Raw genomic sequence first — 57,671 nt, forward strand, 5'->3', positions numbered from 1 at the left:
TCACTTACTGAGTCACATCCACGGGACAGAACGACCAATACCACTCTGCCAGCCAGTCCCAGACCAGCCACCACAATCCTCACAGTCACCTACGGTTTTCGAATGTAAAACGTCGACCCCATGAAAGCAGCGTTGGCAGCAAAGGTGCGCCAGCAGCGTGGAGTGATTGAGACCGAAGAGGCCACGAAGAATGCGTTCGTCATGCCCTTCATTTCCACCATTCTCGGTTACGACGTCTTCAATCCGATGGAGGTTGTCCCAGAATTCATTGCGGACGTGGGCCTTAAGAAGGGTGAAAAGGTCGACTACGCCATCGTCAAGGACGGTGAAGTCCAGATTCTGATCGAATGCAAGAAGTCGACTGAGCCGGTAAAGATCGAACATGCTTCCCAGCTTTTTCGCTACTTCGCTGTGACAAACGCCAAGATCGCGATCCTCACTAACGGCGAGATGTACCAGTTCTTCACGGATCTTGACGCCCCAAACAAAATGGACGCGAAACCGTTCTTGGTCCTGGACCTGAACGACATCGACGACTCGCTCATCCCGGAGCTGCGGAAATTGTCCAAAGACGTCTTCGATCTGGACTCCATCATCAGTGCCGCCGGAGAACTAAAGTACATCGGTGAACTCAAGAGGACTCTGGCCGCACAGTTTCATGAGCCGGAAGACGAATGGATCAAGTTTCTGACTGCCCGAGTGTACTCCGGGGCGTACACGCAAAAGGTACGCGAACAATTCACCACATTGGTGACCAAGGCGTCGAAGCAGTTCCTGAATGACCAGGTCAATGAGCGCCTCAAGAAAGCTCTGGGGGCTCCCAGTTTTGCACAAAATGATGAAGCTGCTCTCGCGGCATCGGTCACCAGCGCTCCCGTCGCCGATGCCGACCTGGCGGCAGCCGACGGCATCGTGACAACGCTGGAGGAACTCGAGGGCTATCAGATCGTCCGCGCCATCGTTTGCAGCGAGGTCAAGCCCTCTCGCGTTGCTCAGCGAGATTCCAAGTCCTACTTTGCGGTATTGCTGGACGACAACAACCGGAAGCCGATCGCGCGGCTGCACTTTAACCGCACAGAGAAGTACATCGGGATCTTCGGCGCCGACAAGGAGGAAACCAGAGTGCCCATCGACTCCCTGGAAGAGATCTACGAGCACACCGTGGCGTTGCGCGCTACTGTTTCAAGTTACTTGTGAGCGCCACAACCGCATCTTCACTGTAACCGAGGGCCGAACCCGGGGTGCCTCTCGCTCCGATAGCAAGGCCTGCTGGGATGAATCGATGAGTTAAACGTAATCCCATCCGCCGTCCGCGCGGGTGGGATTACCCTCGCGGACGCGGGCGGTAGGTGCGCATCCCTGGCTGTGGTCGGCCCTGCTGTCGCTGACAGTCCGAAATGCGAAGCTCGAATACCGAAGATCACCGCGCTCAGCCAGGACGCGGACGTCCCCTGCCGGCTCAAAACACAGTCGGCGGCTGATACGCAAGACGGTCAAGGCTGCCGTCGGCCACGACATCCTTGGATACACACGCGCATTTGTGGCCCACAGCAGAGGACCGCACCAGGGTTGCTGATGCGGTCCTCCAGAACACAAGGATCTTCGGTTAGAGCCGGGTGTCGAAGGAATCGCAGAAAACGTTCTCGTTGAACGTTCCCTGGAACTCCGACTTGCCCATGATCTTCTCGATCGTCGCCCGAATGGCCTCCGGCGACCCTGCGTGGGCATGGATCGCGGTCTTCACCATCGGCACGTCAATCAGGTGGTTGGGCTGGTTGAGCGAGACGAACACGGTGGGGACCTCCGTGACGTACCACGGGATCTCCGCGGCCATCGGTGTGGACCACTTGATCCGGATCGCAGCCTCCTGGGCGAAACCCTTCACGTTGGCAAATACAAAAGCGGCGTCGTACTTGTCCGCGTAGTCGCCGGTAGCCTCCTCGGAGATGACAGACATGAAATTCACGCCGGTCTCCCCCGCTGCCTCACGCTGGTCCGCCGTCTTGAACAGGTGCACCTCGAAGCCGGCGTTTTCGAGTTCGGCCTTGACGGTGTCCAGGTACGCCAGCGGGTCGGCGCGGGTGAAGTCCGCACCGCCGGAGATGCCGTACAGGCGGATCCGTTTGTGCGTTTCCGGCGTGATCGGCAGGTTGCCGGCGGTGTCCTTGACCAGGGTGACAGTCTTGTCCGCGATCGCCGCTGCCACGGCACGGTGTGCGTCGCTGCCGATCACCCCGAGGGATTCTGCCGGCGGGACAAGCTCTGCGCTGGGTTTCCGGTGCAGGCCGAGGCTGGCCTTGAGCGCCAGGATCCGGCGCAGCGCGTCGTGCAGGCGCTGCTCGGTGATGATGCCGGACTTGTAGCCGTCCAGCATGTACTGGAAGTCTTCCTCGGGGTTGCGGAAGAACAGGAACATGTCGCAGCCGGCGGCGATGGTGGCCGGCACCAGGTCCTTGCGCCTCATGGCCTGCGTCAGGCCGATCATCTGAGACGCGTCGGTAAGGATCAGCCCGTTGAAGCCGAGTTCACCGCGGAGCAGGTCCTGGAGCAGTTCCGGCGCCAGCGTCGCGGGCAGGATGTCCCTGTCCGGCAGGCCGGGCCGGAAGTGCCGGGAAAGTTCCGGCGCTCCGATGTGCCCGATCATGATGGACTGCACGCCGTGCCCGATCATCTCGCGGTACACGTGCCCGTACGTCCGGTTCCATTCCTCATAGCCCAGCGTGTTGTAGGACGTGACCACGTGCTGGTCGCGTTCGTCCATGCCGTCCCCCGGGAAGTGCTTCATGGCGCAGGCGGTGGGTGACTCGCTGATCCCGTCGAAGTACTCTTTGGCCCGCTCCACCACGATCTCCGGGGTGTTGCCGAAGGCCCGGGTGGAGATGACTGTGTTCCGCCAGTTGTAGTGGATGTCCACGATCGGTGCGAATGCCCAGTTGCAGCCCAGCGCCGCCGTTTCGACGCCGGCAACCTGCCCCATCTGCCGGGCGATGGCCTTGTCCGGGTGCGAGCCGGCCTGCAGGTGCGTCGACACAAACGTTCCGTCGTCGCAGCTTCCGGCTCCGCCCATTTCCGGGTTGGATGCCACCAGAAGCGGGATGCTGGTCTTCGACTGCGCATAGCGGATGTGTTCCTGCACCGCGGCGGAGGGCCCCGGCCGGTAGCGCATGCCGCCCACGTGGAACGTGTCCAGCACGCCGTCCAGGTACTCCGGGGAGTAATCGTTGTTGTGGTTGATGAACAGTTGCCCGATTTTTTCCCCGAGGCTCATCCCGGCGATCGTGGAATCCACCCACGCGATCGCGTCGTCATCGAGGTTGAACGGCGCGGCCTGAAGGTCGACGTCGAACTGGCGGGGTTGGCTGCCGGCGGCACCGGGGCTGTCGCCAGCGGTAACCGTGGAGCCGTCGACGGCGGCAACGCCGGCCAGCGCCTCATTCAGCACCTGGTTGACCGGGGCGGCGATGTCCACCACGATCCCGGCTTCGTCGCCGACGAGCGGTTCCAGTGTAGCGAGCTGGGAATCCAGCAGCGCGGCCGGCATGAAGTGGCCGGAACGGCCTTCGAGCCGTGACCCAAGGACCTCTTTGCTGCCGTGCAGGTGCAGGAATACGGTGTCCGGCGCCAGGGCGCGGATGGCGTCCCGGTAGCTGCGCTTGAGCGCGGAACAGGCAAGGACCAGTCCGCCGTCGCCGGCGTTGGCCAGCGTGCTGCCGACGGTGGCGAGCCAGGGCCAGCGGTCGTCGTCCGTCAGCGGTGTGCCGGCTGCCATTTTGGCGACGTTTTCCACGGGGTGGAGGGCGTCGCCGTCGAGAAACGGTAGGCCGAGTTCGCGGGCGACGAGGTCGCCGATGGTGGTCTTGCCGCAGCCGGAGACGCCCATGACGACGATGCGGCGGCGGGCGCGTGCGGGGATGGGCGCCGTAGCGACGGGTGTGGAGGTAATGTCCGTCACCAGTCGTGGACCGTTCCGTCGACGAGGCGGTTGTAGGGCAGGTAGGCCTGCTGGTACGGGAACGCCGCGGCGGCTTCCTCGTTGAATTCGACGCCGATGCCGGGTTTGTTGCCCGGGTGCAGGTAGCCGTCGACGAAGGTCATGGACTGCTCGAAGACCTCGTTGGTCGCGTCCGAGTGCTGCATGTATTCCTGGATGCCGTAGTTGTGGATCGCCAGGCCCACGTGCAGCTGCGCGGCGAACCCGACCGGGGAGATGTCGGTGGGGCCGTGGAAGCCGGACTTGATCTGGTACTGCGCGGCGAAGTCCATCACCTTCTTCAGCGGGCTGATCCCGCCGAAGTGCGTGGACGCGGCCCGGACATAGTCGATCAGCTGTTCCTTGATGATGGTCTGGTAGTCATACACGGTGTTGAAGATTTCACCGATCGCCAGCGGCGTGGTGGTGTGCTGCCGGACCAGGCGCAGCGCCTCCTGGTTCTCCGCCGGGGTGCAGTCCTCCAGCCAGAACAGGTCATAGGGTTCCAGCGCCTTGCCCAGCTTCGCGGCCTGGATCGGCGTCATCCGGTGGTGCCCGTCATGCAGCAGCGGCAGCTCCGGGCCGAACTCGTTCCGGACCGCCTCAAACACGCTGGGCAGGTGCCGCAGGTACGCCCGGGTGTCCCAGTCCTCCTCGACCGGGAACGCGCCGCGCCCGGCGGGCTCGTAGTCATAGCGTTCACCCGAGGCCTGCGCCTGCGCAGCAACCCCGTACACGGCCTTGATCCCGGGGACCGCGGTCTGGATCCGCACCGACTTGTAGCCGAGCTCCAGGTGCTCCCGGACCGAATCAAACAACGACTCCAGGTCCGCGCCCGAGGCGTGGCCGTACGCGCGCAGCCCGTTCCGCGACGCCCCGCCCAGCAACTGGTACACCGGCATGTTCGCGACCTTGCCCTTGATGTCCCACAGCGCCATGTCCACCGCGGCGATCGCCGCCATCGTGACCGGACCCCGGCGCCAGTACGAGGACCGGTACAGGAACTGCCAGGTGTCCTCGATCCGGTGCGGGTCCTTCCCGATCAGCAACTGCGCCACGTGTTCCTTCAAATACGCGGCCACGGCAAGCTCACGCCCGTTCAGCGTCGCGTCACCGATCCCGGTCACGCCGTCGTCCGTCGTGATCCGCAGGGTCACGAAGTTCCGGGAGGGGCTGGTCACGAAGACTTCAGCAGCAATGATTTTCACAGCAGGTCCTTATCTTGGCTGGGTGGGGGTTCAGTTGGTGGTGGACGCCGCCGGCTTGGCGGCGGCCGGCGCGGCGTCGTCGGACGTGCCGTCCGAATTTCCGCCGGCAGCGCCGTCCGGGCTGTCGCCCGATGCGTCAGCTCCGCTTTCGCGGCGGGACCGGATATCCGCGAGGATTTCCGCGTGCCGGGCGTCGGTGAGCTTGTACTTGGAAATGACCGCGACCGCCACAATGGTCAACACGGCCGGGATGGCACCGGCGGCGAGTTGGATTCCGAACACGGCTTCTGCGGTCTGTGCGGCACCGGCTTTGTAGCCGCCCAGAGCCAGGGCGTACGCGGCGAGTGCTCCACCGACGGCTTGGCCTGTTTTGCGGGTGAAGGAGAAGAGTGCGTAGGTGATGCCTTCGGTACGGACGCCGGTCTTCCATTCGCCGTACTCCACGGTGTCGGCTTCCAGGGCCCAGACCACGATGTTGACGGCAAGAACGCCCACGAGGCTCAGCACGAGGCCCGCGAAACCGAGCCAGACCTGGCTGGCCGGGGTAAGGAAGATCGTGATTCCGCCGATCACGGTCACCAGCGACGAATAGATGTAGACACGCTTCTTGCCGATGCTCCGGACCAGCCTGGGCATGACCGCGGCCAGCACGAAGGCGAGGACCAGCTGAATGATGGACAGGACCGGGTACAGGTCCAGCCTTCCCAGGACGTCGCGCAGGTAGAACAGCTGGACAGAGGTCAGGGCGAGGTAGCCCGAGAGGAAGAAGAAGGAGCTCAGGCAGAGCATCAGGAGCGGCTTGTTGCCCTTGAGCGTGTCCATGCTCTGTTTGAACGTGACGTTCGGGACGGCGCGGTGCACCCGTTCCTTCGCGGTCAGCACGGTGAAGAAGTAGAGGGCCGCGCCGATCACGACGAACGCCAGGGTGATCGTGGTAAAGGTCGCCTGGAGGTCGGCCCCCGGCTTGATGAGCGGTGCCACGAAGATGCCGAGGGCGGAACCCACCAGCAGCGCGCCGATCATGCGGGCGGAGCCGAGCTTCGCCCGGTCCCCCGGATCCTGCGTCATGGCGCCGGCCAGGGAACCGTAGGGGATGTTGACCAGGCTGTAGGCCAGGCCAAGGGCGGCATACGTGACGTAGGCGTAGAGGAGGGTGCCCGACTCACCCAGCTGCGGAATGGAGAAGGTTGCCACGCTGAGCAGGAGCAGCGGGATGGACCCGAACATGATGAACGGGCGGAACTTGCCAAACCGCTTGCTGAAACTCCGGTCGACCACGCGGCCGGCGAACACGTCGGCGAAGGCGTCGAAGATCCTGACCGTGAGCAGCAGGGTGCCGGCTGCGGCAGCGGAGATCCCGGCCACGTCCGTGTAGTACACCAGCAGGAACATGGTGGCGGTGGTGAAGGCGAGGTTGTTGGCGGCATCGCCGGCGCCATAGCCGATGATGCTTAATTTGCCGAGCTTTTTCATATGTGGGCTCCTTTACCCGGTGCCGTCCCAGGGGCCGGCGAAAATGGTGAAAACGCTAAGGGTTGCTGATGTTCTTCGTGCCGGCCAGCGCGGTCCAGCGCCGGCGCAGGGCGAACGCGGCAGGCTTGGGCCGGCGGTCGCGGGTAAAGACGCCCTTCTTATTGCCGTCCACGCGCATGATGCCATTGGACGTCTGGAAGTCGGCGAAGTTCCAGACCTGCTCGCCCACCATGGCGTCCACGCGGTCAAAGACGCGGTGGTACATGGCCAGGAAGGCGGCCTGGTATTCCTCGCTCCAGGGCTGTTCATAAATGGAGTGGAAGCCGGGCATGGTGTCCGGTCCGTACTCGGTCATGATCATCGGCTTGCCGTACTTGGCTTCCCATTCGCGGAGTTCCTTCTCCAGCACGGCCTCGGCTGATTCCAGGTCCCCGTTGTTCAGATACCAGCCGTAGTAGCGGTTGAGCATGATGACGTCGAAGAGGTCGCCCAGCAGTTCCTTGTCCGGAGTGTCGAACATGACGTTGACGTAGCCCACGGGACGGGTGGGGTCCAGCTCGCGGGTGAGTTCCACCAACGGCTCGAAGTACTCCCGGGCGCCTTCCTCGGATCCGTTGGGTTCGTTGGCGATGGACCAGATCACCACCGACGGGTGGTTCTTGTCCCGGGCCACGAGCTCGGTGATGGCCTGGCGGTGGCTGGCGGCGGTGTTGGCGTCCACGCCGCCGTCGACGTAGGTCTTCTTGGAGATGCCGCCGAAGACGGCGCCGAAGCCCAGGTGCAGCCCGACGGCGGCGGTTTCGTCGATCACCACGATCCCGTGGCGGTCCGCGAACTCCATGACCTCTTCGGCGTAGGGGTAGTGCGAGGTCCGGAACGAGTTGGCGCCCACCCAGTCCAGGAGCTGGAAATCGTTGACCATCTGGGCGTCGCTGTGGCCCTTGCCGACGGTGACGTGGTCCTCGTGCATGCCGAAGCCGGTGAAGTAGAACGGCTCCCCGTTGATGCGGAATTCCTTGCCACTGACCTCGACGGTTCGAATGCCGATGGGGAGCGTGTAGCTGTCCAGCAGCCGGCCGCCGTCGTGGATTTCGGCGGTCAGGCTGTAGAGGTAGGCTGCGCCGGGCTTCCAGAGCACGACGTCGTTGATCACCAGCGCGCCCTGGGCGCCGTCCGCGCGGGCCACCTCGATGCCGTCGGCATCCTTGAGCGAAACGGACACGGTTTCGCTGCCGGCGCCGCCCGCCGTCGCGATAGTGTAGTCCACACTGCCGGTGGGGCCGTCGAAGCCGGTGACGACGGTGATGTCATCCACGGTGACCGCGGGCGTGCTGTAGAGCCACAGGCTGCGGTGCAGGCCCGCGTAGTTGTAGAAGTCGTGCAGGTAGCTCTGCTGCCGGCGGCCGTCCTCGGTGACGGTGATGCTGCCGGGCGGGATGGTGGCCTGGGTGAGTTCGTTGTTGACCGAGACCGTCAGCCGGAACGTCTTGCCCGGCGTCACGTGGTCGGTGATGTCCGCGCTGAAGGGCATGTAGCCGCCCGCGTGCTGGGCGACCAGGACCTCGTCCACCCACACCATGCCCTCGTGCGTTGCCGAGTCGAGGCGGACGTGGATCCGTTCCCCGGCCCAGCCGCGCGGGACGCGGACTTGGCGCTGGTACCAGACGTAGCCGACGTGGTCGCGGACGGCCTTGTCCGGAAAGACGTCGTTGTAGCTGGCGGGAACGCCCATTTCCAGCCCCGTGTCCAGGGGCGCCCTGAACCACTCTTCCTCGTGACCGGCACGGTCGAAGTCCACTTTGAAGCTGTAGAGGCCGTCAAGGTTGACGAGTTCGCGTGTTTCGCTGGCCTGGGGCTTGAGCATTGGGGGGTCCTATCGCGTCGTTGCGGTCTGTGCCGGGAGGAGGATTTGGGGGCGGTGGCGCCGGGTTTGCTCTTGCTGTAATCCTAGTCACTTGGCAATCCGTTGGCAAGCGGTTGCCATAAGTTTTTGTTGAAAGTTCATTGAAACACTGCTGCCCGGTCCCCGTGATCCGGGAGCCGGGCAGCAGTGTTGCGCGGGGGACGTTACGGCGCGACAGCCAGCTCCCCGAAGGTTCCGCACAGGCCTTCAAGCAGGCCCACGACGGCGGCGTCGCCGGCGAGGGCGGGATCCACCAGGCCCAGCAGGGCGCGGATCCGCTCGGTGCCGCTGAGCCGGTTGGCTGCGGCCGCCTCTTCGGCCAGCGGATCGTGGAAGGCGGCAGCGGCAGCGCTGTAGTCCATCCAAGCGGCAATCATGAGCGCGGCGGCCGCGCCAGACCTGCCCGCGGCACGCTCGGCCCGCAACACCGGAACGGCGCGCATCCGCAGCTTGGTGCTGCCATCCATCGCGATCTGCGCGAGGTGATGGGCAATCCGGGCGTTGCTAAAGCGTGCCAGCAGCGCTGCGCGGTAGGCCGGGATCTGCAGGTCGGCGCCGGAAAGGTTCGCTTCCGCCTCGTCCCAGAAACTTTCAACGGCCCGCAAACACAGCGGGTCCGCCAGGGCCTGGGCGACAGTGGTGTGGCCGCGAAGCTGGCCGGCGTAGGCCAGCAGCGAGTGGGCGCCGTTCAGGAGCCACAGCTTGCGGTTCTCGTAGGGCTCAATGTCTGCCACGAACACGGCGCCGGCATCTTCCCAGCGCGGCCGCCCGGCGGGGAAGTCCCCGCTCAGTACCCAGTTGGAGAAGGGCTCCGCCACCACAGGGGAAGTGTCGCGGTAACCGCAGGCGGCCTGGACGGCGGCAACGTCCGCGTCAGTTGTGCGCGGAGTGATGCGGTCCACCGAGGTGCTGACGAAACTGACGTTGGCATCAATCCAGCCTGCCAGGTCAGCGTCCCACGCCCCGGCCAGGCCCACCACGGCGTTGTGCGCCACGGTGCCGTTGTTGGAAAGGTTGTCGCAGCAGACGACGGCGAGCGGTCCGGCCACGGCTGCCCGGCGGGCGGCGAGGGCCAGCACAAGCCGGCCCAGCGGCGTCGTCGGGCTTCCGCTGCCGGAGGCCAGCAGCGCAAGGTCGGCGGCGACGTCAGGCGCGGTGCTGTCCAGGTGCCCGTCGGTGCCGAGCCGGTAGGCGGCTTCGGTGATGGTCAGGGAGATGACGGCGGTGGCCGGAGCGGCAACCAGCGCCGCGAGCCGCTGCATGTCAGCGCCGTCCACGGCTTCGACGATGCTGCTGACCACCGCGAACGAGTCCCCGCTGTCGGCACGTTCCACCACGGTGTAGAGGCCGTCCTGTTCGGCCAGGGCCAGGGCGGCGTCGGGGCGGCGGCCGGTGAAGGAGGCAATGCCCCAGTCCGCGGCGTCGCCGGCCTGGTGCGTGTACCAGGCCTGGTGGGAGCGGTGGAACGCACCCAGCCCCAGGTGCACAATCCGCACCGGCGCCTTGGCGGACGGGCGAAGGCTGCGGTTCAGCCGGGGAAGTTCCACGGCGGGTGCCGCCTGGGATTGCAGTTCGATGCTCACAGCTTGAAGACCCTTCGTGGGGAGGCGTCGACGAGGTCGACGATGATTTCGTGGGCGCGGTCCTCGCTGACGCGGTGCTCCGCGACGAGGCGGGCCAGGAAGGACGCCTCGATCCGGCGGGAGGCATCGTGCCGGGCCGGGATGGAGCAGAACGCGCGCGTATCGTCGATGAAGCCGGATGAGCGGGAGAAGCCAGCGGTTTCGGTGACGGCGGAGCGGAAGCGCAGCATGGCATCCGGCGCGTCCAGGAACCACCACGGGGCACCAAGGTAGACCGAGGGGTAGAAGCCGGCCAGCGGCGCGAGTTCCCGGGAGAACACGGTCTCATCCAGTGTGAACAGCACCAGGTGGAAGTCCTTGGCGGTGCCGAAGTCCTGCAGCAGGGGGCGGATCGCCTCCGTGTAGTTGACCGCGAACGGGATGTCGTGGCCTGTGTCGGCGCCGTAGGCGTCGAACGTGGGTTCGTGGTGGTTGCGGTAGGACCCGGGGTGGATGGTCATGACCAGGCCGTCCTCCACGGACATCCGCGCCATCTGGTACATCATGTGGGCTTCGAAGTCGTCGCGGTCCTGCGCCGTGGCCTGGCCCGTGCGGGCACGGTCGAACAGTTTCGCTGCCGCGCCGGCGTCGAGCTTGAGCGTTGCGGGGGTGCGGACGCCGTGGTCAGCAGAGACCGCGCCGTGTTCCACGAAGTAACGGCGCCGGTTTTCCAGGGCGGTGAGGTAGCCGGCATAGCCGGTGGCGCCGTCGCCCGCAGCCGCGATGAGCCGGTCCACGTTTGCGGACCAGTCGGGATGCGCAATGTTCAGGTAGGCGTCCGGACGGAAGGTGGGCAGGACACGTCCGTGGAACGTGGGGTCCTGGGCGATCGCCTTGTGGCTGGCCAGATTGTCGAGGGGGTCGTCCGTGGTGGCCAGCACCTCGATATTGAAGTCCTTGAAGAGCTGGCGGGGTCGGAATCCGGGCTCGAGCAACCTGGCCGAAATCGCATCGTAGCTGGCATCGGCCGTCTCGGGGCTGATCTCCTGCTGGAGGCCGAAGACGCTCTCGAACTGGGTGCGGAGCCAGTAACCGGAGGCCGTGCCCTCCAACAACGGCCACGCCTTGCAGAACTCGTGCCAGACAGCGCGGGAGTCCGGTTCAGCGGTTTTGGAGGGGCGCAGCCGGTCCAGCGGAACACCGCTGGCGTGGATCAGCCGGGTGACGTAGTGGTCCGGGCTGACCAGCAGCGCTGCCGGGTCCGGGAACGGGGTGTTGTGTTCGATGACGGCGGCGTCAACGTGCCCGTGCGGGGAAAGGATGGGGAGATCCTGGACGCGCTGCAGGAGGTCGCGCGCAATACTGCGCGTTCCGGGATCCGCGGGCAGGAGCCGGTCGGGGTTGGCGGCAATCGACTGTGACATAAATCAATGGTCCGGCCTGCCATAGCCGCTTGTCAACCGGTTGCCAATAATTGCCATTAAGTTGCTGGGGTTATACCGGTGGAACTAGCCAGCGGGCAGGAGCCGTCCGCTCGAGCCCCGGAGCACCAGCTCCGTCTCGACGCGCACGGTGCTGGCAGGCTCCCCCGAGTCGTGCAGGAGGCCAAGCAGCAGCGTTGCGGCAACCGAGCCGCACTCCCCCAGCGGCGAGCGCACGGTGGTGAGCGGAGGTGTGGTGAAATCCGCCCCGAAGATATCGTCGAAGCCCACAATGCTGATCTGGTCCGGCACCACCATGCCCGCGGCCTGGAGTTCCTGCATGAGTCCGATGGCCAGGAGGTCGTTGTAGGTCAGCACGGCGGTGGCACCGCTGGCACGGACGTCGCGGGCCACCTGCCGGCCGCCGTCGACCGTGGGCTTGGTGGATTCGAGCCGCACGGCATCAACCCGGGACCACTCGCACGCAGCCTGCACACCTTCCCAGCGGCGGGCGGACATCCAGGACTGCGGCGGGCCGGCAACGAAGGCGACCTTCGTGTGGCCGTTGGCAGCCAGGCTGCGGACCGCCTCGCTGATGCCCTTGTTCACGTCCGGAACCACGGACGGCACGCCGTCGACCTCGCGGTTGATGACCACCACGGGCTTGTCGCGGGCAAGCGCCCGGATCTCGTCGTCATCCATGCGCGGGCTGGCAAGGATGAGGCCATCAACGGTGGCCATCATCCGGCGGGCTGCCTTCAGCTCGGTGACGGCGGACTCCGCCGACTCGGCGAGCACCAGGGTGTAGTCCCGCGCCGTGGCGGTGGTTTCCGCTCCGCGGATGATGTCGAAGAACGTGGGGTTGGTAATGTCCGCGACGATCAGCCCGAACGTGCTGGTCCGGCCGGTGGGCAGGGCACGCGCGAAGGGGTTCACGTGGTAGTTCAGCTCGGCGGCGGCATCCTCGATGAGTTTCTGCGTCTTGGCGCTGACGCGGCCCGGCTTGCTGAGCGCCCGGGACACCGTGGACGGATTGACGCCGGCGACCTTGGCAATGTCGTAGATGGTGGCGCTGGATTTTCCGTTCCGGGCGTGCTTTTTGACCGGACCTCTTGGTGCGGCGGCGTCCGGCGTCTTGGGTTCACTCACCGCCCCATCCTAACGAGGAACCACTCAACCGGGGCGCAGTTGCGGCCGTTTGTGCGCTTAAAACGGCCGCAACTGCTGCTCAGCGGGCGGGGAAGCCGGGACAGCCTACGAGCGCTCGGGAAACTTGCCTTCGTCCGCGATGCGCTTGTTCAGCTCGGCGAGGAACTCGTCCTCGTCGAAGTCCAGGCCCACCTCCGTGCCGGTCCAGCTGGAGAGGTGGATGGCGTTGGCCAGGCGGACACCCTTGATGCCGTCCGATCCCGGGGCCAGCAGCGGGGTGCCGTCCAGGATATTGGCCGCGAAGTTCTCCAGGACGCCGGAGTGCTGGGCCCCCCAGGCCGACTCAAACTCGATGACCTCGGTGCTGTAGTACTCCTCGGGGTTCAGTTCCCCCATAAAGAGCCTCCGGACATCGTCCATGCCCATGCCCTCGCTGAGTTCGCGCTCCGGCTTGATCATCCGGGTCACAGTGGCGGTCTTGCTGTCCTCCACCACGATCTTCCCCTGGTCGCCCAGGATCTCGAAGCGGTCGGTGCCGGTCAGGTCGTGGGTGGCGGTGACGAAGACGCCGGTCGCGCCGTCGCCGTAGTCCACCACTGCGGTGACCTCATCCTCGACGGCGATGTCCCGGCGGAAGCCATAGGCCACCTTCGCGTACACCGACTTGGGCACGCCGCAGATCCACTGCCACAGGTCCAGCTGGTGTGGTGCCTGGTTAACCAGGACACCGCCGCCTTCGCCGCCCCACGTGGCGCGCCATTCGCTGGAGTTGTAGTAGCCCTGCGGACGCCACCATGTGGTGATGATCCAGTTGGTGCGGCGGATCTTGCCGATCTCCCCGCTGTCCACGATCTCCTTGAGCTTCTGGTACAGCGGGTTGTTGCGCTGGTTGAACATGATCGCGAAGGACAGTTCGGGTTTGCTCGCGGCAAACTCGTTCAGTTCCTTGACCTGCTTGGTGTAGACGCCGGCCGGCTTCTCGACGAGGGCATGGATGTTGCGCTTGAGGGTTTCGATGCCCATCTCGGGGTGCAGGAAGTGCGGAACGCAGGTCACGACAGCGTCCACGTCGCCGCTCTCAAGCATGGTGATGTAGTCGTCGTAGAAGGGTGTGCCAGGGTACTGGGATGCCGCCAGGTCCTTCTTCGCAGGATCTGTATCGCAGAGCGCACCGATCTCCATGTTGGGGACCAGTCCGTCCGTGATGAATTTGGCGTAGGCGCCGCCCTGCTGGCCCAGGCCGATAATGCCAAGGCGTACTTTCTTGCTCATGTGCTGATGCTTCCTGTCGTGTTGCAGTGGTTAGGGGTGGCTGAAGCCGGAATCAGAAGAGGTCCGCGTAGCCCATGGCCACAAGGTTGTCATAGGACGTCTGCAGGGCTTCCCACACGGTGCGCCCGTAGAGTTCGTCCTGTTCCACCAGCATGTACTCTGCTCCGGCGGCCTGCGAGGCGTCGATGATAGAAGGGAAATCGAGGTTTCCTTCGCCCACTTCGGCGAACTGGACGACGTTTTTGAATTCCTGCATGAAGCCCGGGAAATCGCCGGCCTGCAGCATACCGAAGGCCGCCTCGGGCATCTCACCGATCCGGTAGTCCTTGAGGTGCACCATGGCCGTACGGTCGGCGTATTTGTTGATGGTCCGGACGGGGTCAAGGCCGCCGCGCTGGACCCAGTGCACGTCGATCTCCATCCCCATTGAGGGGGAATTGTCCGCGATGATGTCCAGCATGTATTTTCCGTCGAATTTCGCGAATTCAATGTGGTGGTTGTGGTAATAGAGGCCGATCCCGTTTTCCCGGAGCCGCTCGGCGTAGCCGTTGGCTTCCTTGGCGAACTCAATGACCGCGCCAAGGGACTGCATCGCCGGGAACGGCAGCATTCCGATCCGAAGGAGCTTGGAATCGAGGCGTTTGGCATCGTCCACGATCTTGTCGAAGTCATCCCGCAGCGAGTCGCCCGGCCGGCCCACCGGCTTTTCCATGGCCACCGAGAGGGCAGCCATCTCCATGCCAAGCTCGGCGCGTGACCGGTCGAGTTCGGCCACGTTCTCGGCCGTCATGGGGATCTGCGAAATTTCGACGGCGTTGTACCCGAGCGCGCTGACCTTACGGAGCGTTTCAAACGGCCCGATCTCCGCGAAGCTGTCCTTCAACATCATGGCTTGAACCCCGATTTTGGGCATTCTGGTTCCTCCGTTGCTATACCTGTGGTGTAAATCTGGTGCCCGCCCTCAGGCGGGGACACCCGCCTGCTCGTTCTGCTGGCGCTGGAGATCCAGCAGCCGGTGCCGGTCCGCCCTGCGCTGTTCCTGGCGGTCCGGATCCGGGACCGGCGAGGCCAGCAGCAGCCGCTGCGTGTAGGGGTGTTCCGGGTCCCGGGTGACGACGTCGGCCGGGCCCTGCTCCACAATCTCGCCGTGGTACATCACGGCCACGCGGTGGCTGATGTGCCGGACAACGTCGAGGTCATGGGAGACGAAGAGGTAGGACACTCCGGTGTCCCGCTGGATCTGGAGGAACAGGTCCAGCACACGGGCCTGCGTCGACAAGTCCAGGGCGCTCACGGGCTCGTCGCAGACGATCAGTTTCGGTGACAGGGCCAGGGCGCGGGCTATGGCCACGCGCTGACGCTGGCCGCCGCTGAATTCCCTTGGCAGGCGGTGGATGGCATCGGAGGGAAGGCCCACCTGGTCCAGGAGTTCCCGGACCCGGGTCATGGCCGCGGTGGGCGACGTGCCCTGCACGGCGAGGGGCTCGGCGAGGATGTCGCCGATTTCCAGGGCCGGGTTCAACGAGGTGTACGGATCCTGGAAGACCACCTGCAGGTCCCGGCTCAGGGTGCGCCTGTCCTTGCGGCCGGCGTGGCTGATGTCCTTGCCTTCGAAGGTGATCCTTCCTGCCGTGACGGGCGCGAGCCCCAGCACGGCGCGGCCCAGGGTCGTCTTGCCGGACCCGGACTCCCCCACCAGGCCGAGGGTCTCGCCCTGGCCGATGGAGATGTTGATGTCCGTGAGCGCACGGAACGGCTTGGCCCGGAAGCCCTTGCCGGGATATTCCACCACGAGGTCATCCACGCGCAGCAGTTCGGCACGGTCCCGGGCCGCGGGAGCGGCGCCGGAGTCTAAGGTTGCAGTCATGATGCCGCCCCCTGGGAGGTTGATGAAACGAGCATGGTCATGGGTTCCTTGCCTTCCAGCATGGACCCCAGCAGGGTCCGGGTGTACGTCTCCTGCGGATTCCTGAGGATGCCGCGCACCGGCCCTTCTTCCACAAGACGGCCGTTCTGCATCACCACGACGCGGTCGCAGAGGTCCGCCACCACGCCGAAGTTGTGGGTCACCAGAATCACCCCGATGTTCAGCCGCTTCTGGAGGTCCCGGATCAGGTCCAGCACCTCAGCCTGCACGGTGACGTCCAGGGCCGTGGTGGGTTCGTCGGCGATCACCAGGTCCGGTTCGCAGCTGATCGCACCGGCAATCAGCACGCGCTGGGCCATGCCGCCGGAAACTTCGTGCGGGTAGGCGTCGAAGGTCCGCTTCGGGTTGACGATTCCGACGTCCGTCAGGAGCTTTAGCGCCCGCGCTGTCGCCTCGCCCTTGGAGATCCCGAGCACCCGCACCATGGGGGTCACCAGTTGGTAGCCGATGGTGAAGGCCGGATCGAGGTTGCTCATGGGCTCCTGCGGAATGTAGGAAATCCTCCTGCCCCGCAGCTTGGACAGCCGGTCCTGGCTGACGTGTTCCTCGCCCGGAGCCACGGTGTAGTTGCCGTCGAACTGGATGGAACCGGCCACGATCCGGGCGTTGTCCGGAAGCAGTCCCAGGATGGAGAACGCCGTCTGGGACTTGCCCGACCCGGATTCACCCACGATGCCCAGGATCTCGCCGCGGTCCACGTGGAAGGAAACGTCGTCCACCACCTTCTTGACGGAGCCGTCTGCCTGCGGGTAGCCGACGCCGAGGTTGGTTACCTTCACGAGGTGGTGTTCGGTGCCGGCGTCGACGGCGGCAGGGGTCTTGCGTGCCGCGCGCGTGGCGGCGGACCCGGGGGCTGGTGCCGCCGTCGTGCGTTTGCGGTGTTTGATTTTTTCGCCGTCCTCCAGGGCATCGCGGAGGGCGTTCCCCAGCAGGACCAGGGCACCAATGGTCAGAGCCATGGCGAACGCGGGCCAGAAGAGCAGCGTCGGTGTGAGGTAGACGTTCTTGAATCCTTCGCTGAGCATCACGCCCCAGGTCGCTTTGGCCGGATCGCCCAGTCCCAGGAACTCGAGTCCGGACTGGATGGCGATCGCCACTCCGGCGATGGCAGCGGTCTGGATGATGATCGGGGCGCGAACCACGGAAAAGATGTGGCGCGTGATGATCCTCAGGTCGGAGAGCCCGGACACGCGGGCGGCATCCACGTACAGCTCGTTGCGGACAGACTGCACCGCCGAGCGGGTCAGGCGGAAGTAGGACGGGCTGATCAGGACGCCGAACGCGATCATGGCAATCCATACCGACGGACCGAACGCCGCACGGATGGTCAGCAGCACGATCAGGCCGGGGAGGCTCATCAGGATGCTGACAATCCAGTTGGAGAGGGCTTCGAACCTGCCCGCGTAGTAGCCCGCGACCAGGCCGGCGGGGAGGCCGATCACGATGGCGACGACGGCGCACAGCAGCGAGGAGAGGAGAGTGAGCTGCGCCCCAAACAGCAGCCGGCTCCAAACGTCGCGCCCTGAGCTGTCTGTGCCCAGAATGTTGACCGGGTCCGGGGCCGCGAGGGTCTTGGAAATGTTCGCGAAATTCTCGTCGAACGGGGCCAGGACATCGGCAAACATGGCCAGGACGGCCATCCCCATCAGAATAACGATGGCGATGCTGCCCATCGGATTCTTCAGCAGGCGTTTGAGGACTGTTGACCGGACTACCGTTCCGGTCTGGCCGGACGTTCCGGGGACGGGCGTCAGGGCTGAGGTTTCGACGGACTCGGTCACGAGGTACGCACCTTCGGGTTGAGCCAACCGTTGAGCAGGTCAACGATGAGGTTGACCAAAATAACAACGGCGACGGTGTACATAACAACGCCCATGACCACTGGTTGATCGCTCTGGCTGGTGGCGGCCACGGCGAGCGGTCCCATGCCGGGAAGGGCAAAGATCTGCTCGATGATGACCACGCCGCCGAGCATTCCGATCAGCTGCAGGCTGAGCACAGTCAGGCCCGCCGGAGCGGCGCTGCGCAGGACATGCTTGAACAGGACCTCGCGCTCGCCGATGCCGCGGCTGCGCAGGGTGCGGACATAATCGCGTTCGAGCTGCTTGATGACGGCGCTGCGGATCTGCTGCGCGCCGCCGGTGACTCCGTTGATCAGCAGGGCGATCACGGGAAGTGTCAGGGACAGCACCCAGGCCGAGGCGGGTTCACCCGGGGAGATGGTGCTGGTGGCGGGGAAAAGGCCCAGCTGGATGGCAAGTACGGTCACCAGGATGATGCCGATGACGAACCCCGGAACGGAGTCGCCGATGATGGCGCCGAGCTGCACCACCCTGTCCACCCAGCCGCGCTTCACTGCAGCGGCAACGCCGATGAGGGTCGCGATGATGGCGATGAGCAGCATGGCCGAGAACACCATGGTCATGGTGACGGGGATGCGTGTGGAGAGGGCGTCTGCCACGGGTTCGGACGTGAACCAGGATGTACCCAGGTCCCCGCTCAGTGCGCCCGTGAGCCAGCTGAAGTAGCGCGTGATGATGGGCTGGTCGAGCCCCAATTCGGCTTCCTTGACGGCGAGCTGCTCCGGTGTTGCCTGGTCTCCCAGGATGTTCCGTGCAATGCTGCCGCTCGATACGTAAAGCAGGGAAAAGGTAAGGATCGAGACGGCGAACAGGACCACTAGTCCGCTGCCGAGGCGTTTGAGGATGAATGTGATCATTGCTGGCTCCATTGAACGGGCATGGTTAGAGTGCCTGGTCCGGCGGCCCGCCTGAGGCGGACCGCCGGACCTGCGCCGGTTTGAGGCTGCTTGCCCGCTGCTAGGAGGCGGGCGAGTAGTTGTAGATCGACGGGACAGCCTGCTGGACCTGAGGCGTCACGTTGATTTTCGAGTTGTGGTAGTACATCTGGTTCACGCGGAACAGCGGAGCGAACCAGGCCTGCTCAACCACGTACTTGTTCACTTCCTGGGCCAGCTTGGCTGCATCCTTGCCGCCGCCCTGGACGGCATCAATCTTGGCCTGCAGCTCGGGGCTGGTGCTCTTGAACGGGTTGTACAGGGCCTTCGTGGAGACGATCTGGTTGATGGCCACCCACGGTTCCCCCTGGAAGAGCGAGAAGTACATGGTGGTGAACTTCTGTGCCGCGATGTCGGTGGTGTAGGTGTTGGTGATCGCCGAGCCTACTTCGAGGGTGACCCCGACGTCGGCCAGCTGCTGCTTGATCACTGCCAGCTGCGTTTCAAACCCGGGGACACTCGGGACCTGGAGTACCAGTCCGGTCTCATAACCAGCTTCCTTCAACAGTGCCTTGGCCTTCGCCGGATCGTACGGGTACTTGTTCTCGAGCTCTTCAACCCAGGCGCCGCTGGTCTTGCCGAATGGCTGGGAGGTGGGAGTGCCCTGACCGAGCAGGACCTGGTCCAGGATGGTCTTGCGGTCAAAGGCGTAGTTGATGGCCTGGCGGACGCGGACGTCCTTCAGGCCCGGGTTCTTGGTGCCGTCGCGGTCGAACAGGGTCAGGCCCTGCCAGTCCACTTCGTTCGCAGCCAGGATCATCTTTGCGCCTTCTGCCTGCTTGCCGGTCTTGGGATCCAGCAGCGTGGCATCGACCTGTCCCGAAACGAGGGCATTCGTCCTGGCGGTGAGGTCCACCAGGGTCTTGAAGGTAATCTTCTGGAACTTCTGGATGTCCTTGTTCCAGTAGTCCTGGCGGGCTGTGAACACCGACTGTGAGTCCTTGACCGTGGCGGCCTTGTCCATAACGTACGCGCCGCTGCCGACGGGCTCGGTCTTGATGCCCTCGGTGCCCAGCACCTTGGGGCTGCCCATCAGGCCTGCGGCCTGGCTGAGGTAGAACTCCAACGAGGGATCGGGCGCCGACAGGTTCAGCTCCACGGTGTCAGCATCCACGACTTTGATGTCCGAGACGGCGGTCAGCTGTGCCATCTGCGGGCCGTTGGCCTTCTTGAAGTGGTCCAGGTTGGCCTTGGCCGCTTCGGCGTCGAATTTGGCGCCGTCGCTGAACGTCACGTCGGTGCGCAGGTCAACGGTGAGCACCGTGTTCGCCGCGTTGTACTTCCAGGCGGTAGCCAGCATGGGGCTGAGCTTGCCGTCCGGTTCCCGCAGGAGCAGGGAGTCGTAGGCAGCCTGGTAGGGCTGGAGGAAGTGGCCGACGTGGGCCTGCGCCGGGTCCCAGGAACGGATTTCCTGAACGGCGCCCAGCGTCAGCGTGGTTGTCTTGGGCGCGGATGCGTTGTTGCCGTTGGCGGCGCCTGAAGCACCGCCGCCGCAGGCTGTCAGCGCCAGGGATGCGCTGAGGATAAGGGCAGCTGCTGCTGCCTGGGGACCTAACTTCATTGTTGGCTCCTTGAAGACGTGAAACGGAAGACTCCATGCAGGGACCGGTGTGGCGCAGGCCACACCGGCCTTGTGAGAATCACAGTACGCATTGTTGCCTCAGTTGGCAACCGATTGTCAAAAGTGTTGCAACTTTGACGATCAATGCCGGGGAGAGGACGACCCTAAAAGAGGGCCGTAGACCGTCGACCGGTTGCTTCGGGTTCGCTTCAGGAGACCTTATGGGCCGATTCAGGGTAGCTTTGCCGGTAGACATCCTTGATGGTTCGCAGCGATTTCTCCGCCTCGGCGGGGCTGATCCAGAACGGCTCCGCATCGTCCAGCCGGGCATAGAAGTCGTTGATCAGCAGCTCGTGGGAGACCCCCCAGTAGGACCGGCCACCGGACGCGCTTGTGCGTTCCGGGATGACCTCGACGCGTCCGTCCGAATGGGTAACAGTGAGATCGCCCCGCAGGCTCAAAACGGCCTTCTCGGTGACCACATCCAGGGTGACCGGTGCATTGAAGGCATTGGCCAGCGTGGCAAAGAACACGCTTCGGGCGCCGTTGGCATGTTCTGCCACGAATTCGGCCGTGTCTTCCACCTCGATGGTGTCGCCCAGGAAACGCGTTGCGGCGTGGCCGCTGACTTTCACGATGTCACCCACGAGCCATTGGAGCAGGTCCACGGTGTGGATGGCCTGGTTCATCATCAGCCCACCGCCGCCGCCAGCCCAGGTCCCACGCCACGGCCGGCTGTCGTAGTACTCCGCGGAACGCTGCCACATCACTGTTGCCGATGCCCCCAGGACGGCACCCAGCGCGCCGGACGACAGCAGCGAGGACATCGCCTGGGACGTTGCGTTGTACCTGTTCTGGAAGCAGACGGCGATCTTCGCCTCCCCTGCAGCTGCAGCGGCAACCAGCCTCTGCCCCGCCGCCAGGGTGTGAGCCAGCGGCTTCTCCACGATGACATGGACTCCCCGCTCGAGGAAGTCCGCCGCCACGGAGGCGTGCTGGTCGTGCGGGGTGCAGATGTGAACCACGTCCGGGCGGACCGCCTCGACCAGGCTCAGGTGATCCGCAAAGCCAGGGACGCCGTGGGCGGCCACCGCCGCGGCCAGCCGCCGCGGGTCCGAGTCGCAGACCGCAACCAGTGTGGCGCCGTCGAGTTTTGCAATCGCCTCGAAGTGCACGGCGGAAACATCGCCGCAGCCGATGACCGCCGCCGTCGTACTCAAGAGAGCTCAACCCCGTTTTTCGCGGCGAGTGCGGCGAAGGCGCGGGCCGCGGTGCCGAAGGCAACGGGGCCGGAGAAGCCGCCCAGCTCGTGGGCACTCGCCAGGTGCGGCTCCAGGGAGGCGAAACCGGCAAAGCCGTCCGCCTTGAGGGCGGCAATGGTGGCATCCAGTTCGCCGTCGCCCTCGCCGGCGGGGACCACTTCGCCGGTCGCGGCGACGGCATCCTTGACCTGGAAGTACTCCAGGTACGGGCGCAGCATGGCATAGCCCTCGGTGTAGGGCTTGACTCCCACCTGCACGAAGTTGGCGTTGTCCCAGGCGATGCGCAGGGCCGGCGAGTCCACGGTCTGCATGATGTCCAGAACACGCTCGGGGGTGTCGCCGAAAATGCCCTTTTCGTTTTCATGCAGAAGCACGACGCCGGATTCCGCGGCGAGGGCGGCCAGCGCACCGAGGCGGACCATAACGTCGTCACGGATGTCCTCCGCGCTTCGGCCCTCCCCCCGGTAGAACGAGAAGATTCGGATGTACCGGGTGTCCAGCGCCTTGGCGGCGGAGATGATTCGGCGGAGGCGTTCCAGCTCGTGTTCCACCGGCAGGCTGACGTCCACTTTGCCGATGGGGCTGGCCACGGCCGAAACCTTGAGGCCCTTCGCATCGATGATTTCCTTGAGCCGGGCAAGCTGCTCCGGCTCGAGTTCGGAGACGTTGGTGCCCCAGGCGCTGCGCACCTCGATGTGGCTGGCGCCGAGGGCAAGAAGCACCGCGGCCTGCACTGCCGGATCGGGGTCTATCTCATCGCCGAAGCCGGAGAGTGGCCAGACTGTGGTTGATGCTTTGCTCACGCGGATCTCCTGGATGTCGCGGCCACCGCGCGGGCAACTCGCTTTTTGGCTCCAGCGCAGTGACGCGGTTCACAATTATTGTCCACACCAGCTTAGCCACCGCCCTAGTCGATGACAACCGATTGCCAAATTTATACACTTTGTGGCATTCTTGGCTCAGCGCATCTGTGGCGGCAGTCACGGACCTGCCATCCGACCCGGCCGACCCGGCCCTGCCACACGTTCAGAGAGGAGCGCCGTGGCTACGACGCAACCAGCAGCAGTGGACCGCCCGGCCACAATCCATGACATCGCCGCGCTGTGCGGCGTGGCGGCCTCAACTGTGTCGCGGGCCCTGTCCACACCGGACCGGGTCAATATCCGGACCCGGCAGCGGATTGAAGCAGCTGCTGCCCAGCTGCACTACATCCCGAACAGCCAGGCCAAGGCGCTGAGTTCCGGCCGCACGGGCGCGGTGGGAGTCCTGGTACCGGACATCACGAACCCGTTCTACTTCGACCTCATCCGGGGTACCCAGCTCCAGCTCAAGGCGGCCGGCTACACACAGTTGCTGGTGGACACGGAGGAATCCGACGAGGTGGAGGCCAGTGCCGTGGAGCAGCTGCGAAAGAGTGCGGACGGCATCATCGTTGCCGCATCCCGGCTCAGCGACGACGCACTGCTTGCCGCGGCGAAGAAGATGCCCATGGTCACGATCAACAGTGACGTTTCCGGCGTGCCCGCCGTCCTCATCGACACCCCGTCCGCCACCAGCCAGGCCCTCGACCATCTCATCTCGCTGGGCCACACCCGGATTGCCTACATGGCCGGGCCCGTCACGTCCCAGTCCAGCACACGCCGCTGGTCCACCCTGGCCGGAGCGGCCGAAGAGCGCGGCGTGGATGTGCGCAGTCTGGGGCCGTTCGCGCCCAAGAAACAGTCCGGGGCAGCAGCCGCGGACGCCGCCGTGCACAGCGGAGTGACAGCGTGCATTGCGTTCAACGACCTCATCGCCATCGGCATGCTTCAGCGGCTCCGCGAACGCGGCATCCGCGTTCCGGAGGACATGAGCATTGTGGGCTGCGACGATATCTTCGGCGCCGACTTCTGCAATCCCCCGCTGACCACCATGGCCTCGCCGATTGAGCAGGCAGGCCGGGTGGCCGTGTCCATGCTGCTGGCCCAGCTCAACCCGCTGGCGGGCGGCGGCATCCGCAGCCGGTCCCTGATGCCCACCCACCTCACGGTCCGCGGATCCACCGGACCGGCGCCGATCGTGCAACGCTAGGTGCATGGATCTGGACGTATCGCCCGCGCTCACGATTCCCGCGTCGGAACTCGGCTGGCGGTTCTCGCGTTCGTCCGGGCCGGGCGGTCAACATGTCAACACTTCGGACAGCCGGGTCGAACTCTCATGGAACGTCGCCGAGTCGGCGGTGCTTTCGGATGGCCAGCGCCTGATGCTGGTCACGCGCCTCGGGCGACGTCTTGTCGCCGGAGTGGTCACCGTTACCGCCTCCGAGCGGCGCTCCCAGCTGCGCAACCGTGAGATCGCCCTGGCCAAGCTCTCGGCCCTGGTGGCCGAGGGCCTTGCTCCCGAAGCTGCCCGCCGCCGGGCGACCAAACCCACCCGGGGGTCGAACCGTCGGCGCCTGGCCGCAAAGGAACAGCGGGCGGCGACGAAACGGCAACGGCAGCGGCCGTCCGCGGAGTAGCCCACCATTCGACAATTTTCAACCGCGGCGCGGATCGAACGCGAGCTGTTGCTCACAAAACATCAGCGACGAGGCGCCGAAGGCCCTCCGACGGGGCAAGGCCCATGTCCTCGTGCAGCTTTGTTCGGTACTTTTCGAAGGCCCGAAGGGCGGAGGCATTGTTGCCCTGCTGCCTTTGAGCCTGGATGAGAAGTCCAACGGCACTTTCATAGAGCGGTTCAAGTTCGAGTGCTGCCTCCGAGGCCTCCAAGGCAACCTCTAGGTCGCGGCGCGCCAGCGACTCGCGGCCAATGATGTCGAACGCGCGGAGCCGGTCCTGCCGCAATCTGCTCTGTTCAAAGAGCACCCAATCCTCATACCAGCCCGGGAGAAGCTCGGCATCGCGCAACAGGTTAAGGGACGACACGGCGTTCCCGTTGAGCCCGGTTTGCCTTAGCTCCCGAATGCAGGACCGGACCCGATGCAAGTCGACGTCCACCAAATCGTTGAGGGAAAGCTCAGCGCCCGAGTTGACCAGCAGGCCCGGGACCTGCCGTGTGACCAGGTGAATGCTCGCACGCAGACTTTCCATGGCCAGACTCTCACGGCTCTCCGGCCACAGTAGCCCGACCAGGTAGCTTCGGGGGCGGGGACCGTGGATGGCAAGGGCAGTGATGAGCCGCTGTTGACGCCCCGCAACACGCATAAGGCACGAGTCCCTGAGGAGTTTCCACGATTGGAAAAGGCTCAGCTGAAAATGGCATAGGTTGCCGTTTCCCATTGGTACCCCTAAATCCAGCGTGACCGCGAGCTGGAGTAGTTCTAGCAATGAGGATCCGCATTTTGGTCGGCGATGTCAATGCCCCGCCGTGTCGGGCAATTTTGTGAAGGGAAATACCGTCGGAGGGGCACTTGACAACTAATGCAAAATAATGACAGCCATTAGAATTTGTTCACTCAATCAGGGTCAAAAGGCCCTACCGGCGACATTTCTCAATAGATGCGCAGCCTGTCAAGATTCGGCGCGCTAATACCGCTAATTTTCGTATCCTTAATGCTGACAAATAGGTCCTTGGGGTCACTGCCCCCTCGCCCGCTCGGGGAGGTGCATGCATCTGGCACGCCAGCGGCCCGGACGGCCGCGGGCCACGCCCGAAGTCCCCTTCATTGAACGCTGTCAATGCCTCCTCCGGCCTCAGCGTTCAAATATTCACGATCGGGAGCTTCCCTCCCCCGCCAACTGCGTTTTCCGGGGGCCTTTCCATTGGCTTGACCAGGTGGCTAAGCGCACTAAAATCCAGCCTTAGGCTTTGCAGAAATCTCCGCCCGATGATTTCCATGATCCGCGTTTCCACGACTTTGGAGAGCCCCGCTAAGACGGTGTCCGCAGCCCTTGAAGCGCTGCCACTACGGGTTGCAGGCCGGTAACAGGGTCGAGGCTTTCCGAACCTTGAGCTTTTCTTGGAAATCGGAGGTACGGCTAGTGATTCTCCTCGATATGGAGGAAAAGACTGCGCCTATCGACTACGGTTTTGATTATGCAACAACCATCACACCTCAGACTGAAGGAGAATGAGTTGGTCGCAAAGTGCCTAAGAATATCTGGGGTTCCTGATGGATGGTGAGATGTCCGACGGCAACTTTGAGTCAAGGCTGCCCGCCACATTGGTAATCAGTGTCTGGCGGGAACTGGAAAGTCCCCATTCATTTCGGGCGCGGATTTTTTCGGATCATGGTGTGAGCGCTGAGCCATCGATCCAATATGCAATTGATGCGGAGGGTGTGGTCGCTGCGGTGCGAGAATGGCTTGGTGAGCTGCCGGCGGTCTAGCCCATCTCCGCCAATCCGCGATGACCATGGCGAAGGCGGCGGACCGGCGGCACGATGTACGAGTCCCGACAAAGATTCGTACACTGCAACAGGCTCAGCTGGGAAATGGCCGGCACTTCCCAGCTGGTGCGATCCGGAACAGCTCTAGCCAGCAGCATCCGCAGTTTGATATGGGACGTCAATGCCCGGCGGAATTTGGCCGTTCTGTGACGCTAAATGGTATGAGCTTATGGACCGCGCTGGCTATGAAAATCGATTACAGCAATGTCGCTTTCCCCCCAACATACCGGTCCCAGGCCTTTGTGACAATATTCTCCGTAGCGAGAAACTGGGCCGCGGCTTTTTGTTGGTCTCGTCCTTGGGTGGGCCGCTGTCCCCCCAATGAGGCACGTCTTGCCTGTATGGTAATAACGCAGCGGAGCTAGCGTTGAAATTGTGTCTTGTGACGGAAATGAAGTCGAAATACAGAGTTCAATGAAGGTGAATTCTGTCTATGACCCGACTCTGCGAGCAGGGCGCATCCCACAGACGCAATTCATCAATACTCAACGCGTAAAAACATAAGGAATGCCTCGGGTCCAATTTCGCCGGCCACACAGCTGGTCTGGCTGGGACATCCGATCATTGCTAGCGTGGCGGAATGAACCCGTCGAAGACCCCGGCCGAGATCCTCAACATCGCCGGCACCGAGGTTCGCATCTCGAGTCCGGACAAGGTGGTGTTCCCTGAGCCGGGGCTGACGAAGCTCGACCTCGTTCGCTACTACCTCGCCGTCGCGGATGGCGCGCTGCGGGGCGCAGGTGGGCGCCCCATGGTGCTCAAGCGCTTCCCGAAGGGGATCGGCGCTGAGCCGTTCTTTCAGAAGCGCGTGCCTGAAAACCACCCCGACTTCATCGACACGACGACGCTGCACTACGCGTCGGGGACATCAGCCGAAGAGGCTGTCATCCGGGATGCTGCAGGCTTGGCATGGGTCGTGAATCTTGGATGCCTGGACCTCAACCCGCACCCCGTGCGCGCCGAGGACCTCGAGCACCCCGATGAGCTCCGGGTCGACCTCGACCCGATGCCGGGGGTCGACTGGTCGCAGATCGTCGACGTCGCCTATGTCGTGCGGGAGATGCTCGACGACGTGGGACTGGTGGGGTGGCCGAAGACGAGCGGGTCGCGGGGACTCCACATCCTGGTGCGCATCGCCCCCCATTGGTCGTACCGCGACGTGCGGCTCGCCGCCGAGTCGCTCGCCCGCGAGGTCGAGAACCGCGCTCCGGGCCTGGCCACAGCGCGGTGGTGGAAGGAGGAGCGCGGCGAGAGCGTGTTCGTGGACTTCAACCAGAACGCAAAGGACCGCACCGTGGCGTCGGCGTACTCGATCCGGCCCCTGCCCGACGCCCGGGTCTCGACTCCGCTCACCTGGGACGAGGTTGCCTCCACCCGGCCGGAACAATTCACGGTGCCCACGGTGCTCGAGCGCTTCGCAGCAGTCGGCGACCCGCACGCCGGCATCGACGATGCAGTCGGATCACTCGACGGGCTCCTCGCACTGGCTGCCGAGCTTGGCCCCGCCGAAAAGCCGCCGCGGGGCGGCGACGGCTCCGGCCGCCGGCAGTCGGTGATGCCGCTTATCGAAGTGGCGCGTACCAAGACCAAGCATGAGGCGCTCGCGGCGCTCGACGAATGGAAGGGCCGGCATGCGGACCTCGTCCCGGCCCTGCATCCCGCCGACATACTCGTCGACGGAATGCGCGGATCGAGTTCACTCTGGTACCGGGTGCGGGTGAACCTGCAGCACGTCCCCGAAAATGCGCGCCCGCCACAGGAGGAGCTCATCGCTGATTACGACCCCTGGGCGGGCAAGGAGTGGCCGGGACGGCCTGGGTCCTGACAACACCAGGCCACATCGCGCAGGTCGTTGCCGACGCCGCGAAGTCCTTGACCGCCCCCTCCGTGTCAGCAGCGGTGTCGTTCCTTTGAGAGGACCGCTAGGAGTACTTCAGGCTCAGCATCAGGGCCTTGAGTTGCGCGTACTGCGCGGTGGCCATCCACGATTTCGCCGCTTGGCGGCTCGGGAAACCTGGCACTGGGTTGGGGTAGACCGACTGGTTGAAGATGACCCGGTTCTGCGCGGCGCCGTTTCCCATTTTGAGTAACGTGCATTGCGACGAGACGTCCCCTTCCTCCAGGTTGCGGGGGTTCATGACCGCCATGAAGTACGAGTCATCGCCGCCACTCCTTTCCACAATAAATCCGAACATCGGCGTGGCGCCGTCAACTTCGCGCAGTCCGGAAGCGGGTGCCTTGTCGATCACCGTACGGTTCACGGGTCCCGCCGAGCAGCCGATGCCATTTGCGCCGCTTGAGACGCTGAAGAGGTCGGCGCCGGTGCGGTCCGAGACGATCGCTTCAACGGGCTGCCAGGGCGGCCCCTCCTGGCCCGGCCCCCGCTGCGTCCTGACTGACCAGGAACCCGGGTAGGAGAAGGAGATGTGCCCATCGGGAAATGTGAAGGTTCTTAGAGCTGGCTGGACCGGGGCGGCAGGCGCAGCGGGCGGGGCGGCAGGCGCAGCAGGCGGGGCGGCCGGCGCAGCAGGCGCCGCTGGCGGGGCGGGGACTTCAGTGGAAGGCACCTCGGTGCTGGGAGTGGCTGTCGGGGTGGCAAGGGTCGTGGGAGAAGTTGTCGCAGAGGAGCTCAGGCTGGGGGCCGCACTCTTTGCCGGCTGGGAACCACAGGCTGAAAGCATAAGGCTGAGAGTAAGACCGGTCATAGTCACGGCACTACAGAGTCTCAAGCGTTTGGACGTCATGTTTCTAGTTCCCCCTGAAAGGCGCGTAATAGCGCAGCGTCTGCCCCTCAACAGCCCTCATATCGGGACCAGCGGCATTAGTCAAAGACTAGACGGAAATGTCGGAGCTCTTTCAGAGACAGGACTATAACTGTTCTATAAACGAAATCCGGCACGCCTGAACGGCACATTAGGAGGTGCTGATACGTCCACGAGGCACGAGTTCATCGGCGTTGTCCAGGAGATCGGACCGACGTCCGCACCTCCCAAAGGCATGGCGGCGATGGGCGTATCCAAGCAACTCCTCACCGACTAATCGATGTGGCGATTCCCGAACCGGCGCCAGCCGCCGGCTCGTTTAGAAGTCTCTGTCGATTGCGCCGGTTTCGGTTGCCGGCGCGAGGGAGCACGCGACGCCGGCTGTGCTGGACCGGTGCGGCGAACGAGGACGACCACGTCACCAATCTGGAGATGACCGGGGACTTCCTGGACCTGATCGAACAGCGGCGGAGCCGGCCCGGCCGGGATCTGATCAGCATCCTGCTCCCCGCCGCCCGCCCGCTCGTGCTCGCACCAATCGCGAAGCTGTTCGGTCAGGTGAGCAGCCGCTAGCTGTCACCGGTCCCGCCACCCGGAAGGCAGCGGCGAGTCCAGAAAGGTGGTCACAACTTCCTGCACCAGGCCTGTCCTCGCGAGCCCGAAAAAATGTGTCGTGCCGGGAAAAACCGCGAGCTGCGACGCCGGTACGCCCTCAAAGTCTCCGTTCACGTCTCCCCCGCGCAGCTGCAGGAACCTCACCGCGTGCTCGAGCTTGACCATGTCGCAATCGCCGACGGTGATCAGGGTGGGTGCCGCGATGCCCCGGATCTCGTCATCAGTCCATCCCGTGGAGCCCTCGTCGTAGCGCCCGAGCTTGTCCAGGAGTCCTTGCAGATGCTGGTGGTCGGGGTGCGGCGACACAGTCAGATAGCGCTCTTCCATGGGGGTGCCGGCGATCATCTCCACAGTCATTGCGGCGACCGCTTCGGAGTTTTCGCCGCGATCGCCGTCGGGCCGGAATGACACGGACGAGACGATGAGTTTGCGGATCAGGTCCGGGCGCTTGACTGCCAGATGCAGTGCGACCGCGCCGCCGACGCTGAATCCGAAGATATCCACCTCTCGGACGTCCAGATGTCCAAGGAGACCAACGATGTCAGAGGCGAGGTCACGGGTGTTCAGTGGACGATCGATGTCGTTGGTTCGACCGTGACCCTGGAAGTCCGTCGCGATAATCCGGCGGCCCGCTGACAGACCCGGGAGCAAGGCGCCAAATTGCTGCTCGATATCGAACAGCCCACCATGTAATAACAGCAGCGGCGTGCCGCCGGCACCATGCAGCTCGTAGTACAACTGCATTCCGTTGACGGGGGCGTACCCGGTTTCGGGGGCTGCCGTCGCTTGCTGATCCATCCGCTCGTTCTCCGCTCGTTTCGGGACGCCCTTCGATTTGGGGCCATCCTAGTCCGGCTGCAGTGCAGGCGGCAGGGGTGTAAGAGCGTTGTAAAACTAATAGCACTAGTTTAAACACTACTTGTATAGGTTTTTGTCGGGGAGGTCGAGTGGTTCTCCGGCCTCGCCGTAGGGCGGTCCCACCCGGGCGGAACCGCCACGGCGAGCCAGCTCCACGCTTTCTACCTGGAGTCGGGGGGAGCCGCTCTGGTCCAGGCGCTGCTCGTCCACGGCGCCGCCGGCGTTGTGCACGCCATTGACCGCTTCGACAGCCTGAAGCTGCTGCTCGCAGTCTTTGTGGCTACCGTTACGGAATCGCCTGGACCGTGCGGCCCCACCGGACACCAAGCGCACCGGAGATCGGGCAGTCACGGCCGGCCCCCTGATCGTCGCCCCACCTGTCCTGCACAGACAGCTCAGCTGCGTGGACGCGGCCTTTGGTCTGCGGCGGCGTCCCTGCTTTAGAGGAGTAACTGGACGCCTGCCTTGGCGTACGGCACAACGATGAGAAGGACCCCCGCCAGTGCTGCCGCGAGCGTCCCGAGGCTGCGGGCGAACTGCGCCTGGCCAGTGCCACCCGAGCAGGGGCAGCACCTGGATGGCATGCAGGGCGACGCCATGAGGAGATTTGAGGATGCCGGCGGCACCGAGGACGACACCTTCCGGACCAAAAACCGCTGCCTCGTTGCCAGCCAGGACGGCAGGTTCGCCGACGCCGATGATCGCCGCGCCGAGGACCTGTCCCGGTCCCGAAGGGGACTCCCCTGCAGCGGACCCCTGGGCGGCGCCCATACATTTGTTGTATATGTTGCCGCCATGGATTACTTGTTCTGTATGCGTTTCACATCTTACGATCACAGTGACCTGCTGCACATCGCAGCCGGGGTTCATCCCTCAGACCACTGTCATCACGGAGGAAGCAATGTCGCTCCCGAGCCAAAAACCACCGGCACCGCGTAACGCCCTGCGCCGGGTTGCCGCCGCCAGCCTCGCCGGCAACGCGATCGAGTACTACGATTTTTCGATCTACGGCCTCGCAGCGGCGCTGGTGTTCCCGCAACTGTTCTTTCCCCAGAGCGACCCCTTTGTAGCCACCCTGGCCACCTTCGGTACCCTCGCCGTCGGCTACATCTCACGCCCGCTGGGCGCCATCGTGTTCGGGCACTTCGGCGACAAGGTGGGCCGCAAGCCGATGCTGGTCATCACCTTGCTCCTGATGGGCTTAGCCACCCTGGCCATCGGCATACTTCCCACGTTCGACCAGGTGGGCGTGTGGGCGGCCGTGATGCTTACCTGCCTGCGCTTCCTCCAGGGCATCGCCTTCGGCGGCGAGTGGGGTGGCGCAATTTTGATGGCGTTCGAATACGCCCCGAAGAACCGCCGCGGACTTTTCGCAGCAATTCCCCAGGTGGGGCCGGCCACCGGGGCGCTGCTGGGCAATGCCGCCTTCCTGCTGGTCACGCTGCTTCCCAGGGAGGACCTGCTCGCCTGGGGCTGGCGTATTCCCTTCCTGTTCAGCTTCGTGCTGGTCATCGTGGGCATGTTCATCCGGCTCAAGATCGCTGAATCACCGGAATTCCAGGCCACCAAGGCCGAGGGCCGGCAGGTGAAGGTGCCTATCGCAGCAGTCCTGAAGAACAACCTGAAGGCAGTGCTCCTGGTGGCCGGCGGGTTCCTCGGGTTCGGCGCTTTCTCCGTCATCGTCATGACCTACCTGGTGGGATACAGCCAAAGCGTCATGGGGATCCCGGCTTCGACGATGCTCTCCTTCACCATGCTTGCATTTGCCATCCAGATCCCCATGATCCTGCTTTCCGGTCACCTGTCCGACCGGCATGGCCGGCGCACGCTCATCATCGTTGGCACCCTGGCCGCCGTGGCATCCATCTTCCTGATGTTCGGCGCGGTCGCCACCGCCCAGCCGTGGCTGGTGGGCCTGGCGTACGCCCTGGGCTTCGGCTGGCTGTACACGATCTGCTATGGCCTCCAGCCCGCGCTCTTCGCAGACGCCTTCCCGGCCGAGGTCCGCTTCACCGGCATGTCGCTGGGCTACCAGCTGGCCAATGTCGTCGGCTCCGGATTCACCCCAATGATCGCCGTCTGGCTGGTGCACTCCACCGGAAACCTCCACGCCGTTCCCGTGTTCGTCGCGGTCACCCTGGCGGTATCCCTCGTCTGCCTGCTCCGTCTCGCGGCCCTGGCCCAGGCACGGAAGACCGCCGAGGAATCGGCTTCGCCGGAGAGCCCTTCCCTGGTTGCCGCCCGCTAGCCGGGCCCTCCCCACCGCTTTCGAAGAAAAGGAAATCATGAAGTTCGAACACATCACCCTCGGCCAGCGGGTGCTCTTCGGAGCAGGCCGCGCCGCCGAGCACGTCGCCCGGGAGGCCGCACGCCTCGGTGCGCGTAACATCATGTGCATCACGTCCGAGTTTGAGCGGCCCTTCGCCGAGACTGCACTGTCCCTTGCCGACGTCGCCCTCTGGCACACGGATGTTGTCCAGCACGTCCCGGCGGAGACCGCGGAGAGGGCAAGAACAGCGGCGTCCGACGCCGGGATAGACCTGATCGTCTGTGTTGGCGGCGGATCGACCACCGGCCTGGCGAAGGCCGTGGCGCTGACCACCGGCATCCCGATCGTCGCTGTGCCCACCACCTACGCGGGTTCCGAAGCGACCAATGTGTGGGGCCTGACGGAGAACGCCACGAAGACAACAGGCGTTGATGACCGTGTGCTGCCCGTCGCCGTTGTGTACGACGCCGAGCTGACGCTCAGCCTGCCGGTTTCCCTGTCCGTTGCCTCAGGCCTGAACGCCCTGGCGCACTGCGTGGATTCACTGTGGGCGCCCCGCGCCGATCCCATCAACCAGGCCCTCGCCGCGGAAGGAATCCGGGCCCTCGCCGACGGGTTGCCCCGCATCGTCGCGGACCCCTCGGACCTGGCCGGCCGCGAGACGGCACTGTACGGGGCGTACCTTGCCGCCGTCTCCTTCGCCTCCGCGGGTTCAGGACTGCACCACAAGATCTGCCACGTCCTGGGCGGAACCTTCAACCTGCCCCACGCGGAGACGCATGCGACCGTCCTCCCCTATGTTCTGGCCTTCAACGGACCCGCGGCTCCGGGCGCGGCAGCTCGGATCGCCGGAGCCCTCCGCGCCGGGCTGGCCAGCGCCGGACCAGCCAATGCCCCCGCCCAGGAGCCCGGCACCGAACCTGCTGAAGAAGCACTGGCGCTGTTGAACAGCCTCCGGCGGACCCTAGGCGCACCCACTGCACTGCGCGACCATGGCTTCACGGAGGCCGATATCCCCGAGGCCGTGGAGCGGATCCTCAAGGCAGTCCCGCCGTCGAACCCTGCCGAAGCCACCGCGGAAAACATCGGTGGGCTTCTTCGGTCAGCCCTGGCCGGAACCGAACCCACCACCGGGTCCGCCGTACTGGTTGGTGCCGGAACCGGATTCAACGGAGGAACAAAGTGACTATCAGCGAGGTCACAGGCGGCCCCGGGGTCAGCTCCCAATCCGCCCGGGAGGAAAGCCTCGTCAACGAGGTAATCCGCTCCTTCACCGGCGGCAGCGCACGGGAACGCGAAGTGATGGGTTCCCTGGTCCGCCACCTGCATTCCTTCGTCCGGGACGTCCGGCTGACGGAAGCGGAGTGGACCACGGGAATCGACTTCCTCACCCGCGTCGGCCGGATCACCACAGAGTCCCGGCAGGAGTTCGTGCTTCTCTCGGATGTCCTGGGCGTGTCGATGCAGACCATCGCGGTGAACAACGAGGCATACGGTGCGGCAACCGAAGCCACGGTCTTTGGGCCGTTTTTTGTCGCCGACGCGCCGCAGATCCGGATCGGCGGCGACATTGCCGGCGGCGCTGCCGGCCAGCCGTGCTGGGTGGAAGGGACGGTGACCGACACCGAGGGGAACCCCCTTCCCGGCGCCCGGATTGAGGTGTGGGAGGCAGACGAAGACGGCTTCTACGACGTCCAGTACAACGACGGCCGCACCGCCGCGCGTGCCCACCTCTTCTCGGATGCAAACGGGCAGTACGCGTTCTGGGGACTGACCCCCACGCCCTACCCCATCCCGCACGACGGCCCCGTCGGCGGGATGCTGGAGCACTTCGGCCGCTCCCCCGTCCGGGCCTCGCACCTGCACTTTATGGTCTCCGCCCCGGACAAGCACACCCTGGTAACCCACATTTTCGTCCGGGGGTGCGCCCACCTGGACAACGATTCGGTCTTCGGCGTGAAGGAGTCCCTGATCAAGGACTTCGCCACCCAGCAGCCAGGGACCCCCACTCCGGACGGCCGCGACCTTGGCGACCAATCGTGGACGAGGGCGCGCTTCGACGTCGTCCTGCCGCCCGAAGGCCGCAGCACCACCGAAACTTTCAAGAAAGGAAGCCACCATGGAAATGCAGCACACGCATAAGGAGACTTTTGAGGACGGCCTGGCCATCCGCAAGGAGGTGCTCGGCGCCGCCCACGTGGAACGTTCGCTCGCCAACGTCAGCGAGTTCAGCCGGCCCATGCAGGAGCTGGTCACCGAGTATTGCTGGGGAGCCGTCTGGAGCCGCGACGGCCTGGAACGCAAGACCCGGTCCATGATCAACCTGGCCATGCTCACGGCACTGAACCGCGGCCACGAGCTCTCGGTACATGTGAAGGGTGCCATCAACAACGGCGTCACGCCGGAGGAGATCCAGGAAGTGCTGATGCAGACGGCCATCTACGTCGGCGTCCCGGCGGCACTCGAATCATTCCGCATCGCCGAAGCAACCCTGAAGGAAATGAATGTCACCGCATAAGCCCCGCGTCGGTTTCATCGGCCTGGGCAACATGGGCACGCCCATGTCCCGGCGCCTGGTGGAGGCCGGCTACTCCGTGGCAGGCACAGACCTCTCGGCCCCCAACAGGCAGCGCCTGGAAGCGGCCGGCGGCACCGCCGTCGAGACAGCGGCTGAGGTGGCGGCAGGCTCCGATGTCCTCATCCTGATGCTCCCCAACTCCGACGTTGTCGAAGCGGTCCTGCTCGACGGCGGGGTGGCCGCTGCGCTGCCCGCTGCGGCAGTGATCGTGGACATGAGTTCCTCAGAGCCGCTGCGCACGCGGGCCCTGGCCGGCAGACTCGCGGCTGACGGGCTGGCCCGCCTGGTGGATGCGCCCGTGTCCGGCGGCGTGGGCGGGGCGGAAAGGGGAACGCTGACCATCATGGCCGGCGGCGAGGCGGACACCATCGCGGAACTCGCCGACGTGCTGGCCGTGCTCGGCAGGGTCCGCCACACCGGTGCCGTGGGATCAGGCCATGCGCTGAAGGCGCTGAACAACCTGCTGTCCGCCACGCACCTGCTGGCGACCTCGGAGGCGATGGTGGCCGGACAGGAGTTCGGGCTGGATCCGTCCACCATGTTGGAGGTCTTCAACGCCTCCAGCGGACGCAGCGGCTCCACCGAGAACAAGTGGCCGAACTTCGTCCTGCCCGGCGGCTACGACTCCGGCTTCGGCCTGGGCCTGATGCTCAAGGACATGAAGATTGCCACGGACCTGGCGAGCGGCCTCGGACGGCCCGGCAGGCTGGGGAGCCGCGCCGTGGAACTGTGGGCCGAAGCCCACGGCGAACTGAACCCCGGTGCCGACCACACGGAAATTGCCCGCTGGGCTGGACACGCGTCCTGACCTGAGGCGACAGCCGTCGTCGGAAGTGTCCGGCAAAGCAGAGTGCCGCCCGGCGAGCGTTACGCTCACCGGGCGGCACTTTGGTTTAAGCCGCCAACGGATTCGGCTCAGTGGCCGTGGCTGATCACCTGATCGAGTGGAGCCGGACCCGTGGCTTCGAATTCGCGCGTCTGGCGTTTCGTCTCGGCCTCGTACGTGTCGGTGTCGCCCCGGTGCCGGGCAATGAGCCGGCGCCGGGCCGATGGCGCAACATGGCACAGCCCCGGCACGTCCGGGTTGTCGCGGCAATCGATCCCGCCGGACGCCGGGGCCACCGCCCGCAGGCTTTGGCCAGTCAGGGCCAGCCCACGGCTCGTGTAGCGGCGCCGGGACTCCCCCGCGCAGGCGGGACACACCGTGGTTGCCGGGGCAGGCGTGTCCATAAAGAGCTCGACGTCGGCGCGGCAGCGGGTGCAGCGGTAGTCGAAGAGCAGGCGCGCCATCAGACCAGCTCTTTCAGGGGACCGCCGAAGTCTTCCCAGTCCCGGGGATCGTGGGCGATCCACACCGACGCCGACTCCTCGTCACGAATCCGCTTGAGGGACGTGATGGAGCGCCGGGCCTCGTTGTGGTCCCAGTCCGAGCCGTCCACGGCATCCCATTCCATGGCTTCGCGCAGGTGCACCGTGTCTCCGGTCAGCAGGATGTTCTGGCTGGGCAGCCGGACCAGCGCGCTGAGCTCACCGGGAGTATGTCCCGGAGTGTGGTGGATGATGATGGCGCCGTCCCCGAACAGGTCCTGGCTGGGTGACTGGACGGTGGTCCAATCGAATTCCTTCACCTCGCCCGCAAGATCCGTGGGGTTAAAGAGGTGCGCCGATTCCGGGCCGGGCTTCGCGGCCCACTGGAACTCGCCGGGACCGGCGAAAAACTTGGCCTGCGGGAAAAGGTAGAGGCCGCCGGCATGGTCCGAGTGCGTGTGGGACAGGACAACGTGGGTGATGTCCTCGGGGCGGTAGCCCAGTTTGGCGAGCTGTCGGTCGATCCGCTGTTCCGGGTTGGACACGATCATGGAGGTCTCCGGCCGGTCCCCGAAGACCAACGCGGGGTCGTCGCACACCAGCGGGTTCATGCTGGTATCGAACAGGACCAGGCCCTGCTCATGCTCAATCAGGTAGGCAGGGAGGGGAATGCGGACAGTTCCCTCGGCACCGACCACCAGATGTGCCGCGTCGATATCCATCTTGGGGGCGTCCAGCCCCCACATGCGGATGTTGGCTGCCGGGCTCTTCCCGGATGGTGCCGCCAAGTGAGTAGCCTGCGTCATTGCGTGCTCCTAAGTGATCTTGTTCCCCGCCAGCCATTCCAGCACCGGTTCGAGGATTTCGTTGAGATTGTTTTCGAAAATCAGGCCATGGCCGTTGCCGTGGATCCCCAGGTCCTCCAGCCGCAGGTGCGTTGCCCTGGCACCGCACCGGTTCAGGAAATCGACCGTTTCGGCGTCGCCTCCCGCCCGTCCGGAGGCCGGCCCTGAGACGACCAGCACGGGCAGCCCGCCAAGTGGCTCCGGGCCAAGCGGGGGTTCCTGACGGGCCAGGGGACGGGAGGCTCCGGCCGCGAGCGGCACGGCTGTCAACCCGCAGTCGAGCCGGCCCCTCGGGCCCAGGTCCCTGAAAGGCGGGCCGAGGGGTTCGAAGGTCACGATGCCCCGGACGCGGTGGGGGGAACGTGCAGCAGCCAGCCAGCCGCCGGCAGCACCGGCGGAATGCGTAGCCAGGACCGCCGGCCCCGTCCGTTCGAGCAGGTCCACGATGCGCCGGGCATCAAGGTCCTGGCTGAGCGGGGTCGCCGTCAGCATGCCCGACGACGATGCCACCAACTGGTCGAGTTCCGGGGAACCCGGCCGGCGGCCCCACGGCCATGCTGAATGAACAGCGTGGGAGCTGCTTGGCCCAGACTCCGCGGCATGCTCCGGTGCCGGCTCCGGCGCAAAAACCGCGCCCGCGCCGGCGTAGTCCGGAAACCCGGTGCGCCCGCCGAGGCGTGCAGGATCGTACGGCGACCGCCCGTGGCCGGGCCGGTCCAGGAGGTACGCCGGGAATCCGGCATCCACCAGGCGCGGCGCCCAGCCCGGCGCCCCATCCTCGATCCCCAGCCAGTCCGTGGACTGGCCGCCGCCGCCATGCACCAAGACCCACGGCGTCCTGGCCGCGCCATCCGCGGGCGCCTCCCACTGGACCCAGGCGGGCCCCAACTGCCACGGACCGGCGTCGGACTGCTGGGGGTCCCCCGGGAGAAAGAACCCCCCGGTCCGCACCGTCCGCGCCGTGTTGTTAAGGTGCGGGGCGCTGAAGTGCGGGGCGGCACGCGAACCCGGACCCGCCGTCGTCGTGATGGGCATGCGGTGACCTAGGCCGACACGGCGGGCGTCAGCCGCACTGGCACATAATCGTGCCCGAAGGCCTGGTAGTTCACGGTCTTCCGCGGTTCGCCGATGAGCTCGATCTTCTCGATCCGCTCCACCATGGCCCGCAGCAGCGTGCGGGCTTCGAGCCGGGCGACCTGGTTGCCCGCGCAGGTGTGGATCCCGAACCCGAAGGACAGGTGCGCGTTCTTGAGGTCGCGATCAACACGGAACTCGTCCGGGGCGTCGTATTGGCGCGGATCGCGTCCTGCACCCAGCCACATGGTGAGGATCTTGGCGCCTTCGGGAATGCGAACGCCGCCCAGTACCGTCTCCTTGGTGGCCCAGCGTCCGCCGTAGCGTGAGGCCGGGTAGAGGCGGATGGCCTCCTCCCAGGCGTTATCCACCAGGTCCGGATTCTCGCGGAGCTTCTGCCATTCGCCGGGGTTGTCGGCGAAGGCGCGGATCATCGAGGCGATGGACGCCGTGGTGGTGTCGAAACCCGCGGCGAAGATGGACTTGAGGATCTGCTGGGCGGTGTGCTCGGAGATCTTTCCCTCGTCCGCCATGGCGTAGAGCTGCCAGCCGATGCCGCCCTCGGACTGCACGTTCCGGGCGGTGTTGGATTCCACCCATTCCATCGCTTCGGTGCCGCTGGCGAGCTTGGCGGCCTGCAGTTCGCTGGGCGGGCCGAAGACGTTGAAGACGGCGTCGCCGAACTTCAGCAGCAGCTCGCGTCCTTCTTCCGGCAGGCCCAAGACGTCGGGGAAGACCTTGAGGACGTACTTCACGGAGAGGTCGTTGTAGGCATTGATCTCGGCCGGACCATCCGTCAGGAGGTCGTCGATGAGCCGTTCGGCTTCGGCCTTGAAGTAGGCGGACATCTTGGCGAGGTTCCCGGCGTCGAACACCTTGAACACGGCCGATTTCGATGCCGTGTGCTCCGGCGGGTCCTCCAGGATCAAGGTGCGCGGCCGGAATGCCGACGGCGCGTAGAACGGCCGGTCCGTGGACGAAAAGGTCCGCCAGTCGCGCAGGGCCTTCTGGATCTCGGCGTACCGGGTGATGGCGTAGTAGCCGTACTTCTCCATGTAGACCACGGGGGCGATCTCGCGCTGTTCGCCGTCGAAGGTGTGCACATCGTGCAGCGTTTCGAGTGAGAACGCATCGTAGCCGGAAACCGGTGCCTCGATGACCTCGGGGAGGATGTTCGTTTCAGTCATGTCTGTTCCTCGTTGAACGGTAGTTGGGGATTACTTTCCGGCTTGGCGTGCGGGCGGCGGGGTTCCTGTGGCCATCCAGTCCAGCCTCCGCTGCACGCCGGCCTGGGCCATCTCCGGGTGCGTCAGGACGAAGAAGGTGTTGGTGCGGATCGCGTCAAGCACCTGCCCGGCCACCTCGGCCGGGTCCATCCCCACCTCTGCGGTGGTAGCGGCCAGCCGCTCCATCACCGCCACCCTCCCGGGCTCGGTGGCCAGGGGCACGTCGGCCGGGCGGTTCCGCTCTGCGTCGACCATCCTTGTCTTGACCGGGCCCGGCGCCAGCAGCGAAACACCCACGGGGCTGCCGGCGGTCCGCAGTTCCACCTCGAGTGATTCGCTCATGCCCAGGACGGCGAACTTGGAGGCACAGTACGGCGTCATGGTTGCCGTGCCTGAACTGAACGCGGCCACCGAGGCGGTGTTGACGATGTGTCCCCCGCCGCCGGCCTCCAGGAGCGGCAGGAACACCCGGCAGCCGTTGAGGACACCGAAGAAGTTCACATTCATCACCCAGCGCCAGGCCTCTTCCGGAATGCTCAGGAAGCTCCCGCCCGTTTCCACACCGGCGTTGTTGCAGACGACGTCGATCCGGCCGTAGGTGCCCAGCACCGCCTCGGCGAGCGCCTCGAGGTCCCCGACGCTGCGGACGTCTGTCCGCTTGCCCATCACATCGCCGAAAGCGGAGAGCTCCCGCACGGCGGTGTCCAGCGCGGACTGTTCGACGTCGGCAATGGCCACCCGCATGCCTTCTTCCAGGAAGCGCCGTGCCATGGCGAAGCCGATGCCGCTTGCGCCGCCAGTAACCACGGCGGTCTTGCCGCTGAATTCGGTGATGCCCGCCATCGTTACCACGCTCCGATCAGCGAACGGGTTTCCAGGCTCTTGGGGAACATCAGGCGCTGGACCACGGCATCCTCATCCACGGGCAGCCGCCGCAGCACGGTCAGGTCTTCTTCCAGCCGGGCCTCATCAGAGGAGTGGTACACAAGCCGCTTGTTGTTGCTCGCGGCGGGATTCACGATGTCGACGAAGACACGGCGGCGCTCTGTGGCGTACTCGTCCAACACCGTTTCCGGTGCTTCGCCCGTGACGACGGCGGCGAGCGCCTCGGAGAGGACGTAGGTGTCGAACAGCCCGCTGGTCAGGCCGAGCCCGCCGGTGGGGTTGGTGGCGTGCGCCGCGTCACCGGCCAGCAGCACCCGGCCGGCACGGAAGGTTGCTGCCGCGCGCTGGTGCATGCTGTACGGCGAGTACGCGTCCACCACCACGTTTTCGGGATCGCGCACAATCGAGGCGAAGAAGTCCGGCATGCGTTCTTCGATGCCGTCCTCGGGCAGTGCTGCGTCCTCGCAGTAGGTGTAGCGCCACAGCCCGGCGTCGCCGCTGTTGTCGATTTTGGTGATGATGGCGCCGAAGCGGTCATCGATCAGCATGGTGGTCTGGCTGTAGCCGGCCGCTTCGAAAGGGTAGCGGATGTTCGTGGCCACAAAGCGTTCAGGCCAGGTGATGCCTTCAAAGGCGATCCCCTGGCTTTCGCGGACCCTGCTACGGGCACCGTCGGCACCGATCAGCCAGCAACCGTCAACTGCGGTGGTTCCCTGCGGGGTGGCGAAGTGTGCGGTGACGGAGTCCGGGCCCTGGTCCACGCCGGTGAACTTGTGGTCCCAGAGCACTTCGGCGTGGGGAAAGCGTGACAGGTGTTCCAGGGCGATTTCAACCAGTGCGTTCTGGCCGAGGTGCAGGTTGTAGGGGTGCTTGACCCGTCCTTCGAGCGACTTGAGTCCATAGTTGATCTCTTCGCCGGTCTTGTGCACCTTGTACGTATAGTCCTGCTTCAGGAAGCCGCGGGCCACGGCGTCCTCGAATAGCCCGAGCCGCTCCAGCCCGTCCAGGACGGACCAGTGGTAGACCATCGCGCGGGGCGCGTTGGCCACGGTACTGGCCCGTTCGAAGACGCGGACCGGCACGCCGGCCCGGGCCAGGCCCAGGGCGTTGAGGATGCCCACGGGTCCGGCACCGACAATCAGGACGGGTTTCTGCTGTTCAGGTTTCTGCAGTTCAGTGCTCACAGTGTGTCTCCGGGCTTTCTAGAGTTCGAGTTCAAGGACGTCGGACTTGGACCGCGAGACGCAGATCATCATCATCTCGTTGGCGGCTTTTTCCTCGTCGCTGAGGATGGAGTCGCGGTGGTCGGCCTCGCCGCACAGGATGCGGGTTTCGCAGGTGCCGCAGGTGCCTTCCATGCAGGAGAAGATGACCGGCGCGCCGGCTTGCTCGGCCACCTCTACGATGCTGCGGCCGGCCGGGACCTCAAGTTCCATACCGCTGAGGGCGAGTTTGACCCGGAAGGAGATGGCCGGGGCCGGGGCCGCTGCAGGTTCTTTGGGCGCGAACCGTTCCAGGTGCAATGTGCCGGCAGGCCAGGCCGCGCAGATTCCTTCGAGGGCGCGAAGCAGGCCTTCGGGGCCGCAGGCATAGATTTTGACGCCGTCCCGCGGATCCCCGAGAAGGGCGCCCAGGTCCGGGAAACCGAACTCGTCATCGGGGCGGATGTCGATCCGGCCGGGGTACTTGTCCGCGAGTTCCTGCCAGAAGGCCATGGAGGACCGCGAGCGCCCCATGTAGGTCAGTTTCCAGCCGGCTCCCTGCCGTTCGGCTTCCTCAAGCATGGGCATCATGGGTGTGACACCGATGCCGGCGGCGATGAAGTGGTATTCGGGAGCCAGAACGAGCTCGAAGTTGTTCCGTGGGCCGGAGACCTCCAGGATGTCGTTCTCGGCCAGGCCAACATGTACGTAGCTGGATCCGCCGCGGCTTGCCGGTGCGCTCAGGATCCCGAGGCGGTAGCTTGAGGTGTCGTCCGGGTTCCCGCAGAGGGAGTACTGGCGGGACAGTCCGGAGGGCAGGTGAAGCTCGATGTGGGCACCGGGCTGCCAGCCGGGGAGCGCTGCTCCGTCCGGGTGGACCAGTTCCAGTTCGACGACGCCGTCGGATGCCGTGCGCTTCGCCCTGACCTGGAGCGGCTGTCGGGTGAGCGTTGCGGCCGGCCGGATCATCGTTTCCGATGTCATGGTGGTCTTCCTTACTTCTCGAAGCGGATGGGCACGGATGTCCAGCCGGTGCGCAGCGGCCGGCCGTTGGAGACGGGCTGGGCGGACAGGACAAAGTTGCTGGTCTTGGCCAGGATCTGCCGGAGCATGGCCTGGAGTTCGGCGCGGGCAATCGGTGAGCCCATGCACTGGTGCGGGCCGTGCCCGAACGTCAGGTGCGGGTTGGGCGAGCGGTCCGCGATGTACTCGTTGCCCCGGACGAACTTGTCCTCGTCCCGGTTGGCCGAAAACACGTTGAGGCCCACCTTGGCGCCTTCGGGGATGACCGTACCGAAGGCCTCAACGTCCTTCGTGGCCTTCCGGCCGGTGTGGTGCAGTGGCGGCGCCAGCCGCAGGATTTCTTCGATGGCACTGTCCACGAGCTCGGGCCTGCGTCGCAGCTCGGCCTGGTCCTTCGGGTGGCTGCCGAGGTAGGACAGGATGGAACCGATCGCCGCCGTGGTGGTGTCCGCGCCTGCCGAGAAGATCTGCACCCCGATGGCAACGGCTTCCTCCTGCGTCACAGACCGGCCTTCGGGCATGAGTTCCAACACGCCGGTCATGATGTCGATGGCCGGGTCCTGCGGGTTGGCCCGCCGGTCCTCGATGAGGGCTTCCACGGTGGGGTTCCAAAGATTTTTGTTGATTTCCCGCATCGCCGCGATGTCGTGGCGGACGGCGTCAGCCTTGGCCAAACTATCGGCCATTGTTTCCCAGGCGTCGTCCGGGAGCAGCATGAATTTGGCGAGAACCTGCTGGGGAACGATGATGCCAAACTGTTCGATCATGTCTGCTTCACCGGCGGTGATCAGCGGGTCCAGGTTCCTGGCCACCAGGTCTTCGATATCGGGAACCAGCATCGCCACCCGCTCCGCGGTGAAGTACTGTGCCAGGAACTTCCGGAAAAAGGTGTGTGTGGGCGGATTTTCCTGGATCGGGATGGAACGCATGAACTCAGGGAACTCCAGGAACGGCTGGCCGCTGGTGTACGTTCGCCAGTCCCGGGAGCCCTTTTGGACATCGGTGTAGCGCATGAATCCGTAAAAGCCGTCGTAGTCGCTGGTGAAGGCCAGCGGCCGCTCGGCACGCAGCCTGTCGTACTCGGCCGGGTAGTCGGTCACCTTAATGGGGTTCCAGTCATCGCTGGGGATCCGAGTATTGGCATCAACGCTCACGATGCAGCCTCCTTGCTTTCGTCGTGTGATTGGTATCACTGCTTGGTCACCACCGTAGGGCGCCGAATGCACGCTAGCCATATGTTTCACAGAAATCACAACGGCGAGATATACACTTTGGATATGGACATTAGGCACATCCGGTACTTTCTGGAGATCACCCGGCAAGGATCCATCTCCAAGGCGGCCAAGGTGCTGCAGATGACCCAGCCCCCGCTCAGCGCGGCGCTGAAGAACCTCGAAGAGGAACTCGGCGTGAAACTCCTCGAACGCACCGCCCGCGGAATTGTGCCCACCAAGGCCGGCGAGCTCCTGCTGCAGAAAGGCAGCCGGCTGGTGGACGAAACCGACCAGCTCGCCCGTGAGCTCAGCCGCCAGGGAAAAGGGCTCAGCGGCACCCTTCACCTCGCGGTCATCCTGCCGTTCGCCTGGGCCTACCTGCCCCGGGTCCTGGCACGCTTCCGCGAGCTGTCGCCCCACGCGGATGTCACCCTGAGCGATGTGGAACCCGGCACGGTAATTGAGGGCATCCGCTCCGGAGCCCTTGACGTGGCCATTGTGGCCACCGGGGCGCCGGACCGGCTGCGCACCATGTACCAGGACGATGTGGTGATTGAACCGATCTCAAAGATGTCGCTGTCCTCGGTGCTGCCCACCCGCTTCCGGGAGGCACCCAAGCCGGTGGCCCTGGCAGACTTGATGAATGAGACCTGGCTGCTGCCGGCGCCGAACATCCGGGTGCCGGGCATCACCGAGCTGCTGGTGGACTACTGGCTGGCGAACGGCTTGTCTCTGCCGAGGCTGAAAACCGTCACCAGCCTGCAGACCACGCTCCCGCTGGTCGCGGCCGACATGGGCATCAGCATCATGCCCCCGGAGATCCAACAGATCGCCAAGACCACCGTCGTGACCCGCCAGCTGGAGCCGCCGCTGCCGCCGCTGCACGCCGTCGCCATGTGGAGCGCCCAGCGCGGGCTGACCGAGGTGGCCGCGACCTTCGCGGAGGTCCTCCTCGGTCCCCGCGCCAAGGGTGTGCGCATCAGGACGGGCACTGACGCGCCCTGACATCAACCGCCCGGCACGGCCGGTCCCAGGAACACGGGATCCATTTCCTCCCCGGCCGCGTACTGGCCGTTGAAGAGCTCGACGGCGGCGGGTGCCAATTGTGTCGGCAGTTCCGTCCATTCCGTCCCGGCAACGTCCAGCGCGCCTGGCACGGCCAGCCGGAGCAGCTCCAGCCGGCCGCCGCTGCCGGGCGGCTGCTGCGGGTCTTCCACGCTCAGCACGGCGCCGTCGGCACCGAATTCAAGCCAGGGATCGGCCACAAACAGGCTCATCATGCCGTGGTGGCCGCTGAGCCGCACCTGGCCCTTGAACTTGCGGACGCCCGCCGGTGCCAGATCTGCCGACCCGCCGCCGTCGGGCTCAAACTGGAAGTAGCTCCCGCTGACGATCGATGCCCCCGCTTCCGCTGAGACGCTGCCGTCGGGAAGGCGGGACAGATAGCTGATGAAGCTCCGTTTGATGCCCCAGCGTAGCACCGGGGCACCAAGCGGGAGCTGCTCCGTGTCCATGGCTCAGAGTCCGAGCTTCAGCGGGCAGCCGCCCTGGGAGCGCGAGACGCAGATGAACATGCTGTCGCAGCTGACCTTCTCGTCGTCCGTCAGGATGGAGTCCCGGTGGTCGGGCGTACCCGAAATGACCGGAGTTTCGCAGGTCCCGCAGGTCCCCTCGCTGCAGGAGGACAGAGCGGGCAGCCCCGCCGCCTGGGCAACTTCGAGGATGGATTTGTCCGCCGGGATGGTCAGCGTGACGCCGCTGTCCACGAATTCGACCTCGAAGGCGACGTCGCCGCTGGCGTCGATCTGCTTCGGCACGAAGCGTTCCACATGGAGGCTGCCGGACGGCCAGTGCGCCGAGGCACCTTCGACCACGTTCAGCAGCGGTTCGGGGCCGCAGCAGTAGATCAGGGTGTCGGGCCGGACGTCCTTCAGCAGGGAGGTGAAGTCCACCCGGCCGTCCGTGTCTTCCGGAACGAACCGGACCCTGTCACCAAAGTCCCCGAGCTCCTCCAGGAATGCCATCGTTGCCCGTGAGCGGCCGCCATAGACAAGGCTCCAGTCGGCACCCTCGCGATCGGCCTGCTCCACCATCGCCATGATGGGTGTGATGCCGATTCCACCGGCGATAAAGACGTAGTTCAGGGAAGGCTGGAGCACAAAGTTGTTCCGCGGCTGGCTGACGGTGAGGGCCGTCCCGGTCTGCACGGTGTTGTGGATGGCCAGCGACCCGCCGCGGCCGTTGGCTTCCTTGAGCACGCCGATGCGCCAGCTTCCCTGGTCACTTCCGGGTGAACAGAGGGAGTACTGCCGGACCAGCCCGTCAACGTGGACGTCGATATGCGCGCCGGGGTGCCAGGCCGGGAGGGGCCGGCCGGCCGGGTCAACGAGCGTCAGGGACACGACGCCGTCTGACTCCTCCCGGCGCTCCCGCACCGTCAGTTCCAGGGTCGCGTTCGGATCTTCGGGCAGTTCGACGGCGTGCTGCGGCGCCTTGGGTGCAACGTCCCACTGCACGTCCAGGCTCCGGCGGACCGGCAGCAGCGCCATCCGGACGAAGTCCAGGCCCCAGTCCTTGGCCGGGCGCAGGCTGGGCAGCCGGTCGAAGAGCACTTTCAGGCCGGTGGACCCCTGGGCGCGGGCCAGCGGCTGGCCAAGGCACGTGTGCCGTCCCTTGGTGAACGCCAGGTGGTCGCGGGCGTCTTCGCGGTGGATGTCGAACTCGAAGGGCCGGTCATAGTAGTCCGGGTCCGTGTTAACACTGGCCAGGGCGATCCAGATCATCTCGCCGGCCTTGATGTCGGCGTCGCCGATGGTCACATCCACGTTGGCGCGGCGGGAAGCAAACGTCGATGACGGGCGTCGCCTGACTGTCTCGTCAAAAACGCGCTGCCAGAGCTCTGGCTCGTCCAGCGCGTCAGCGAGCGCGGCCGGTGTCTCGTTGAGGAAGATCACCGCATTTGCCATCGCCTGGGCGGTGGTGTCGGTGCCGGCAGCGGCAAATTCACTCAGGTGCAGGGCAATCTGTTCCTCGGAAAGGGACCAGTTGCCGTCCCGGTCCTTGTCCCGGGCCATCACGGAAATGAGGTCGTCGGCCTGGCTGTCACGCCGTTCGCGGACAATATGCCGCAGGGTCAGCTGAGCCGAGACGTAGCTGTTCCACACTGCCGAGCGGCGCGGCTCTTCGAGCTTTTCCTGGGCGCTGGCGAGCACCTGGAAGAAATCGTCCCGCAGGCCGCGCATCATGGAATCGAATTCCGGGCCGAGCCCCATCAGCGCAAGGAGCGTCTGCGTGGTGAGCTCCAGGCAGTAGGCGTCCATCAGGTTGGCCTGCCCCTCCGCCTCGAACCTGTCGATGATGCGGTGTGCGCGGTCTTCGATCTCGGGCCGCAGCGCTTCCATCCGGTCCTGCAGGAAGGCTTTCTGCGCAACGCGCCGGGCAATCGTGTGCCCGGCAGGATCAGACCCTACGAGAATCCGGGAGATCAGCTCCGCCGGCATGATCTCCTGGTAGGCCTCGGGTACCGGGATCAGTCCGCCGTTGCTGGCGCTGGAGAACTTCTGCCAGTCGGGCAGGATGGTTTCCGCATCGGCGCGCCGGGTGATGATCCATGCGTTGAGGTAGGGATAGAAGAAGGCTGGCCGGCCCTCGCGGACGTCGGCGAAATGCCGGGCGGGGTCGCGGTAGTAGTCGTCGCCCATGGCGTCGAAGCCGGGGGCAAGCGGGCCGGGGTGGGCAGGGGCGATGGTGTTGATGGACATGGTGTGCTCCAGGAGGAAGAAGTGTTAGAGGACCGCGGAGGCGGCGATGGTGGAGAGCTTCTGGAAGCGCAGGACGTTGTCGCCCTCGTCCATTACGCCGGCGGTCAGGCAGACAAACGTCATGTCCCGTTCCGGGTCGATCCAGAACAGCGTGGATCCAGCACCGTAGTTCCCGTGGGTCCGCGGGCTGGTGAAGGGGCCGAAGAAGGACGGGTGGGTACCGGTTCCGCTCAGGGAGAAGCCCAGGCCGAAGTTTCCGGGCGGTTCTTCCCAGCCGCGCATGCGGGCAATCATGGCGTACAGGTCATTGGTCATGTCCCCGGTCTGCAGGGTGGTGGCCGCGTCCAGCACGGCGGGCGCGATCAGCTGGCGGCCCTCATGGGCGCCGTTGCGGCGGATCATTTCGGCGAAGGTGAAGACGTCGGCAGCGCTGCTGGCGGAACCCACCCATGGCATCTCGGCATCCTCGTTGATGACCTCGTCGAGGACCTCAATGTCCTTGGCCGAGAGCCAGCCGGAGTCGGGGATGTAGGCCTTGAGCGGGACCATCCGGTCCTTCCAGTCCGCCAGCGGTCCGAACCGAGTGTCCTTGAGGCCGAGCGGCCCGAAGAGGTTCTTGTTGGCCAGGTCCCGGAAGGAGTCGGCGCCGTAGACCCTGCGGAGCATCTCGCCCATCAGGGCATGGTTGACCGCGGGCGAGTAGGTGAGGTTGGTGCCGGGCTCGTGGACCACGTCGAGTTCGCAGATGGCGGCAATGACGTCTTTAAGGTTGCCCAGCTGCGCGTTCGGGAGCGGTTCGGGCGTGGCAGGCATCCCGGAGCGGTGGGTCATCAGGTGGGCCAGGTTGACGCGGTCCTTGCGCCCGGCGCGGAACCGGTCGCTGCCGTAGAACTCGGGAATGATGTCCACCACCCGGGTGCTCAGGGCGAGCCGTCCTTCGCCGATGGCCTGGTACACCAGGGCGTTGGTGAAGGCCTTGGTCAGCGACAGCACGCGGAAGATGCTGTCCGGTTCCATGGCGCGGCCGGCGGCGCGGTCCGCCCAGCCGAGCGTGGCGTCCAGTGCGATTTCGCCGTGGCGGGCCACGATGATGCGGGCGCCGTCGTAGTCGCCGGCGCTGATGTCGTTGCGGATGGTCTGCTCTAGAAGGCCGATGGTCTCGGCGTTGAGTCCGTGGGTCATGGTCCTGCTCCTGTATGCCTGGCGTAAGGGGGGATGAAGGGGGTGGCGGCAGCCCGCCGTCGTGCGTTCGAGGACGACGGCGGCAGGCTGCTGCGGTGCGCGGCGGCGGTCCTACATGTGGAGGCCACCCGACGGCGAGAGGGTCTGCCCGGTGTAGTAGGCGCCTGCTGCACTCGAGAGGAACACCATCGTGGCGGCGATCTCCTCCGGTGTGGCGGGGCGTTTGATGGGCTGCATGCCGATCAGCATTCCGGTGATTTCCTCGGGCTGCTGGCGGAACAGCGGTGTGTCCACCGCGCCGGGCGCGATCGCGTTGACCGTGATGTTGAAGGGGGCAAGTTCGGCGGCCGCTGCCCTGGTCATGCCGAGGACGCCGGCCTTGGATGCCGGGTAGTACAGCGGCATCGGGACGCCGAGCAGGGCTGCCGAGCTGGAGACGTTGACGATTGCGCCGCCGCCGGTGCGCTTGAGCAGCGGCGCGGCCGCCCGCATGACGTAAAAGGGCCCGAACAGGTTGACCTCCAGGACCCGGCGGAAGTCATCGTCTGTGATGTCGCCGAGGAAGTCGGGGAAGAACTCCTCGCCGTCGCGTGCTGCCCGGAAGGCTTGGACGTTGGTGTCAACGAGTTTGTCGTTGGCGGCCTTGGACGGCGCGTTGATGCCGGCCGCGTTGATGACCACGTCCAGGCGGCCGAATTCTGCGTCGAGTTTGCCAAAGGCATCGTTGACCGCCGCGCTGCTGGTGACGTCCAGCGCGATGGCGAGTGAGCCGGGGATGGCGGAGAACTCGCGGGACAACGCCTCGTCGGACATGTCCGCGCCCACCACCCGGGCGCCTGCGTCGGCGAAAGCCTTTGCGGTGGCGAGGCCGATTCCGGAGGCAGCTCCGGTAATGAATGCAACTTTTCCTTCAAGTGTCACGACGTTGTGCCTTTCTGCTGTCCGCCCGCGGGCGGCCGATGAACTGTGATGTCGGACACCAGTGTTGCAGTTCACTGGACACATGTCCAGCGAATGGCTGGACATGATGAAAGAAAAAATGCATTTGTGGATTTAGTAGACAACTGTCCAGTCAATGTGGTCTGCTTCTTCCATCCCCGTGAGCGCGGTCACATGGCCGGTCCACTTCCGATGTCGCTTCCCGGCTCTTCGCCCTGGAGCCTGCGGCTGCGGGGAATCAGCAGAGACAGAACTTTTCGAGGCCCCCGGGCCTCTCTTCAAAGGAGAAGCATGACAGTTCCAATGACGGGCTCCCCGGCCGTCCAACTGGCCCCTGCAGAACTGCCGGATGCGCAGCGAAAGCTCCCCTGGAAGCGCGCCGGCATGCTGATGGCCGTGACGTTCTCCGGCCTGCAGATGCTCAACGAAGTGGGCGCCATGATGGCAATCCCGCTCTACAAGTCCATGAGCATGGACCTCGGCCTCACTCCGTCCCAGGTCTCCTGGGCCCTCCTCGCCACGCTCCTGATGGGGGCCGCCTCCATCGCGCTCCTGTCGAAGGCCGGCGACGTTTTCGGCCACCGCAAGGTGATGATCATCTGCATCGTGGGCATCTTCGTGGGCTACGTAATGTCAGCACTCGCCACCGATTTCACCGTCCTGGTGATTGGCCGCGCACTGACCGGCATCATGGCCGGGCAGGCGCTGGTGGTCGGCATCATGAACGACCGCCTCAGCAACTTCGACCGCAAAAGGGCCATCGGCATCATCGCCGGCGGCCAGGCCGTCGGCGTCACGCTGGGCTTTGGCGTGGGCGGGCTCATGGTGGTCGTCGGCGCGACGTGGCGCCATGCGTTCTGGATCGGCGCCGCCCTGACAGTCCTGAGCATGATCGGAATGCTGCTGTGGGGCTCGGACTCCGACGCCACGCTGCGCAACCGGGGCAAGAGCAAGCGCATCGACGTCGCCGGCGTCACCCTGCTCGGCTTCTCCCTGACCGCCATCTGCATCGGCCTGAGCCAGAGCCCGGCCTGGGGTTTCACCTCCCCTGCCACCCTGACCTGGGTAATCGCCGGCGTTGTGGGCCTTGGCCTGGCGCTCTTCGCCGAATCCCGCAGCAAGCAGCCGCTGGTTGACATCTCCCTGCTGCTCAGCACGCGGCTGATGCCTGCGTACGCCGTCTTCGTCACGCTTGGCATCGCAGGAATCATGATGTTCAACTTCGTGATGGGCTGGGCCCTGACCCCTGCCGAGCTGGCGGGTTATGGGTTCGGACTGAATCCCCTGACGGCCGGGTTCCTCTTCATCCCGATGACGGTGGCCGGGATTGTGGTCTCCACGGTGATCCCGCGGCTGCTCCACCGCGTTCCGCCGCGCGGCCCCCTGGCCGCCGGTGCGTTCCTCCTGATGCTGTCGTTTGTCTGGCTGTACTTCATGCACACCCAGCTCTGGGCCGTCGTCGTCGGCATCCTGTTCTACGGCATCGCGTACACCACGGTGCTGACCATTGCCGTCTCGATCATCGCCGCCGAAGCGCCGCCCGGGAAGGGCGCCGGCACCGCCTCCATTTACGTGGGGATTGCGCTGTCCGCATCAGCAATCGGAACAGCGGTCTACGCCGCCATCATCGGCCTGAACACGACGCCCGCGGCGCCGCTTCCGCCGGCCGAAAACTACGCCACCGGCTTCCTGACCGCGGCAATCGTCTCGGTAGTGGCGATCATTGCGGCGTTCGCCCTCTCCAAGCGTGTCCACTTGACCGAGGTGGCCAGCCACTGAGGCAGCCGCCTTCACTGACATGAGTCACTGCAGTTGAGCCAACGCAGAGGCGCCGGACACTATGGTCCGGCGCCTCTGCGTTGGTTCTGTTGCTTAGCCTGCGGCGGCGTCACCACGGACGAAAGCCAGCCACTGCATGGCCAGCACGTCCTTGAGCAGCTCCATGTCCAACGGCCTGCCGCGAAGGATCGTAAAGAACATGGTCCGGTCCAACGCCATCTGGAGCGTCAGCAAATGCAGCCGCGCGCGTTCGTGCTGCACGGGATCCGTGTAGCGGGCAAAGGTCTTCGGCATGACTTTGTAGGTGTCGCCGAGGATGGTCAACCATGTCTCGGTCACCAGGTCATCGTTTGCCAGCGCCTGCTCCATGGTATTGAAATCGCTTGCACGCTCCCGCCACAGCATGATGGTTTCGTCCAGCCAGTCGAGGATGCCCGCCTGGTCCGGAGCTTCCATGTCGTCCAACCGGCGATAGGCCGCCATCACGTCGGACTGGCTGCGCCGCATCAGCTCGGCAACGATTTCCGCCTTGGTCCGGAAGTAGACGTAGAACGTGGCGCGGCTGGCACCGGCTGAGCTCGCAATGTTCTCCGCCGTCGTCTCATTGAAGCCTCGGCTCCGGAATTCCTCCGCGGCCGACTCGATCAGCCGCTCGCGGGTGACCTGTTTTTGCACCTCACGCAGGGACTGCCTTTGCGCTGGCGTGCGCGGGGGAACAGGCACTTGACGACGAGGTTCAGCCCATTCTTCGTTCTCGGCAGTGGTCACGGTTACCAATTTATCACCGGGAAGGACCCGCACCCGGAAACCCCGACCCGGTCCGGAACCAAACGCGGGGCGCGGAACGTCAACTGGTCAGTACTCGCCCTTGATCACGAAGTAGGAGCCGCGGATAACGCCTGCGAGCTTCGACTTCTGGCGGGCGAACTTGAAGCGCGAGGCCAGTTCGTCCGGAATGTCCATGCCTTCGGCCAGTTTGAATCCGACCGCCCGCTTCCCGCCGTCCTCGATGCTGTACATGACGTTGATCGACAGCCCCGACTCGTAGAACACGTAGGCCATCCGCAACCCGTCCACTTCGAAGGCGGTCGATTCGAGCGGGCGGGAGCCGATGACGATGTCGCGCTCTTCCCTGAGGATGCGGCTCACCCGGTCAACCACTTCCGGAACCTCGCTGGCAGGACTCACTGTGAAGACGTGGTCGTACTTGTTCCGGTAATAGCGGGCCTCGTTGGCTCGCAACCCGGCCAGCGCCCCGGCGACAGGAGACGATTCCAGCCCAACGGTAGAAACGTTCACGAAGTCAACGATGTACGGCATGCGTCCTCCTGGTCAGATGTGTTTGGACCAACGATAACGTGACGACGTGCTGCACGGGCGTCCGCTCCGGCAACGAATGGGTGCCATAGCCGTCACGCTGGGAATGCAAGCGCCTCCACCAGTATTGGTCGGCCGTCCAGTTCTCCGGGCCGGGCAGAGGCGTTCGCGAGTGGCAGGGCATCGGTGTTGTTGAACCGGCTCCGCCGTTTCGTGTCGTCTGCCGTTGAGCTCAGGCGCGTGGGTTCCGCACAAGCTTCTTGTTGGCGAACTCGTTGAAGCCGAAGCGGGCCAGTTCCCGACCGAAGCCGGAGCGCTTGACACCGCCGAAGGGCAGGTCCGGGGCGGTCTTGCTGGTGCTGTTGATCCACACCATGCCGGTCTCCAGGGACGCCGCGATCTGCTGGGCCTTCTCGTCGTCGCTGGTGAACACGCTGGAGGACAGCCCGTACGGGGAGTCGTTGGCCAGCTCGACCGCGTCCTCGAGGGTCTCGAAGGGGTAGACGACGCCGGCCGGGCCGAAGAGTTCCTCGCTGTAGACGCGCATCCCGGGGGTGACACCGCCCAGGATGGTGGGCCGGTAGTAGGCGCCGTCCTCATCCGTCCTGCCGCCGCCGAGCAGGACTTCGGCGCCCTGGGAAACTGCACCCGCCACGAGCTCGTCCAGTTCCTCGGCCGCAGACTCCGAGGAGAGGGGCCCGAGTTTGGTGTCGCTGCTCGTGGGGTCTCCCGGAGTCCACGAGGCCGCCTGCTCAACGAACTTGCGGACGAACTCGTCGTACACGCCGGACTGCACCAGGAAGCGCTTGGACGCGGTGCAGGCCTGGCCCGCGTTGGTGAGCCGGCTGGCAGCGGCGGCCTTCGCTGCGGTGTCCAGGTCCGCATCATCCAGGACGATGAACGGATCCGAGCCGCCCAGTTCCAGCACGCACTTCGTCAGGTTGCGTCCGGCCACCTCGGCGACGGCGGCGCCGGCCTTCTCCGACCCCGTCAGGGAGACGCCCTGGATCCGTGGATCGGCGATGGCGTCGGCCACCTGGGAGGAGGAGATGAAAGCGTTGAGGTACACCCCATCCGGCAGCCCGGCCTCGGTCAACACCTGCTCAATGGCCAGGGCCGACTGGGGGCAGTTGCGGGCGTGCTTGAGGATGATGGTGTTGCCCAGGGCGATGTTCGGGGCAGCGAAGCGCGCCACCTGGTAGTAGGGGTAGTTCCACGGCATGATGCCCACGAGCGGGCCGGTCGGTTCGGTCCGGACCACGGCGGTGCCCGGACCGGAGATCTGGAGGTGCTCATCGGCCATGAACTCCTCAACGTGGTCGGCGTAGTACTGGTAGATCGAGGCAACCAGGGCGACCTCGCCCTTCGCCTGGGCGGCGGGCTTGCCCATCTCCAAGGTCAGCAGCGCGGCGAGCTCTTGTCCCCGCTCCCGGTGGATCTCGGCGGCCCGGGTCAGAACGGCACGGCGATGGTCCAGGGAGGTGGTTCGCCAGGAGCGGTACGCCGCTTCGCTGCGCGTGATCAGGTCCTGCAGCTCGGCGTCCGAAATTTCCGGGAACGTTTTGACCGTTTCGCCGGTGGCCGGATTGGTGGTCGTGTACACGCCCATGGCGGGTCACTCCTTCGGTGCTGGTGAGGGGCGCCGTCGTCGTGATGGCGCCCCCTCGGTGGCAGGGTGCCGGCGGGTCAGGCTGTAGCCGGTTGACCGGCCTTGGTCAGCTCGAAGCCGCCGTAGCCGCTGTTGGTCCCCCGAACGTTTGAAGACCCGGCAGTTGCGGGAAGTTGACGGCCGAGAGCAGGCCAAATGTTCCAGCGCACAAGCCTTCCAACGTGAACGGCCAGGGCAGCCATGCATTGCTGCCCAAATTCTCCTAATTCATGTTGAGTTCGGGATCGAATTGATCTCAACGAGTTGCGGATGAGATCAGGATACGCTCGTACACACACTCAACGGGGCGCTCCCCCGATGCGCCCCTGGCCCGCCCGCATCAAGGGGCCAAGATCAACCTTCCGCTGGCCCGGCAACAAGAATTGGCTCATGGGCCCCGTCACCCGCCGGGTTGATTTCGAGCTTGGGCCGACTACCAGAAAGCGCACGCCAACGCGCTGGAGGCACTCGACGGGCAGCGCTACTTCCGGCTGCCGCCCTTGAATCGCTGCAGACCTCGCTCCTCGTCCAGTCGGACCACGAGCCGCGCCGACGTGAACGATAGGTGAATTGTTGCTGCGGGGCAACTAGGGCATTGCGCCGCCTGCTATCGTCATGCCAGAGGGCACACCCGGCGCGGCGCATGACGTCGCAGAGAGTCGGTGGACCAGGTATTGGGGCCGCCATCCGGGACATGTCTTGAGAGGTTCGGCCGGCACCGCTTCCTGGGAGGACCCCCATGACCGACGATACGACTCCGCCCGCGGCCCCTCGGGTTGTGACCGCTGAACATGCCCGGCTGGCCGAGGCAACGGGTACCGCGGAGGATGTCCTGTTCGAGGCGAATCCTTGGTACGAGTGGGGGCCGTACCTGTCGGAGCGGGCCTGGGGCACGGTTCGGGAGGACTACAGCGACAGTGGCGACGCGTGGGAATATTTCCCACACGATCACGCCCGGTCCCGTGCGTTCCGGTGGAACGAGGACGGCATGGCGGGGCTGTCCGATATTCACCATGACCTGTGCCTGGGGTTGGCGCTGTGGAACGGGGCCGATCCAATCCTGAAGGAGCGGATGTTCGGGCTGACGGGGCCGCAGGGCAACCACGGGGAGGACGTCAAGGAATACTGGTGGTACCCGGACGCTTTGCCCAGCCATGCATGGCTGCGGTGGCGGTATCACTACCCGCAGGCAGCGTTTCCTTATCAGCGGCTGATTGAGGAGAACGCCCGCCGGTCCCGGGACGAACCCGAGTTTGAGTTGATGGATACCGGTGTCTTCGACGGGGGCCGGTACTGGTCCGTGGATGTCGCGTACGCGAAAGCCTCACCGACCGAGGTACTCGCCCGGATCACCATCGAGAACCATTCCTCCGAGGAAGCGGTGCTTTCGGTGTTGCCCACCATGTGGTTCCGCAACACGTGGCGCGCCTCCGGCGGTGAGGCGCCGTCGTTGTTCCTGGACGGGGACGGGGTGGCGGTCGAGCACCCACGGTTGTCCGGCTACCGGCTCGACGCCGCTCCCACTCAGGAGGGAGCGCGGCCACAGGCGTTGTTCTGCGACAACGAGACGAACACGGCGCGGCTGTTCGGGTCGGCGCCGGTCACCGCCTATCCGAAGGACGGTATCAACGACCATGTGGTCTCCGGCGCCGACACCGTGAATCCGCAACATCAGGGTACCAAGGCAGCCTGGTGGTATCAGGTGACCGTGCCGGGCGGGGGCCGCGTCGAGCTGCGGCTGCGGCTGCACCGGCCGATCCCGGACCACACTGCACCCCCTCCCGCGTGGTTCGACTCGTATTTCGATGGCGTCATGGCAGACCGGGAGCGCGAAGCAGACGAGTTCTACTCGGCAATCGCCCCGGCCGAAATCGGCGCCGAACAAATGCGGGTATTGCGCCAGTCCTGCGCGGGGCTGGTCTGGAGCAAGCAGATGTACCCGTATCGGGTCAACCGGTGGTTGGATGGCGACTCCGCCCAACCGGCGCCGCCAGCCGGGCATCGTAACGGCCGGAACACGGGGTGGCGGCATCTGGACTCGTTCGATGTGCTTGCCATGCCCGACCCGTGGGAGTACCCGTGGTTCGCGGCCTGGGATCTGGCGTTTCACGCCGTCACCTGGGCGCACCTGGACCCCGCATTCGCCAAATACCAGCTGTTGGTGCTCCTTCGGGAGTGGTTCCAGCATCCGAACGGGGCGCTCCCGGCTTATGAGTGGAGCTTCGACGACGTCAATCCACCGGTCCATGCGCTGGCCGCCCTCCGCGTGTTCGTCATCGACGGCGGCACCGACTTAGGCTTCCTGAAACGGGTGTTCCACAAGCTGCTGCTGAATTTCACCTGGTGGCTCAACCGGCAGGACCCCGACGGGAACAACCTGTTCGGTGGCGGCTTCTTGGGTTTGGACAACATCAGCCCGATCGACCGCTCGCATCTCCCGCCCGGCTTCAAGCTGGACCAGGCCGACGGCACCGCGTGGATGGCGTACTACTCCGTGGCTATGCTCACCCTTGCCACCAAACTCGCCGAACACGACGACGCCTACGAGGACATGGTCGTGAAATTCCTCGAACAGACCGTGCTGATCATGGACGCACTGGAGGATTCAGGCTGCTACGACGCCGAGGACGGCTTCTTCTACGACCGGCTCACCGGCCCCTCCGGGATCAGCGTCCCGATCAAGGTGCAAACCCTCGTCGGGTTGATCCCGGCGCTGCCCGCGGTCGCGCTTCCCACCCAGGACACGGACCGGAACCGCCGGCTGCGGAAGCGGTTCGCCCTCCGGTTGGAACAGACCGATCGGCACGAGATCCTCGATTGGCAGGTCCGTGGCACCGGGGAGTCCCGGCGGACGCTGCTGTCGGTCGTCCCGATGGACAAGCTCGCCCGGCTGCTCGGCACCCTGTTCGACGAGGAGGCATTCCTGTCTCCGCACGGCCTGCGGTCGCTCTCCAAGCGGCACAACACCCCCTACACAGTTCCCGGGCTGCCCACCGCTGCCATCCAGTACGAACCAGCCGAATCGCGGACCGCGATGTACGGCGGCAATTCCAACTGGCGTGGACCGGTGTGGTTGCCGGTCAACTACCTCATCATCCGTGCCCTGCTGCAGTACGACCAGTTCTTCGGCCCCGACTTCACCGTCGAATACCCCACCCGATCCGGCCAGCAGCTGACCCTGCGAGAGATTGCCGGTGACCTCGCCGATCGGCTGGTGAGCATCTGGGTCCCCGGGCCGGACGGACGCAGACCGGTCTACGGTGGCGTGGACCTGCTGCAAAACGATCCAGCGTGGAAGGACAACCTGCTGTTCTA

Annotated in this window: 48 protein-coding genes (1 of these 48 running past the window's edge); 14 read left to right on the top strand and 34 right to left on the bottom strand. The window is 65.2% G+C overall.

All coding sequences use genetic code 11. From position 1 onward, the window contains the following. Positions 1-120 precede the first annotated feature (120 nt). A complete protein-coding gene (locus J2X01_RS17415) occupies positions 121-1,197 on the top strand; it encodes a type I restriction endonuclease (RefSeq protein WP_310060300.1) in 1,077 nt (358 codons plus the stop codon). A gap of 409 nt (positions 1,198-1,606) precedes the next feature. On the opposite strand, the gene J2X01_RS17420 is transcribed toward J2X01_RS17415, so the two are convergent. The 15 genes from J2X01_RS17420 to J2X01_RS17490 all read right to left on the bottom strand — a co-directional run bounded on the left by J2X01_RS17420 (position 1,607) and on the right by J2X01_RS17490 (position 22,308). After that, positions 1,607-3,880 (bottom strand): gluconokinase, GntK/IdnK-type, encoded by a 2,274-nt coding sequence (locus J2X01_RS17420; RefSeq protein WP_310060462.1) that lies wholly within the window; start codon positions 3,878-3,880, stop codon positions 1,607-1,609. Between the two features lie 68 nt (positions 3,881-3,948). Next, on the bottom strand, positions 3,949-5,178 hold the full coding sequence (manD, locus tag J2X01_RS17425) for a D-mannonate dehydratase ManD (protein WP_310055870.1): 1,230 nt from the start codon (positions 5,176-5,178) through the stop codon (positions 3,949-3,951). 30 nt (positions 5,179-5,208) lie between these two features. Beyond that, positions 5,209-6,651 carry a glucuronide transporter gene (uidB, locus tag J2X01_RS17430; protein ID WP_310060303.1) on the bottom strand — a complete coding sequence of 481 codons (1,443 nt, stop codon included), beginning with the start codon at positions 6,649-6,651 and terminating at the stop codon, positions 5,209-5,211. A gap of 55 nt (positions 6,652-6,706) precedes the next feature. Then, complete coding sequence (gene uidA, locus J2X01_RS17435; RefSeq protein ID WP_310060307.1) at positions 6,707-8,515, bottom strand: beta-glucuronidase; 1,809 nt, start codon at positions 8,513-8,515, stop codon at positions 6,707-6,709. Positions 8,516-8,718: 203 nt separating this feature from the next. Continuing rightward, positions 8,719-10,137: a mannitol dehydrogenase family protein gene (locus J2X01_RS17440; RefSeq protein ID WP_310060311.1), complete on the bottom strand. Its 1,419-nt coding sequence runs from the start codon at positions 10,135-10,137 to the stop codon at positions 8,719-8,721. Beyond that, positions 10,134-11,540: a glucuronate isomerase gene (uxaC, locus tag J2X01_RS17445; protein WP_310060313.1), complete on the bottom strand. Its 1,407-nt coding sequence runs from the start codon at positions 11,538-11,540 to the stop codon at positions 10,134-10,136. The genes J2X01_RS17440 and uxaC overlap by 4 nt, the downstream gene beginning before the upstream one ends. An 84-nt stretch (positions 11,541-11,624) precedes the next feature. Beyond that, positions 11,625-12,686 (bottom strand): LacI family DNA-binding transcriptional regulator, encoded by a 1,062-nt coding sequence (locus J2X01_RS17450; RefSeq protein WP_310060317.1) that lies wholly within the window; start codon positions 12,684-12,686, stop codon positions 11,625-11,627. A gap of 105 nt (positions 12,687-12,791) precedes the next feature. Further along, positions 12,792-13,958 carry a Gfo/Idh/MocA family protein gene (locus J2X01_RS17455; protein WP_310060320.1) on the bottom strand — a complete coding sequence of 389 codons (1,167 nt, stop codon included), beginning with the start codon at positions 13,956-13,958 and terminating at the stop codon, positions 12,792-12,794. A gap of 52 nt (positions 13,959-14,010) precedes the next feature. Next, positions 14,011-14,871: a sugar phosphate isomerase/epimerase family protein gene (locus J2X01_RS17460; RefSeq protein ID WP_310060323.1), complete on the bottom strand. Its 861-nt coding sequence runs from the start codon at positions 14,869-14,871 to the stop codon at positions 14,011-14,013. Between the two features lie 48 nt (positions 14,872-14,919). After that, complete coding sequence (locus J2X01_RS17465) at positions 14,920-15,825, bottom strand: ATP-binding cassette domain-containing protein (protein WP_310060326.1); 906 nt, start codon at positions 15,823-15,825, stop codon at positions 14,920-14,922. Continuing rightward, on the bottom strand, positions 15,822-17,666 hold the full coding sequence (locus tag J2X01_RS17470) for a dipeptide/oligopeptide/nickel ABC transporter permease/ATP-binding protein (protein WP_310060328.1): 1,845 nt from the start codon (positions 17,664-17,666) through the stop codon (positions 15,822-15,824). The genes J2X01_RS17465 and J2X01_RS17470 overlap by 4 nt, the downstream gene beginning before the upstream one ends. Then, on the bottom strand, positions 17,663-18,604 hold the full coding sequence (locus J2X01_RS17475; protein WP_310060330.1) for an ABC transporter permease: 942 nt from the start codon (positions 18,602-18,604) through the stop codon (positions 17,663-17,665). Before J2X01_RS17475 ends, J2X01_RS17470 begins: the two co-directional genes overlap by 4 nt. 100 nt (positions 18,605-18,704) lie before the next feature. Beyond that, positions 18,705-20,243, bottom strand: a complete 1,539-nt coding sequence (locus J2X01_RS17480) for an ABC transporter substrate-binding protein (protein WP_310060333.1) — start codon at positions 20,241-20,243, stop codon at positions 18,705-18,707. A gap of 209 nt (positions 20,244-20,452) precedes the next feature. Continuing rightward, on the bottom strand, positions 20,453-21,463 hold the full coding sequence (locus J2X01_RS17485; protein ID WP_310060337.1) for a Gfo/Idh/MocA family protein: 1,011 nt from the start codon (positions 21,461-21,463) through the stop codon (positions 20,453-20,455). Then, entirely contained in the window at positions 21,460-22,308 is an 849-nt protein-coding gene (locus tag J2X01_RS17490; protein WP_310060340.1) for a sugar phosphate isomerase/epimerase family protein, read from the bottom strand. Before J2X01_RS17490 ends, J2X01_RS17485 begins: the two co-directional genes overlap by 4 nt. Before the next feature lie 238 nt (positions 22,309-22,546). Between J2X01_RS17490 and J2X01_RS17495 the strand changes: the two genes are divergently transcribed. Further along, positions 22,547-23,575, top strand: coding sequence for a LacI family DNA-binding transcriptional regulator (locus tag J2X01_RS17495; protein ID WP_310060342.1), 1,029 nt, complete (start codon positions 22,547-22,549; stop codon positions 23,573-23,575). A gap of 4 nt (positions 23,576-23,579) precedes the next feature. Continuing rightward, positions 23,580-24,002, top strand: coding sequence for an alternative ribosome rescue aminoacyl-tRNA hydrolase ArfB (gene arfB / locus J2X01_RS17500; RefSeq protein WP_310060343.1), 423 nt, complete (start codon positions 23,580-23,582; stop codon positions 24,000-24,002). A gap of 52 nt (positions 24,003-24,054) precedes the next feature. On the opposite strand, the gene J2X01_RS17505 is transcribed toward arfB, so the two are convergent. After that, positions 24,055-24,573, bottom strand: a complete 519-nt coding sequence (locus J2X01_RS17505) for a bacterial transcriptional activator domain-containing protein (RefSeq protein ID WP_310060346.1) — start codon at positions 24,571-24,573, stop codon at positions 24,055-24,057. Positions 24,574-25,607: 1,034 nt separating this feature from the next. Here J2X01_RS17505 and J2X01_RS17510 point away from each other — a divergent pair. Both J2X01_RS17510 and ligD read left to right on the top strand, forming a co-directional pair. Further along, on the top strand, positions 25,608-25,811 hold the full coding sequence (locus tag J2X01_RS17510; RefSeq protein ID WP_310060348.1) for a hypothetical protein: 204 nt from the start codon (positions 25,608-25,610) through the stop codon (positions 25,809-25,811). Between the two features lie 640 nt (positions 25,812-26,451). After that, entirely contained in the window at positions 26,452-27,696 is a 1,245-nt protein-coding gene (ligD, locus tag J2X01_RS17515) for a non-homologous end-joining DNA ligase (protein ID WP_310060350.1), read from the top strand. Positions 27,697-27,793: 97 nt separating this feature from the next. Here the strand turns inward: ligD and J2X01_RS17520 are convergent, their stop codons facing one another. Beyond that, complete coding sequence (locus J2X01_RS17520; protein ID WP_310060352.1) at positions 27,794-28,132, bottom strand: hypothetical protein; 339 nt, start codon at positions 28,130-28,132, stop codon at positions 27,794-27,796. 933 nt (positions 28,133-29,065) lie between these two features. Here J2X01_RS17520 and J2X01_RS17525 point away from each other — a divergent pair. Next, the gene (locus J2X01_RS17525; RefSeq protein ID WP_310060355.1) at positions 29,066-29,206 is read left to right on the top strand and encodes a hypothetical protein; all 141 of its coding nucleotides are present in this window, start codon (positions 29,066-29,068) and stop codon (positions 29,204-29,206) included. A 3-nt stretch (positions 29,207-29,209) separates the two neighbouring features. Here the strand turns inward: J2X01_RS17525 and J2X01_RS17530 are convergent, their stop codons facing one another. Next, positions 29,210-30,046 carry an alpha/beta fold hydrolase gene (locus J2X01_RS17530; protein ID WP_310060358.1) on the bottom strand — a complete coding sequence of 279 codons (837 nt, stop codon included), beginning with the start codon at positions 30,044-30,046 and terminating at the stop codon, positions 29,210-29,212. A gap of 117 nt (positions 30,047-30,163) precedes the next feature. Next, on the bottom strand, positions 30,164-30,457 hold the full coding sequence (locus J2X01_RS17535; protein WP_310060359.1) for a hypothetical protein: 294 nt from the start codon (positions 30,455-30,457) through the stop codon (positions 30,164-30,166). A gap of 550 nt (positions 30,458-31,007) precedes the next feature. On the opposite strand from J2X01_RS17535, the gene J2X01_RS17540 reads away from it, so the two are divergent. The 5 genes from J2X01_RS17540 to J2X01_RS17560 are packed head-to-tail and all read left to right on the top strand — an operon-like array spanning position 31,008 to position 35,761. Beyond that, entirely contained in the window at positions 31,008-32,354 is a 1,347-nt protein-coding gene (locus J2X01_RS17540) for an MFS transporter (protein WP_310060362.1), read from the top strand. Between the two features lie 37 nt (positions 32,355-32,391). Further along, a complete protein-coding gene (locus J2X01_RS17545) occupies positions 32,392-33,561 on the top strand; it encodes a maleylacetate reductase (protein ID WP_310060364.1) in 1,170 nt (389 codons plus the stop codon). Further along, the gene (locus tag J2X01_RS17550; RefSeq protein WP_310060367.1) at positions 33,558-34,517 is read left to right on the top strand and encodes a hydroxyquinol 1,2-dioxygenase; all 960 of its coding nucleotides are present in this window, start codon (positions 33,558-33,560) and stop codon (positions 34,515-34,517) included. Before J2X01_RS17545 ends, J2X01_RS17550 begins: the two co-directional genes overlap by 4 nt. Continuing rightward, entirely contained in the window at positions 34,495-34,893 is a 399-nt protein-coding gene (pcaC, locus tag J2X01_RS17555; RefSeq protein WP_310060369.1) for a 4-carboxymuconolactone decarboxylase, read from the top strand. The genes J2X01_RS17550 and pcaC overlap by 23 nt, the downstream gene beginning before the upstream one ends. Further along, positions 34,880-35,761 carry an NAD(P)-dependent oxidoreductase gene (locus J2X01_RS17560; protein ID WP_310060371.1) on the top strand — a complete coding sequence of 294 codons (882 nt, stop codon included), beginning with the start codon at positions 34,880-34,882 and terminating at the stop codon, positions 35,759-35,761. Before pcaC ends, J2X01_RS17560 begins: the two co-directional genes overlap by 14 nt. A 107-nt stretch (positions 35,762-35,868) precedes the next feature. Here J2X01_RS17560 and J2X01_RS17565 read toward each other — a convergent pair whose 3' ends face one another. Genes J2X01_RS17565 through J2X01_RS17600 form a run of 8 tightly spaced genes read right to left on the bottom strand, consistent with a single transcriptional unit; the run spans position 35,869 to position 43,670 of the window. Further along, positions 35,869-36,243, bottom strand: coding sequence for an FmdB family zinc ribbon protein (locus J2X01_RS17565; protein ID WP_310060374.1), 375 nt, complete (start codon positions 36,241-36,243; stop codon positions 35,869-35,871). Continuing rightward, entirely contained in the window at positions 36,243-37,067 is an 825-nt protein-coding gene (locus J2X01_RS17570) for an N-acyl homoserine lactonase family protein (RefSeq protein WP_310060377.1), read from the bottom strand. The genes J2X01_RS17565 and J2X01_RS17570 overlap by 1 nt, the downstream gene beginning before the upstream one ends. A gap of 9 nt (positions 37,068-37,076) precedes the next feature. Continuing rightward, the gene (locus tag J2X01_RS17575) at positions 37,077-38,141 is read right to left on the bottom strand and encodes an alpha/beta fold hydrolase (protein ID WP_310060380.1); all 1,065 of its coding nucleotides are present in this window, start codon (positions 38,139-38,141) and stop codon (positions 37,077-37,079) included. Between the two features lie 8 nt (positions 38,142-38,149). Further along, positions 38,150-39,367, bottom strand: a complete 1,218-nt coding sequence (locus J2X01_RS17580; protein WP_310060383.1) for a cytochrome P450 — start codon at positions 39,365-39,367, stop codon at positions 38,150-38,152. A gap of 30 nt (positions 39,368-39,397) precedes the next feature. Beyond that, the gene (locus tag J2X01_RS17585; protein ID WP_310060386.1) at positions 39,398-40,249 is read right to left on the bottom strand and encodes an SDR family NAD(P)-dependent oxidoreductase; all 852 of its coding nucleotides are present in this window, start codon (positions 40,247-40,249) and stop codon (positions 39,398-39,400) included. A 2-nt stretch (positions 40,250-40,251) separates the two neighbouring features. After that, positions 40,252-41,475, bottom strand: a complete 1,224-nt coding sequence (locus J2X01_RS17590; RefSeq protein ID WP_310060388.1) for an FAD-dependent oxidoreductase — start codon at positions 41,473-41,475, stop codon at positions 40,252-40,254. 18 nt (positions 41,476-41,493) lie between these two features. After that, a complete protein-coding gene (locus tag J2X01_RS17595) occupies positions 41,494-42,477 on the bottom strand; it encodes a PDR/VanB family oxidoreductase (RefSeq protein WP_310060390.1) in 984 nt (327 codons plus the stop codon). A gap of 11 nt (positions 42,478-42,488) precedes the next feature. Next, entirely contained in the window at positions 42,489-43,670 is a 1,182-nt protein-coding gene (locus J2X01_RS17600) for a cytochrome P450 (protein ID WP_310060393.1), read from the bottom strand. 123 nt (positions 43,671-43,793) lie between these two features. Here J2X01_RS17600 and J2X01_RS17605 point away from each other — a divergent pair, with 123 nt between their 5' ends. Next, positions 43,794-44,735: a LysR family transcriptional regulator gene (locus tag J2X01_RS17605; protein ID WP_310060396.1), complete on the top strand. Its 942-nt coding sequence runs from the start codon at positions 43,794-43,796 to the stop codon at positions 44,733-44,735. 2 nt (positions 44,736-44,737) lie between these two features. On the opposite strand, the gene J2X01_RS17610 is transcribed toward J2X01_RS17605, so the two are convergent. The 4 genes from J2X01_RS17610 to J2X01_RS17625 form a co-directional block, all read right to left on the bottom strand. After that, positions 44,738-45,244: an HtaA domain-containing protein gene (locus tag J2X01_RS17610; protein WP_310060399.1), complete on the bottom strand. Its 507-nt coding sequence runs from the start codon at positions 45,242-45,244 to the stop codon at positions 44,738-44,740. Positions 45,245-45,247: 3 nt separating this feature from the next. Next, positions 45,248-47,491 carry a cytochrome P450 gene (locus tag J2X01_RS17615; RefSeq protein WP_310060402.1) on the bottom strand — a complete coding sequence of 748 codons (2,244 nt, stop codon included), beginning with the start codon at positions 47,489-47,491 and terminating at the stop codon, positions 45,248-45,250. Between the two features lie 24 nt (positions 47,492-47,515). Next, positions 47,516-48,673 carry a serine hydrolase domain-containing protein gene (locus J2X01_RS17620; protein WP_310060405.1) on the bottom strand — a complete coding sequence of 386 codons (1,158 nt, stop codon included), beginning with the start codon at positions 48,671-48,673 and terminating at the stop codon, positions 47,516-47,518. Between the two features lie 111 nt (positions 48,674-48,784). Beyond that, positions 48,785-49,594 carry an SDR family NAD(P)-dependent oxidoreductase gene (locus tag J2X01_RS17625; RefSeq protein ID WP_310060408.1) on the bottom strand — a complete coding sequence of 270 codons (810 nt, stop codon included), beginning with the start codon at positions 49,592-49,594 and terminating at the stop codon, positions 48,785-48,787. A 309-nt stretch (positions 49,595-49,903) separates the two neighbouring features. On the opposite strand from J2X01_RS17625, the gene J2X01_RS17630 reads away from it, so the two are divergent. Next, complete coding sequence (locus J2X01_RS17630; protein ID WP_310060411.1) at positions 49,904-51,391, top strand: MFS transporter; 1,488 nt, start codon at positions 49,904-49,906, stop codon at positions 51,389-51,391. A gap of 93 nt (positions 51,392-51,484) precedes the next feature. On the opposite strand, the gene J2X01_RS17635 is transcribed toward J2X01_RS17630, so the two are convergent. The 3 genes from J2X01_RS17635 to J2X01_RS17645 form a co-directional block, all read right to left on the bottom strand. Next, positions 51,485-52,159 carry a helix-turn-helix domain-containing protein gene (locus tag J2X01_RS17635; protein WP_310060414.1) on the bottom strand — a complete coding sequence of 225 codons (675 nt, stop codon included), beginning with the start codon at positions 52,157-52,159 and terminating at the stop codon, positions 51,485-51,487. Positions 52,160-52,246: 87 nt separating this feature from the next. Beyond that, positions 52,247-52,711 carry a DUF8821 family protein gene (locus tag J2X01_RS17640; RefSeq protein ID WP_310060417.1) on the bottom strand — a complete coding sequence of 155 codons (465 nt, stop codon included), beginning with the start codon at positions 52,709-52,711 and terminating at the stop codon, positions 52,247-52,249. A 229-nt stretch (positions 52,712-52,940) separates the two neighbouring features. Beyond that, complete coding sequence (locus J2X01_RS17645) at positions 52,941-54,317, bottom strand: NAD-dependent succinate-semialdehyde dehydrogenase (RefSeq protein ID WP_310060420.1); 1,377 nt, start codon at positions 54,315-54,317, stop codon at positions 52,941-52,943. Between the two features lie 778 nt (positions 54,318-55,095). Between J2X01_RS17645 and J2X01_RS17650 the strand changes: the two genes are divergently transcribed. After that, positions 55,096-57,671, top strand: partial view of an MGH1-like glycoside hydrolase domain-containing protein gene (locus J2X01_RS17650; protein ID WP_310060423.1) — the 5' portion only. It continues 193 nt past the right edge of the window; 2,576 of the gene's 2,769 nt are visible here — the first part of the coding sequence; its start codon is at positions 55,096-55,098; the stop codon falls past the right edge of the window.

The organism is Arthrobacter ginsengisoli, assembly GCF_031456935.1.
Lineage (GTDB): Bacteria > Actinomycetota > Actinomycetes > Actinomycetales > Micrococcaceae > Arthrobacter > Arthrobacter ginsengisoli.

What these genes read in the sequence shown, in the direction of transcription:
- J2X01_RS17415 (WP_310060300.1), top strand. Translation starts at nt 121, where the DNA reads ATGAAAGCAGCGTTGGCAGCAAAGGTGCGCCAGCAGCGTGGAGTGATT.
- J2X01_RS17420 (WP_310060462.1), bottom strand. Translation starts at nt 3,880, where the DNA reads ATGGGCGTCTCCGGCTGCGGCAAGACCACCATCGGCGACCTCGTCGCC.
- uidB (WP_310060303.1), bottom strand. Translation starts at nt 6,651, where the DNA reads ATGAAAAAGCTCGGCAAATTAAGCATCATCGGCTATGGCGCCGGCGAT.
- uidA (WP_310060307.1), bottom strand. Translation starts at nt 8,515, where the DNA reads ATGCTCAAGCCCCAGGCCAGCGAAACACGCGAACTCGTCAACCTTGAC.
- uxaC (WP_310060313.1), bottom strand. Translation starts at nt 11,540, where the DNA reads ATGTCACAGTCGATTGCCGCCAACCCCGACCGGCTCCTGCCCGCGGAT.
- J2X01_RS17455 (WP_310060320.1), bottom strand. Translation starts at nt 13,958, where the DNA reads ATGAGCAAGAAAGTACGCCTTGGCATTATCGGCCTGGGCCAGCAGGGC.
- J2X01_RS17460 (WP_310060323.1), bottom strand. Translation starts at nt 14,871, where the DNA reads ATGCCCAAAATCGGGGTTCAAGCCATGATGTTGAAGGACAGCTTCGCG.
- J2X01_RS17465 (WP_310060326.1), bottom strand. Translation starts at nt 15,825, where the DNA reads ATGACTGCAACCTTAGACTCCGGCGCCGCTCCCGCGGCCCGGGACCGT.
- J2X01_RS17475 (WP_310060330.1), bottom strand. Translation starts at nt 18,604, where the DNA reads ATGATCACATTCATCCTCAAACGCCTCGGCAGCGGACTAGTGGTCCTG.
- J2X01_RS17480 (WP_310060333.1), bottom strand. Translation starts at nt 20,243, where the DNA reads ATGAAGTTAGGTCCCCAGGCAGCAGCAGCTGCCCTTATCCTCAGCGCA.
- arfB (WP_310060343.1), top strand. Translation starts at nt 23,580, where the DNA reads ATGGATCTGGACGTATCGCCCGCGCTCACGATTCCCGCGTCGGAACTC.
- J2X01_RS17505 (WP_310060346.1), bottom strand. Translation starts at nt 24,573, where the DNA reads ATGGAAAGTCTGCGTGCGAGCATTCACCTGGTCACACGGCAGGTCCCG.
- J2X01_RS17510 (WP_310060348.1), top strand. Translation starts at nt 25,608, where the DNA reads ATGTCCGACGGCAACTTTGAGTCAAGGCTGCCCGCCACATTGGTAATC.
- ligD (WP_310060350.1), top strand. Translation starts at nt 26,452, where the DNA reads ATGAACCCGTCGAAGACCCCGGCCGAGATCCTCAACATCGCCGGCACC.
- J2X01_RS17525 (WP_310060355.1), top strand. Translation starts at nt 29,066, where the DNA reads ATGACCGGGGACTTCCTGGACCTGATCGAACAGCGGCGGAGCCGGCCC.
- J2X01_RS17530 (WP_310060358.1), bottom strand. Translation starts at nt 30,046, where the DNA reads ATGGATCAGCAAGCGACGGCAGCCCCCGAAACCGGGTACGCCCCCGTC.
- J2X01_RS17540 (WP_310060362.1), top strand. Translation starts at nt 31,008, where the DNA reads ATGTCGCTCCCGAGCCAAAAACCACCGGCACCGCGTAACGCCCTGCGC.
- J2X01_RS17545 (WP_310060364.1), top strand. Translation starts at nt 32,392, where the DNA reads ATGAAGTTCGAACACATCACCCTCGGCCAGCGGGTGCTCTTCGGAGCA.
- pcaC (WP_310060369.1), top strand. Translation starts at nt 34,495, where the DNA reads ATGGAAATGCAGCACACGCATAAGGAGACTTTTGAGGACGGCCTGGCC.
- J2X01_RS17560 (WP_310060371.1), top strand. Translation starts at nt 34,880, where the DNA reads ATGTCACCGCATAAGCCCCGCGTCGGTTTCATCGGCCTGGGCAACATG.
- J2X01_RS17565 (WP_310060374.1), bottom strand. Translation starts at nt 36,243, where the DNA reads ATGGCGCGCCTGCTCTTCGACTACCGCTGCACCCGCTGCCGCGCCGAC.
- J2X01_RS17570 (WP_310060377.1), bottom strand. Translation starts at nt 37,067, where the DNA reads ATGACGCAGGCTACTCACTTGGCGGCACCATCCGGGAAGAGCCCGGCA.
- J2X01_RS17575 (WP_310060380.1), bottom strand. Translation starts at nt 38,141, where the DNA reads ATGCCCATCACGACGACGGCGGGTCCGGGTTCGCGTGCCGCCCCGCAC.
- J2X01_RS17580 (WP_310060383.1), bottom strand. Translation starts at nt 39,367, where the DNA reads ATGACTGAAACGAACATCCTCCCCGAGGTCATCGAGGCACCGGTTTCC.
- J2X01_RS17585 (WP_310060386.1), bottom strand. Translation starts at nt 40,249, where the DNA reads ATGGCGGGCATCACCGAATTCAGCGGCAAGACCGCCGTGGTTACTGGC.
- J2X01_RS17595 (WP_310060390.1), bottom strand. Translation starts at nt 42,477, where the DNA reads ATGACATCGGAAACGATGATCCGGCCGGCCGCAACGCTCACCCGACAG.
- J2X01_RS17605 (WP_310060396.1), top strand. Translation starts at nt 43,794, where the DNA reads ATGGACATTAGGCACATCCGGTACTTTCTGGAGATCACCCGGCAAGGA.
- J2X01_RS17610 (WP_310060399.1), bottom strand. Translation starts at nt 45,244, where the DNA reads ATGGACACGGAGCAGCTCCCGCTTGGTGCCCCGGTGCTACGCTGGGGC.
- J2X01_RS17615 (WP_310060402.1), bottom strand. Translation starts at nt 47,491, where the DNA reads ATGTCCATCAACACCATCGCCCCTGCCCACCCCGGCCCGCTTGCCCCC.
- J2X01_RS17620 (WP_310060405.1), bottom strand. Translation starts at nt 48,673, where the DNA reads ATGACCCACGGACTCAACGCCGAGACCATCGGCCTTCTAGAGCAGACC.
- J2X01_RS17630 (WP_310060411.1), top strand. Translation starts at nt 49,904, where the DNA reads ATGACAGTTCCAATGACGGGCTCCCCGGCCGTCCAACTGGCCCCTGCA.
- J2X01_RS17640 (WP_310060417.1), bottom strand. Translation starts at nt 52,711, where the DNA reads ATGCCGTACATCGTTGACTTCGTGAACGTTTCTACCGTTGGGCTGGAA.
- J2X01_RS17645 (WP_310060420.1), bottom strand. Translation starts at nt 54,317, where the DNA reads ATGGGCGTGTACACGACCACCAATCCGGCCACCGGCGAAACGGTCAAA.